Consider the following 48,179-nt stretch of genomic DNA (forward strand, 5'->3'; position numbering starts at 1 on the left):
CGTCCGCCATCCGCAGAGCGCCGCGGCCGCTTCCCGGTCGCGCAGCGGGGCCGCCCCTTCGTCCGGTCCGGTGGACTGGGACGAGGAGGAGCGGCAGCTGCGCCGGCTGATGGAGGCGTGGCAGCTGTGGGATCAGCGCCACGCCGCGCTCCAGAGCGAGGCGGAGGCCGCCTTGAGCCAGGCCTCCGCCGCCCGGGATGAGCTCGCGGCTGCCGAACGCGAGCTGGCGCGCCGCGAAGCCGCCTTTGAGGAGTTGGCCGGGCAGTGGGAGACATGGCTGACCGAACGAAAATTGTCTGCCGATCTGTCCCCGGAGGCGGCTGCGGACGTGTTCCGCCTCGCGGAGCAAGGCCGGGACTGGCTGGCCCGCTTGGATGGGCTGGCGGCCAAGATGGCCGCGCTCCGTGCGGAGAACGAGCGGTTTGAACAGGAATGCTTGGCTTATGGCGACCAAGCAACCTCCGATCAAGCCGCGGCAGTTCTGCGAGCAGCCTTATCTCACCTGGACGGCGCGCTCGAAGCGAAAAAACATCACGACCAGCTTTCCGCCCAGCTGTTACCGCTGGAGGAGGAAGGACAGCGCTTAGACGACCGCTTGCGGCAAGTGCTTGAATCGGAGCAGGCGTTGCTCGCCGAAGCGGGCGCTGCAGACGGCGAAGAGTTGCTGCGTCTTGGTGCTGCGAAAGAACGGCGGGAGGCTTTGGAGCGGGAGCTTCGGCAACTGGAGCTGATGTTGTTCGCGGGACTTGACGACGCCAAGCAGGAGGAGTTGGAGCAGCTTCTGCGGACGACGGAGGAATCGGAGCTCCGCCAGCGCTTGGAAACGGTGGAGCAGGAGTTGGCGCAAGCGGAAGCCTGGCTTGGACAACTCCAGGAACAACGCGGACGCTTGCTGCAGGAGCAGGAAAGCTTAGCCGCCTGCTGCTTGCAGGACGATCTGATGCAGCAGTTAGAGGAGCAGCGGGCGGCCTTGCGCGATCGTCTCGATCAGTATGCGGTGATGGCGGTTTGCCATGAACTGATCGGCCGCGCACGGCGGGTTTATGAGGAAGAGCGTCAACCAGCAGTGCTGCAAGCCGCCTCGGGATACTTTGCGGAAATGACCGGCGGCACCTATCGCCGCATCGTCATGAAAATCGGCACGCAGGAGCTGATGGCCGAGCATTCGGAGCTGGGTCCGCTCGAAAGCGCGCTGCTCAGCCGAGGGACAGCGGAGCAGCTGTACTTGTCGATGCGGCTGGCATTATCCGAAGCGGTATCGGGTCAAACGCCGCTGCCGTTGCTGCTGGACGACCTGTTCGTTAACTTTGACGAAGGCCGCTTAGTCGGGGCGATATCGGTGCTGCGGAAGGTTGCGGAACGCCAGCAACTCATTATGATGACTTGCCATGAGCATGTGGTTCGGCATGTCCAAAACCTGTTGCCGGAAGCGAAGGTCGTGCACATGTAGACCCATCACATAAGTTAGGCAGCGAAAGCTGCCTGGAGCCCCCGGGGTTAACCCCGGGGGGTTTCTTTTTGCCGATACAACCCGAGTATCAGCGCCCAGATCAAACTGAACAAGCCAAACACGGGATATAGCACCGATAGCAGGGAGCTAAAACCAAATTGGCTGGTGATATAACAGATACACAAAATCGTAACCGAAATCAGCATCGGCGGCACTTGAACCCGCTGCTGCAGCTGGAGGGTCACCCCATACACGTCGGCGACAAAGGTGCTGAAGATTTCCATGAAAATGAGCAGGACATAGATCAGTTGGATGGTTGTCCCCAACTGCTGGGCAATGTTGCCCATCGGGATTTCGTATTGTACGATCCCCGGCATGTAAGCCGACAGGGCAAAATGACCGGCCATTAACATAAAGCCAACGCCCAGCCCGCCGAGAACGCCGCCCAGGACAATGACCCGGCGGCTTTCGGTATGGCTGCCGATCGGCACGAGCACCGCCTGAGCCATGGACAGGTTAAAGGCTGCATACATCAGCGGCGACGCCCAAGCTGCGATCAGCGGAGTATCCGTCTCCAACGTCAGGAAACGGGCCGCCCCCGGCGAGCCCGCGGTATTTATAATGATCGCGAGCGAGAGGATCAGCATCATCGGCACCACGATGGAGTTTAACTGCAGCACTCCGTTGATTCCCCGGCCTAGCAGCAAATAGGTAGCAATCAAAGTGATCCATAGGCCTGTCTGATAATGCAAGCCCAAGTGTTCCATAAAGACGGAGCCGGCTCCCGCCAGCATCACGCTGTTGACACCGATGAGCACGATCAACGTAAATATGCTGAGCGCACTGCCGATCCGTTCGCCAAACAAGCGGCGGTTTAGGTCTTCATAGGAAGCTGCTTTAATGCTTCGAGCGAGCAGCATCATTTTGGTGCCAAGCCAAACGAACAGCAGCGTGGACAACAGGATCGTCAATACGCCCCATTTGCCGTACCGGGTGAAAAACTGGAGAATTTCCTGTCCCGTCGCGAAACCGGCGCCAACGACGGTGCCGATGTAGGTGAAGGCGATCTGCAGAACTTTTACGGCATTTTTCATGGTTTTCCCCCCGGTTCTTGTGCTATATATAGTACAAGGTATGTTGTCCAAGAACTGGACATGACTTAAAACCTATAGGTCGTCCAAAAAGTCATCTTTCGAGCGCGGCAGGTTTGCTCGCCGTCAATATAACGGAACTGAGAGACGTTATTCGCCGGAGAATGGGACTATTCAGATTCTAACGGAACGAGCTGACCTTATTTGGGACAAATTCAGCTGATTGACCGTCAAAATGGTCCAATAAGGCCTCTAGGTTCCGTTAGCGCGGGAAATAGCCGGGAAATGGGCAAATAAGGGCCGTACGTTCCGTTACGCCCAGCCGCACACCACTCCCGCATGAACTCGAAATCTGACTTGTTGGACGAAGCTATAGATCATGATCTTTGGAGGAAATGATATGGAATTGTTAAAACAAAAGATCGTCGAGCAAGGGGTCATCGTCTCGGACCAAGTGCTGAAGTTGGACGGGCTGCTGAACCATCAGGTGGATCCGCAACTGACGATGGAGATGGGCAAGGAATTTGCCAGACGGTTTCGCGACCAAGGGGTTACCCGCGTCATTACGGTGGAGTCGTCGGGGATCGCGGTGGCGTTTGCGACCGCTTATGAGTTAGGCGTCCCGCTTGTATTTGCGCGGCGGAAGAAAACGCTGCTGGCCGAGCCGGACATGCTGTGCGAGCGTGTCCCTTCGTTTACGAAAGGAATCGTGACGGACATTCTGGTGTCACGCGATTTTCTTGGGGAGAACGACCGGGTGCTGTTCATTGACGATATTATCGCGAATGGCGACGCAGCCCGGGGATTGATCCGAATTATTGAAAGATCCGGGGCGGAACTGGTTGGAGCGGGAATCGTCATCGAGAAATGCTTCCAGCCCGGAGCCCAGGCGATTCGGGAGCAGGGGATCCGTCTGGAGACGCTGGCCCGCATCGCATCGTTGGAGGGCGGACAAATCACGTTCGCTGACTGAGGACAAACGGGCGAAGAAAATGCAGCCAAATTACGGTTAATCCTTTGCAGGCCCCCGTTTTTTCGCTATAATGAGGATTACTAGGGAGAGGAGGCTAAAAGAATGGGGAAAGAATTGGCAGTAGACGCGGAGTTTTTTCTTTCGAAATTGTCCGAAGCGAAGGTAACTTTTGAACGTGCCCTGGATTGCAAACATACCGAGTTTGATGACCTTTATCCCTATATGCTTGAACATCCCCAGTTTTTCTGGTACAAACGCTATGTAGCATGGTCGCAATTGTTAACGATAGCCGGGCTGTGCCAAGAGCTCGATGTGCCTTGGAAGGAACAGTTCAGCCCGCAACAAGTAGGGTATTTGGAGCAAAGAGTCATGTCGGCCAAAGTGCTTGATTTCTGGTTTGAAACGAATGACAGCAGGGAGCACGCTTCGCGATAATCCCCTGCGCAAGGTCCAAAGCGACCTGATACTGTCCGGTGCTGCACCGGCTGCTTAAAGCATTCAAAATGATCGAAGTCCCGCTGGTTCGCCGGCGGGGCTTTTTCTTGCATTTCCCTAAGGCGAAGGATGGACGGGACCTGCAACTGTTGTATAATGATTCCCAGGAGGTGGGGTATCCGATGATCTCGGATGAATTATTGGACCAATACCGGCTGTCCGGAGAAAAAATACGCGTCGTACGCGACGGCCTTCCGGAAAACGACGTGCGGGGAATCGTCGTAGCTTGGGACGACACGCATGTGTTAATCCGCAAACCGAACCGCAACGTGGTGAAGCTGGACCGCAATTACATTTATCAGCCTGCGAAAGAGCCTAGAATTTCGCCGGTGGATTAAGATATGAGGGAAAAGGGGGAACTTAAGGAAGGAGATGTGCCTTGAGGTTCCCTTTTTCCATGCGTTCTCTCCGGGACGAACCTGCCGCCTGGGCGGTTCCGTTCAAATAAGCGCGCATCCGGGAGGATACCTCCTGTTGCAGGCCGGCCCACAAAATCCTCATCTTTCCGCGATAGCCCCGGCAACGGTATTCCGCCTGAATGCCGTTCTCATCCTGGTGAATGCGTTCGATAGCGATGTTCCGCTCGCGGAGATTGCCGTGGATTTCCGAGAGAACCAGCGCCGCTCGCCGCTCGCCGTTGCGGATGAGTTCAACGTAAGCTTCGGGGCTCTTCAGCAGCCCGCTTTGCTCGAGAATTCGGGCGTCCCTTTGAAATACTTTTTGCAAAAAACCAAGCAGCAACGCGCTCTTGATCAGCGCGAGTTCCTCTTCCTTAATGCCGGGAACGGCCATAGGTCAACACCTCTTTATGCGAACTTATGTTCTTATCATAACCCAATAGATTATTTTTAATCAAGGGGGCTTATCCGAAAGTTGGGCATTGACTTTTTTGGGTTGGACGTGGTATGATCTATCTTGTCGCTGCAAAATATGATTTTGTACGATACCGATTATGCGGTCGTGGCGGAATTGGCAGACGCGCACGGTTCAGGTCCGTGTGGGCTAACCCCCCGTGGAGGTTCGAGTCCTCTCGACCGCATTGATTTTAACGAAGAAGAGCTTTTGATTTGCCTTTAGGGTGAATCAGGAGCTTTTTTTTGTTTCATTTTGTGGGGAATCGCGTTGACAAATCGAAAAAGCTAGCCTAATATCGATTTAACTTAAACGTATAAGTTATAGAGATTAATCGTTTAAGTTGAAATTGTCTATCGAAGGGGTGACCGGGAATGATGGGAGCGAAAATCGTCACACTTGCCAACGTGCACTCCAAGCTTTTGGGGAATTCGCGGGAGGTTTACGTCTATTTGCCCCCTTCTTATGCGGAGTCGAAGAATCGTCGGTACCCGGTGCTTTATGCGCAGGATGGACAGCATATGTTTGCGTCCGACGCGAAGGGAGATTCGTGGGAAATGCATCAAACGGCGGAGCGGTTAAGCCGGGAAGGCCGGATGGAAGAAGTGATTATCGTAGCCGTCTCGTCCATTTCGGATCAACGGGGCTCGGAGTATTTTCACAATCATCCGGGAGTTCGGGAAGCTTTCCATACGACCTGTAAGGGGGAGTTGTACGAATTATTCACCACCGCATGCACGGACGGTACGAACCAACAGGAGCCGCTGATCGAACAAAAAGTATACCATTCCTTCCCGGTGAAACCGCCGTCGTTGCGTGTTTGGGTCGATATCGGAGGAGCGGAAGGGCTTATCATGCCTCGTCACGTACGGGCGTTTGTGGATGAAATGATCGAAAGCGGCTTTACGCCGGGCGAGGATTTGATGTTTTTGCTCGACGAGACGGCAGGCCACTCCCAAGCCGATTGGGCAAGACGGTTGCATCGTCCGCTGATGTATCTGTTTGGCGAGATTGGACGCCCTTGCAGCCTGAGGCTGGCCGGGAGAAGGCAAGTCGGGCTAGAAGGATACCGGGTTCGGCTGTATCCGAAGGTGACCTATGACACGGGCTTCGAAATGAGTTTACTCACGGCGGAATATAAGGTGGACTGTCCGGAAGTGTTGACGGTGGGATCCAACGGCTTGATTGTTCCGCTAGCCTCAGGGAAGGCCGACGTAGCGGTTCAATTCGGCGGCCTTACAGGAACGGCAAACATAGAGGTGATTCCGGAATTATCCGATCACGTGCAGGTCGAAATCAGCGTGACCGTTCCTCCGTCTACCCCGGCGGATGCTCAAATCCATGCGGGGTTCGAAATCCCGAAAGTTCGGGACGGTTTCTACCAGGGAAGCTTTTTGCTGCCCAGAGATCTGGCGTTTGATGTGAAGGTATCCCGGGGCTTTGGTTGCCATGAGCGCAGAAAAACGAGTCGACGCTTCGACACCTCCGAGCCGGTTCGTTTGCATTTCAATGTGGAGGAATGGGAGGATGATTCAACTTCCTGATTCTATGCGGGACAAGTCAGTAGCAGTTGCCTTCAGGGATATGCTGTCATCCTACCAGAGTGCTAGTGAATCGATGAGGTGTTAGATGTGAAAAAAGCAACGATGAAAGACATCGCCCGTGAAGCGAAGGTTTCGGTGGCGACAGTCAGCTACATTTTAAATAACGTAGACAACCAGAAAATTACGGAAGAAACGCGTTGCCGAGTGTTGGAAGCCGCGAATAAGCTGAATTATATCCCAAGTCTTGCGGCACGTTCGCTTGTCCGGGGTAAATCCGGCATGGTAGCCTTGCTCTTTAGCCGCGGCGAGCGGGACGGGGTATGGAAGCAGCTGTATTACGGCAGGTTGGCCGAACGGATGGAAGCGCTCTGCAAGCAGGCAGGTTATCACCTGCTCGTGCTGGGGATGGACGCTGAGCGACCCAATCCAGAGATCATCCGGCAGCGGGAGGTGGATGGGGTGCTGTTGGCCGGAGTGAAGCAGGAAGTATTCCGGGACATCTCCATCCACTTTAGCTTTGGGGTGCCGATCGTGCTGCTCGACACCCCTATAGACGATCCGCTGTTTCATAAAGTTGTGATTGATTACCGGAAGGCATTCACTTTATGGAGAGAGCGATCGGCCACTAGCGAACGGCGCTTTTTGGTACTGGACGACTTCACGAACGAGAACACGATGAAGACGATCATGGATGCGGCTCAGCTCGAACCGAAAGCGGTTTTCGTGCTGACAGCCGATAACGTGGACAAGCTGCCCGATTTTTTGGCGCGGTTTCAAGGGGGCAGCGGGATCGTGGTAAATGAGTTTGTTGGCATGATCGTTGCGAATGCCTCACATGGAATGGAGCTTGAGTTGACCGTCCTCTGTACGAGCGGATGTCCTGAACTGCTGTCTCCCGCGGTCCGCAAGTTAACTTCGGAAAGAAATCGGGGACAGGTTGAAGTTGCTTTTGAGATCATGCAGTTTTATATCGAATCGAAGGATAAGGCCTCCCAAAAAGTGAGCTCCAAAACCGAAGCGGGATATGAAGAGTATGTTTTGATCCCGCTGCAGTGAGTGTGTTTCCATTCAGGGGCACGCCCCTCTATCATACGGGATAATCCTGCAAAAGCCCCCAGCCAACGAACACTGCACACGCGGCTTTAAATCGATTTCCGAATGTTCCCCGGCGAATGCGCAGACTCAGCTTCCCGATACTGCCCCGGCGTCATACCCTCTACCTTTCGGAAGGAACGGATAAAGTTCTGCGAGTTGTTGTATCTCAGCTTGGCTGCGATCTCCTTGACGGGCATTTCCGTGTTGCGCAGCCATTCTTTGGCCATCTTGAAGCGGTACATCGTGAGGTATTCGCTGAAGGAGTAGCCCGTTTCTTTCCGGAAAATGCTGCTGATGTAGTTCGCGTTGTAATGAAGACGGGCGGCGCAAGCCTCCAAGGTCAGATCCGTGTCGTACTCGTGGTGAATCAAATCGATAATCTTCTCCGAAATGTTCTGGTATTGGGCGTTTTGCCGGTTATTAAAGATGCGGATCATCGGTTGAATGACCGTCGTCCAGAACCAATCCTCGATTTCCGCTTTGGTGTGCAGCCCCAGCATCTCTTCAAATAATGAGCCGCTGCCTGCAGGCCGGATCTGGTGCAAGGCGATCCCCGCTTCCTGCATCATCACCAGCAGATTGTTCAGCAGGCGGGTCAGCGGAATTTGATATTCCTGCGGCGACAGCTCCTGGCTAAACAAGGAGTTAAACAACCGCGCGTTCACTTCCTTGGCTTTCTCCGTTTCCGCCAGCTTGATGGCGTCTAGCAGCTTGCTTTCCTTATGCGTCGGGTAATTAACGTTCAGGACATGCTTGCCGGAGTTGAGGTTCTCGTATTGAATAATGACCCCGGTCCCCAGCTTCATTCGATATTTCAATGCTTCCATCCCTTCGCGGTAAGCGATGGGCAGCTTCGCGATAGACTGGAATGGCAGGCTTAAGCCAATGCTGACATGGACCTTCAGGCATTGATGGATTTCGTGCTGCAGCTTCTCCGTCCAGGCATAAACGGCTTGGCGAAACGAATCGGGCCCCTCTTCAGGACTTCCGATCAACGTCACGATCGTCTGATCCATAATCACGGGAGTGAACCGGCTTTGGGGATCCAGCAGTTCCTCGATGATATTTTGCGCGGCGAACAGAAGCAGGTTGAGATCCTTTTTGGCATAGGCCGAATCCTCCGTAAAATCCAGGGCTAAGGTGAATACCGCCATCGTTCGCCAAGCGTGGATCTGCTCCTGGTAGCCGTATTGTTCAAGCTTCTCCAGTAATTGGCTTTTGGTGTAATGCCCTTGGTACGCTTCAATCAAGGAGAAAGCCCGCACTTGTCGGATATGCTGACGAACTTCCGTTTCGAGCTGCGATTTGGACTGGAACAAACGATGATACTCTTCGCCAATGAGCTCAAATTCATCGGCATGCCCCCGGCGGACATCGGTTTTGCGCCGGCCGATCAGATGCAGAAGGCGTTCAATCGGCGAGTACATCCGACGCGAACCAAACCAAGCCAGCCCGATCGACGGCACCAGCATGAATAGGCAGACATAGAAGGTGAACAGCCCGATTTTTCCTGCTTCCCGGGTCAGGCTGCCGATGGAGGTTACCGAGAGATACATCCATCCGTTCAGCTGGGAGCGCAAGTAGGTGACGGCATAGGCCTTCTTGCCGATGTTTGTCTGAAACTGCCCGGAGGGCTGGGCCTCGTCCGCTAGCAGGGAGGTATCTTCCCATCCGGTCTCCTCCAGCTGCTGCCCGATCTGCGACGGATCGGGATGCATCAGGATTTGCCCGCGCTCGTCTACGACAATGACGATGTCCTCCGTCTGGATGTCCGTCGCCACAACGTCCTGCAGGCTGCAGGCGGGAAAATTAGCCAACGCCAGCCCGTATTTGTGCAAGCTGGAGACCGGCAGCTTCTTGATCAGGCTAATGCTATAATGGCAAGGTGCGGAATCCGCATTCTCCTCGCTGTAAAACCAGGAGGACGGCGTTAACATCCAGGTGGTGTCATTAGGCGTGTCCATCAACCGTTCAAGGCCTTCACGGTCCTTATATTCGCTCATCCGGTACAAGCCGGAGTTCTTCACCATCCAGTCTTGCTGCAGGTTAATCAGAACGACGTCCTCCAGCCTCGTGTCGAAGGATTGCATGTTTCGGATTTCATTACGCAGGTCGTTATATAATTTGAAATCGCTTTCAGTTAACGGGTTTTGAAGAGCCCTTTTGAGTACGGTCGAGTTCACGACTTGATTTAACGTTTGGTTGACAGTTGTTAACTTCCGTTCTACATTGGAGTTAATTTGCGAAATTAGCTCAATTTTGCTTCGGTTTACATTTTTTTGGATTTCCCGGGTTGAAGTCAGATAGGAGAACGTACCGATGAACAGGACGGGCAGCGTACTTACGGCGATTGTAAAAATCATCAGTTTGCTTAAGAAGCTTAAAGGTTTCACCAATCTCAGCACCTGACCTTATCGTTAAAAAGTCGTTATTTCCAAGTGTATGACGTCTGTAAAATAATAGCAATAATCATCTCGTGAGGCAATAATCATTTTGTATTATTCTTCGGTTTGGGGGGGCTTTGACCAATGATTAGAACAAAAGACGGGGGCCGCGGATTATCCGCGATTGCGCTACTCTTACTCGTGCTCGTACTCTTGGTTTCCTTGCTAAGCGGGTGTATGAACCGGAACACGCAACTCCAGGCATCCGATCCTGATCGGCCTTATTTGTCCGTTTTGGTGCCGCTTCATTTTCCTCAGCCGCCATCAAAGGAGATTGTAGCCAAGATCGAGGAGTTAACCGACGTTCGGCTGGATCTTAGATGGGTGCCGGAGGGCGTCTATACCGACAAAATGATGACGGGGTTAACCACAAACTCCCTTGCCAAGGTCAGCTTTGTGAAATTTTCTGATTATCATCTGGTAAAGAATGCGATCCGCTCCGACGTCTTTTGGGAAATTGGGCCGTATTTGGCGGAGTTTCCGAACCTGAGCAAACTGGATCCGGACATATTAGATCAGGCGGCTGTAGACGGAAAGATATATGGGCTTTATACCGAACGACCTTCCTCACGGCAAGGGATCATTTTACGCAAGGATTGGCTGGAGCGACTTGGTTTGGAGGAGCCCAAAACGCTGGATGAGCTTTATGAAGTGCTGCGGCAGTTTACATATGGGGATCCGGATGGCAATGGGAAGCAGGACACGCTTGGCGTCGTGGATCGGAACGATCTGGTGTACGGTATTTTTAAGACGCTCAGCTCTTATTTCGGTACCCCAAACAACTGGAAGATCGAGGATGGCCGGGTCATTCCGGAATTTATGACGGATGAATATCTGAATACGATGAATTTTATGAAAAAGCTGTATGACGAGAAGCTGATTAACTCGGATTTTCCGCTGACAAGCAAAGAGGTGCAACGGGATCGGTTCATCCGCGGCGAGGCGGGCGTTTTGATCGGAAGTATGACCGACGTTCAGCGCCTTGCCATTGAAGCGCGGGCCATCAACCCGGATGCGGATTTTACGCTGGTGAACCGGATCAAAGGTCCGTACGGTTATAAAGTATGGTCGATTCCGAATTTTAACGGCCTGTATCTATTTTCTAAGAAGATGATTCCAACGGAGGAGGATCTGAGAGATGCGCTGCGGTTTTTCGACCGGACCATGGATCGGGATGTGGCCAATTTAATGAAATATGGCTTCGAAGGCAGACACTACCGGACGGAGAACGGGATGGTCATTCTGCCGGAGGAAACGTCGCAGCTGCGGGTGAACGAGGTGAATCCGTTATATTCGCTGATGATTGCCGATATCAGTAACCCCAATTTGATGGAGGTCGCGCAAAAAGAGCATTTGACTCAAATCGCCGAACAGCTTAGCAAAGACAACGAAGCGTTCCTGGTGGACGATCCGACGGTTCGGCTCAGCTCGCCGACTTATGATGAGAAGAGTGCGGAGCTGTCCACGATCATTAGCGATGCCACCTACAATTATATCCTGGGGCGCATCGACGCCCACGGCTTCCGCCAAGAGGTTGAGCGGTGGAAGCAAAGCGGCGGTCAAGCCGTAATTCGCGAATTTGAGGAAGCGCTATCACGCCGATAATCATTAGTTCAGGTTCAACGCTTAGCAGCTGCCGTTATGAGGAAATGATTGTTTCCGTACTGCCGCCATGACGATACCGTGGAAGAGTAAGCAATCCAAACCATGGGAGGTCCAAAGGTTATGAAGAAACGATCCTTCATCCTCATTCTGACCGCACTGTTATCGTTAAGCGTTGTGCTGGCCGGTTGTGGAAGCGCTAACAATAAGGGAGGCGGCAGTTCAGCTGCGACAGAGCCTGCCGCGTCTACTTCTGACAACGGCGGGAACACAACCGCAGAGGCGGAGAAACCAACGGAAATTACGATTATGCTGCCGTTAAATACGTCGGAGACGCCGCCGGATACGATCAAAGCTGAGCTGGAGAAGCTGACGAACACGAAGCTGAACTATCAGTTTTTCCCGGCGGACACCTATGAAGAAAAGCTGAACACCGCGTTTGCCACGGGCTCCTTGCCTCAAGTCACCTACCTCAAAAACCAAACCACGTTTATTCAAATGAAAGAAGCGATTAAGGACGGACAGTTTTGGGAAATCGGCCCGTACTTAAGCGAATTCCCGAACCTGAACAAATTAAAGCCGGAAATTCTGAACAACACGAAGGTGGAAGGCAAGCTGTACTCCCTCTATATCGGCAGACCGCTGGCACGCCAAGGGATCATTTACCGCAAAGATTGGGCCGATAAGTTAGGCTTGTCCGCACCGGCCAATGTGGACGAATTGTTTGAAATGGCCAAGGCGTTTACGGAACAAGACCCGGACGGAAATGGCCAAAAGGATACGATCGGAATCGCTGACCGGAACGAGCTGGTCTACGGAGCGTTCAAGACGGTATCCGCTTGGTTCGGTACGCCAAACAACTGGGGCGAGAAGGACGGCCAGCTGCTGCCGGAGTTTATGTTCCCGCAATATATCGATACGATGGATTTCTTTAAGAAGCTGCGGGATAACGGCTACATTAACCAGGACTTTGCAGCGACCAGCAAAACCGATGCCGTCAATATGTTCACAAGCGGCAAGGCCGGGCTCTATATCGGCGGGTCCATGCAGGACATCGATTCGCTGAACAAGGATCTGATCAAAAATGTGCCGGACGCCGTACTCGACACGCATAGCATGGTAGCCGGTCCCGACGGGAAGTTCGCCCAGTGGATGATTCCGGGCTACAACAATATCATTCTGTTCCCGAAATCGGCGGTGAAGGATGAAGCGGAGCTCAAGAAGATTTTGGCGTTCTTTGACAAGATGATGACGCCGGAAGTAGCCAATTTGATGTACTGGGGCATTGAAGGCACGCACTATACGGTCGTAGAAGGCAAAGCCAAGGCTGCGGATAACAAAGAATTGATCGAGCGCGAAGTGAAGCCGTTTAAGGACAGCGTCATCGGGGAACCCGAAACCAACGGCATGTACGAAAGCTACAATACGCTGCCAGGCCGGATCCATGCGGAAGAATTAATCAAGGAGAACGTCAAGGTGGGCGTGCCTGACCCTACGGCGGCGCTGGATTCGCAAACCTACGCGGAGAAGGGCGTGGAGCTGCAGCAGTTGATTACGGACGCCACATATCAATATATTTACGGTCAAATCGACAAGGCGGGCTTCGAGAAAGCGATCGAGCAATGGAAGAGCCGGGGCGGCTCGAAGATTATCGAGGAATATAACGCAGCGAGATAAGAGAGGAAGATTCGTATGAGAGACGCAACAGCTCCTAGTTCACTCGCGCCAAAGCTTCCACCGCCCGAAAGACGTGCGAAGGCCGCACAGCTCCGCAAGCGGCTGTGGAGAAATAAATGGCTGTATGTGATGCTGCTGCCCGGCGTGCTGTATTTCATCATCTTCAAATATTTGCCGATGTACGGGCTGATCATTTCCTTTCAGAACTACAAGCCGTATAACGGCATCCGGGGCAGCGAATGGGTAGGATTGGAGCATTTTCAGCGGCTGTTTACGGAACCGGACTTTATGGTCATTTTGAAAAACACGGTGATTTTGTTTGCGCTCAACTTGTTTATCTATTTCCCGGTGCCGATCATCCTGGCGTTGATGCTAAACGAACTGAGAGGGAACTTCTTCAAAAGGCTGTTCCAGACATTCGTTTACTTGCCGCATTTTATGTCCTGGGTCATCATCGTGTCGATTACCTACGTGATGGTGACGATGGATGGCGGGATTATTAACGAGCTGCTGGTGTACTTCGGCTTTGAAAAGATCAACTTCCTGTTGAATCCCGACTGGTTCCGACCGATGTACATCCTTCAGGTGATTTGGAGGGAGGCCGGCTGGGGGACGATCATTTACCTGGCCGGCATGGCGGCCATCGATCCCGGATTGTATGAGGCGGCACGGATGGACGGAGCCGGCCGGATGCGTCAGGTGTGGCATATTACGCTTCCGTCGATTCGGGGCGTGATCATTACGCTGTTTATTTTAAAAATCGGGCATGTGCTGGATTTGGGCTTCGAGCATGTCTATCTGCTGCTGAATTCGATGAACCGGCAGGTTGCGGAAATTATCGACACGTATGTGTACACCGCGGGGCTGCGGCAGGGGCAATACAGCTACAGCACGGCGATTGGGTTCTTCAAATCCGTCATCGGCCTGATCCTGGTCATGCTGGTCAATAAACTATCCAAGAAGTTCGGGGAGGAGGGCGTTTACTGATGGTGGAGGACCGATCGGTCAGCGGCCGTATTTACGCGGCAATCAATTTTACGCTGCTGGCCATCATTGCGTTGATAACGGTGCTGCCCTTCGTCCATGTCGTGGCCGGTTCATTTACGACAAACGCAGAGCTGGCGGCGAACAAATTCGTGCTGATTCCCAAAGTGTGGAGTCTGGAGGCTTATCGGTTTATTTTTTCAACGAATACGATCTTTAAGGCGATGGGCGTCTCGATTGGCGTCACGCTGATCGGTACGTTGTTCAGCATGCTGCTGACGGCGCTGATGGCTTACGGGTTGGCCCGTAAAGACCTCGACGGCCGGAGAACGATCAATTTTCTGGTTGTCTTTACGATGCTGTTTAACGGTGGGTTGATACCGACGTTTCTGGTTGTGAAGGAGCTGGGGATGATCGATACGTACGCCGCACTGATCATTCCTTCCTCGATCAGCGCGTTTAATATGATCATTCTGAAGAACTTCTTTCAGAACATTCCGGAGGGCTTGGAGGAGTCCGCGCGGATCGATGGCTGCAACGACTTTGGCATCTTGTTCAAAATCGTGCTGCCGCTGTCGATGCCGGCGATCGCTACGATCTCGCTCTTCTATGCGGTTACGTATTGGAATACGTACATGTCGGCGATTTTGTATCTGAACGACAGCGCCAAATGGCCGATCCAGGTGCTGCTGCGGCAAATCGTCGTGCTCGCGAGCGGGCTGGACCACAGCGCTGAGCTGGATGGAACCGTACCGCCGCCGGATCAGACGATCAAGATGGCGGTCATCGTGGTTGCCACTCTGCCGATTCTGCTGGTGTATCCGTATCTGCAGAAGCATTTTGCCAAAGGGGCTTTGCTGGGGTCGATGAAAGGTTGAATGATCCATGGCGATGAAATACGAAGCGGAAGGAGCTGGGAAAAGATGAGGCAACGTCCAGACACTCCCTTGGAATGGGCGAAGAAGGCATGCGATTCGATGATGGACATTTACACGGATGCGGGAACTCTCCCTCCCGCCCATCGCTGGCATTATCATCAAGGCGTCTTTCTGTGCGGCATGGAGCAACTGTGGGAGGTCGTTCAGGATGAGAAGTACATCAAGTACATTCAACAATACGTGGATGATCTGGTGGATGAGCAGGGCAATTTGATGTTCGCTCGCGATGAGCTGGATGCCGTGCAGGCCGGATTGCTGCTGTTCACGTTATACGAACGGACCGGGAAGGCCAAATACCGGATAGCAGCCGATAAACTGCGCTACCTGTTGCTGACGCTGAACCGCACGAGCGAGGGCGGTTATTGGCACAAGGATAAGTATCCTTATCAGATGTGGTTGGATGGTCTCTATATGGCCGGTGTATTTTCGCTGAAATATGCGAATGCGTTTGGGGAAGCAGGGCTTCGGGCAGAGGTGCTGCACCAGGAGAAGCTGATGCGCAAACATATGCGCGATGCCAAGACGGGTTTGCTGTACCATGCCTGGGATGAGAGCCGGCGGATGCTTTGGGCGGATCCGGAAACCGGCTGTTCACCGGAATTTTGGAGCCGCTCGCTGGGCTGGTATGGTTTGGCGTTGTCTCAATTCCTCGATTTGCTGCCGGCAGATGAGCCCGGGCGGGAGGAGCTCGCGGGGGCGTTATCGAGTTTCGTGGATGCGCTGATCCGTTATCAGGACAAGGAGAGTGGGCTTTGGTATCAGGTGGTCGACAAAGGCGATCGGCCGGATAACTGGCTGGAAACGTCAGGCTCCTGCCTGTTCGTATACACCCTGGCGAAGGCGGTGCAGCAGGGCCTTGCCGGTGAAGACGCCGGGCAAGCCGCATTGAGGGGATATGAAGGGCTGACCCGGGTGGTGGAATGGGACGATAAAGGCCGTTTGGTGCTGCCGGATATCTGTATCGGCACATCGGCCGGGGATTATGACCATTACGCTGCGCGCCCGAAAGTGAAAAACGATCTGCACGGGGTTGGCGCGTTTGTGATGGCCTGCACCCAAATGGAAATGTTCCTCAGCAGAATGGAGGATCCCGCGGATGTGCACATATAATATCGTTGATTATGGTGCGGTGAAGGACAGCGGGGTTCCGGCAACCGCGGCCATCGCGGCCGCGATTACGGCGGCAAGCGAAGCCGGAGGAGGCACGGTGGTCGTGCCGGCCGGGACGTTCGTGACCGGAGCGATTTTCCTGAAGAGCCATATCGAGCTTAGGTTAAGTCCCGGGGCGGTGTTGTCCTTCAGCACCAACCCGGATGATTATCCGGTCGTAAAGTCAAGATGGGAAGGGGTGCAACGGGAGGTTCATGCCTCCTGTATCTACGGGGAAGATCTCGAGAATGTGACCGTCACGGGGAGCGGCTGCATCAACGGGAACGGCCAGCCCTGGTGGGAGAAGCAGCGCAACCGTCCGGAGGAGCTGCACTATCCGCGTCCGAAGCTGATCAGCTTCGACCGCTGCCGGCGGGTGACGATCAGGGACGTTTCGCTGGTCGACTCGCCCAGCTGGACGGTCAACCCGATTCGCTGCCACAACGTGACGATCGACAACGTATCGATTCTGAACCCGGCGGATTCCCCCAATACGGATGGAATTAACCCGGAATCGTGCTCGAATGTGCGAATCAGCAACTGCCATATCGATGTCGGGGACGATTGTATCGCGATCAAGGCAGGCACCGAAGAAACGGCGGAGCGGGTTCCCTGTGAGAACATTACGATCACAAACTGCACGATGATTCATGGTCACGGCGGGGTGGTGATCGGGAGCGAGATGAGCGGAAATATCCGGAACGTGACGATTTCGAACTGCGTCTTCCAGCACACGGACCGCGGCATCCGGCTCAAGTCCCGACGCGGCCGCGGAGGTATCGTCGAGGATATCCGCGTCAGCAACCTCGTCATGGAAAACGTGATCTGTCCGTTTATTATGAATCTGTATTATTTCTGCGGTCCACGCGGCAAGGAGAAATACGTGTGGGACAAAAATCCTTATCCCGTTACGGAGGAAACTCCGCAGTTCCGGCGGATTCATTTCTCCGACATCACGGCGCGCGAGGTGCACGCCGCTGCCGGCTTCTTGTACGGGTTGGCGGAGCAGTACATTTCCGAAGTCACCTTCGACCAAATCGAGATTTCCATGGCGAAGGACGCGGTTCCCGGCCGCCCCGCCATGATGGATGGAATCGAGGAGACGGCACGGCGCGGGTTCTACCTGGGAAATGTGCGGGACGTACGATTTAACCAAGTGTCGATTGAAAACCACGAGGGTCCGGCTTTTTATATCGAAAACGGGGAAGACGTTGAACTGACGGCGTGCCGCTCGAAGCGGACCGCCAAGCCGGAACCCTTAGTGGAGCGGCACTAGAAAAAGTTGGACAACACCCGTTTGATTTCGCTTGGGCTGACGATTTCCGGGCCAAAGAAGGTTTTGGCACGCTGGCTGTCCGACCAGGGCTCGATCGTCATGGCATCTTTGATGCCGGGAGTCTTCCAGGTTTTTACTCTTTCAAAGGACATTCCTGTGTTTAAAGCATGGATATGATTGATCCAAATCGGTTCTTTGACATGGATAAACTCATGGGGCACCTTTAGCGCGTCACGCCAGCTGAAATTCGGCCGCTGACCTTGCAGAAACTTCCCGACATCATGGATTGTCGCGCCGTAGCTCGGCAGCCAGAAGAAAAATTTGCCCAGCCGGTGTTGCACCGAATCGTAAATGTAGCCGTATTGGGGGACCAATGCGGCTGTATTTTTTTTCGGCGTATAAGCGTGCAGTCTGCGGATGAAATCTTTGTGGTACATATCGTCGCTCGATAGATACACCCGGTAGTAGCAGTCATAGCCTGCGATATCTTCGGAAACATGGGCATAATAACCCCTTGGCGTCACAAACTGAATATTTCTAGGCAGAGGTACGTACCGGTCGAGGATTTCCCGGATTATTCGCTCGGAGGCGGGATCGTAGATGACATAGCAGGAAAAATCTTGCGAGGTTTGCAGCTGCAAGCTTTTTCGCGTGTAGGTCATGAACAGAGCCAGCCTTTTCTCAATCCAGTTTCGAGTTGTCCGTTCCGGCGTTCCTCCCCAATCGTTAAAATGAATCTCAATGATTAGTTTCTTCTGTTTGCCCCCATTCTCTGGCATAACGGTTCAGCCTCCTTCAATTTCACGCCGCGAAGATTTATTTCAATCTTCTAGCATCTTATGCGAGAATCTGATTTTGGTATGGACAGGAGGTGTGCACTTTTCGGGTCGATGGCGCAAATATCGGGATTCCCCTCCCAAGCAGGAATAGGGTGCTATAATGATTGGCGTACAAACCGATCTACAGGGGGAGGACATGAACGATGCTCGAACAAACGGATCGCTCGCGGGTGAAAGGCTTTCTCCGCGCAGAGGGAACAAAAATCGTCAACGGGGATGGAGAAGAGATCCTGCTGACGGGCTGGGGACTGGGCAATTGGCTCTTGTGCGAAGGTTATATGTGGTTATCCCATCACTCCCGGTTCGATCGCCCGCGGCGGATTGAGGCCGTCATTCAGGAATTGGCCGGAAGGGATTATGCTGAGCAGTTCTGGAAGCGTTTCCGAGAGAACTATGTGACCCGCGAAGATATTCGGCGGATGGCGGAGCAGGGATATAACTCGGTCCGCATTCCTTTGAATTGGAGAGTGCTGATGGAGGATGAACCGGGCATTCGCTGGAAAGAGGACGGATTTGCATTGATCGACCGTTGTTTGGATTGGTGCGAGGAGTTTGGCCTCTACGCCTTCTTGGATTTGCATGGGGCGCCAGGCGGACAGACCGGAGCCAATATTGACGACTCGGTAGACGATTTCCCTCGCCTGTTCACCGATGAAGACAACTGGAACAAAGCGATCGAGCTGTGGAAAGAGCTGGCCCGGCGGTACCGTGATCGCTGGATCGTCGGCGGATACGACCTGCTAAATGAACCAGTTCGTCCCGGTCTGATGGAAGGCAAACACGAGGATTTTCTCGTTCGGCGGCTGGCGGCGTTTTATGAGGAAGTGATCGCGGCGATTCGGGAGATTGACGACCGGCATCTGCTGTCAGTGGAAGGGCATCATTGGGCGACGAATACGGCTGTTTTTTATAAACGTTACGATCCCAATATGGTGATCCATTTCCATCGGTACGCCTGCAAACCCGGCAAAGAAGCGTACGAGGAGTTCCTGGCGCTGTCCGAGGCGTTGGACCAGCCGCTATGGCTCGGCGAGACCGGGGAGAACGAACTGGAGTGGTTTGCGGCGATGTATCCGCTAGCCTTGTCGCTGGGGATCGGTTATAACTTATGGCCGTGGAAGAAGATGGAGCGAGCGAACTCGCCGTATTCGGTCAACAAACCCGAGGGCTGGGACGAGCTGCTTGCTTATGTCGAAGGTGGAGCACGGCCCAGTTATGAACGTGCGCGGCAAATTCTTGATGCTTATTTGGAAAACATTAAGGTAGAGAACTGTACTCCCCGTCCAGAGGTGACAGCGGCGGTGTTCCGCAAGCCGGGCTGCCGGGTTCGCGGCACGGATTATGATGAGCTGCCAGGCAGAGGCATCTCGTTCAGCGGACGCCGCACGGAAGGGAACATTTATAAGTACCGGGCCAAAACGGGCATGAAAATTGTGCCGATCTCGGATGAGCCGCAACCTAAGAAATTTGGGTTTGACTGCGGCTGGCAAAATCTCGCTCTGGAGCTTACGGACGGCGAGTTTGCCGCCTATTCGTTCTGCGGCATCGAAGCGGGCAACACGGCGACGCTGGAGTTGATTTGCCGGGAAGATGCGGTGATCACTCTAAAGCAAGATGGGGTTGAGAGAGGGCGTATGACGCTTTCTCCAAGCCGTGATGTCGGCCGCTTCAGCGTCGTGCTTGGCGAGGCAGCGGATACCACGCTGACCGTCAGTGTGGAGGCGGGCCGAATCGAATTACATGCCATAACAGTGGAATAAAATGAAAAAAAAGGCTTGACTCTTTTCGCGGTGCATGATATTTTATATCTTGTCGCCGCGAAAAATGGTTTAACGGCTTTCGCGGAGAGGTAACACTAAGCGGTCGTGGCGGAATTGGCAGACGCGCACGGTTCAGGTCCGTGTGGGCTAACCCCCCGTGGAGGTTCGAGTCCTCTCGACCGCATTCGTTCAACTGTAAGAAGCTCTTGAATTCTCCTGTAGAATTTAAGAGCTTTTTTGCATACTAGGCATGAACAGCGGATCTGCCCCTTTCGGTCCGTTCTTTTGCAGCCTGATCCCGTTGGATCAGAGGGGAAGAAGAACCAAGGTGAGCATTCTGATCGAAAGGGATAATCATTCAAGAAGTGCGGGCAGGAGACCAACGATCCAAGCGAGGTGAGGCCGAATTGTTCCGAGTGGCGGTTTGTGATGATGAAGAGCGGCAGCGTGAGCAGATCAAGCAAATGTTGCTTACGTTAATCCGGGAGCTTCAGCATCTGGATGAGCAAATCATCGAAGATCACCATTCAACCGAGCGGCCAGGCAAGATGGTTTAACATTCAGCCTTCCTTGGCCGGGCGGACGATTACCGTGAACACGGAAGGAAGCGGCGGCTTCATCGTATATGACGAACAAGGGTTGATGGTTCACTCGTCGATCATTAGTAAGCAGCCTTCCATGAAACTGCCGGCCGGCGGGAAATAACCTTATTGAACTCAAAAGCCGCTAGCCGGGCATATGTTGCCGGGCAGCGGCTTTTTTCAGCGCTTAGGAGGGTTCCGGGCAGAAGGCAGGGTTTACGGTGGATAAATATTGTGCGTAACCCGGATCAAGCCTAGCCAATTCGGCAAAATAGCTGCCGATCCCATGATTGGTAGATAATGAAGTATCGGCGAAGTACAAGGGGTAAGAGGCGGGGACATGTCGGTAGTAGTAGGTTTTCGCTTGTTTGGGCAGCTTGAACACAGTCGGAGGGATGTGGGTCACCGCATCAAATTCGTTATGAATTCGGTAACTGTTCGGGACGTACTGAGTAAAAGCTTGAACGAAATCCGGGTCTCCAACGCGGGGAGAACCAAACGTAAACAGGATGGGAACCCGGTTCGTATTGGCGGCGATATCCATGGCACATAGCGTAGCTAAAGCGGCCCCGAGGCTGTGACCGGTGAGATATAACGTTTTGTCCTCTGGCAGCCAGCGCAGCGCCGAGTGAATCTGGCGGCGGGCCGATGCATAAATCCCGGTAAATCCCCGGTGCGTGCTGCCGGCATCCTTGGCCCATTTGAATTTCTGCTGGGTTGCGATGGCATCGGCGATCCAATTGGAGGCCGAGCTTGTTCCCCGGAAAGCGATGATGATCTCATCCGGCGAATGCCAAATAAATCCGAAGCGTTCCCATACTCCGATCAAAGATTTCGCTTCAAGCGTATCGTACAGCGCATAGGGAGGCGGAAGGACAAATGAACCGTCCGGATTTTTGAATTGCGCATAGGTCTGGCTGCACACTGCGGCTAAGAACATCGCGCGCTGGACTTGATTCTGGTTAAGTTCCATATTCCACCCTCCCTGCGTCTTCCTGATTTCAAATATATTAAGCGCAAGGAAGGAAGATGCTATAGTACGCCATTGACCCGGTCTTATATAATAGGGACGACGACTCCTATAGGAAGGTAAGGGTGGCAGTATGGTGTGGTTAATTCTAGTCATTATTCTAATCTTGGCATTTGGTTTGATCGCGACGATAAGGATCGGGCAATCGCAAAGCAACCGGGAGGAAAATCCGCGTTATACCCAACAAACGGGCCGAAATTGGCTCCGGCTGGGCGTGATGTACGCCATCGGCGTGCTGGCGGTTGTGCTGGTCTTAATCCTGTTTATTTAGAGGCGGAATACGCCGTGAATTATCGGCTGAACCTGCGGTGACGTTGAAGCGGCGGGATTTCGCCGTTTCAACTTTTTATGTAACCGCTGTCATCAGAAGTGAACATTCATGGTGGAGGGGCTTGCGACAGGGCTGGAAAGCCGATTACGCGAACTGTCAGTTCCGGTGCGGTTCCAAAGTATTTTTACCGGGGACAAAAGGTTGCTGATGCTGCTGAATTTTTCCGGTGCGTACAGCCAGGAAGTGATCGAGGCGATTCGCGAGTACGCGCGGAACAAGGCGGAGGCAATGCCGGAGACAACGTGGGTTATCGGCGGCGAATTTACAGAGCTGAGCGACTTGGGGAAAGTGTATCGGGATGATTGGCAGAAGCTGCTGGGCTTTCGGTTTTATTTTCCGGGGAAAACCGTCCTACAGGCGGATGAGCTGCCTCCGGCTCGCGCGCTTCCTGCGTTCGACATGAAGGAACTGCTGTCCGGACTGAAGCGGGGGCAGGCGGAGGAAGTATTCGCGAGATTGCGGGAGCTCGCCGCCGAAGCGGCCGGCAGTTACTTGCAAACGCCTTTTGAATTCAAATCGTTCCTGGGGAACGCTGTCTTCCATGTCACCATTGCCACCTTGGAGCTTCACTGTGAAGCGAAGGAACTGGACGGATTAAAATACGCTTATTTCAAAGCGATCGATGAAGCCCGGGATGCCGCCGGTCCCGTTCTGGGCGAAGGTGACGATCATTATCGCTATTACTTGGCGGTGGACCGGATACAACATGATTTTTTACCTGTCGGGGATTCAAAATATCGAGCCAACGATTTACGAAGCGGCCAAAATCGACGGGGCGTCGGCGGTTACACAGTTTTTCCGAATTACGATTCCGCTCCTGAAGCCGATTATTTTATTTACCTCGATCACCTCGACGATCGGCACGCTGCAGCTGTTCGACGAAGTGATGAACATTACGCAGGGCGGACCCGGGAATGCCAGTTCTACGATCTCGCAATACATTTACAATCTATCGTTTAAATACTCGGCGAATTTCGGGTATGCGGCAACGGTGTCGTATTCCATCGTAGTGATGATCGTTCTCTTATCCATCATCCAGTTTAAAGTGGCAGGTGATCGCGATGCTTAGGGCGGCCAAACGAATTTCCATGTACGTATTCCTTGCCGTAGCGGCGTTTGTCTCGATTTTTCCGTTTCTATGGATTATTGTGAGCTCGACAAACCCGTCGGTGGACGTCACCCGGGGCAAGCTGCTGCCGGGCTCCCATTTTGGGGCAAACCTGCGCAACCTGCTGGATTCCGTTGATATCCTAAATGCGCTTAAGAATTCGCTGGCCGTCTCCGTCTCCACGACGCTGCTCGCCCTGCTGATCGCTTCACTGGCGGGTTATGGCTTCGAGATTTACCGCAGCAAAGCGAAGGACATGGTATTTAACGTGCTGCTGCTGTCGATGATGCTGCCTTTTGCGGCTTTGATGGTGCCGCTCTACCGCATGTTCGGCCGAATTACCAATCTATTGCCCTTGATCGGTATCGACACGCTGGCCGCGGTTGTGCTGCCGACGATGACGACAGCGTTTCTGATCTTCTTCTTCCGCCAGAGCACCAAGATGTTCCCGAAGGAGCTGCTGGAAGCGGGCCGGATCGACGGTTTATCCGAGCTGGGGATGTTCTTCCGCGTTTATGTGCCTACGATGAAGACAACGTATGCGGCAGCGGCGATTATCACGTTTATGAGCAGCTGGAACAACTATATGTGGCCGCTGATCGTGCTGCAAACACCTCAGAAGCAGACGGTGCCGCAGCTGATCTCCACGCTGGGTTCCAGCTATTCACCGGATTACGGGCTGATCATGCTGGCGATTGTCATTTCGACGCTCCCGACGGCCATTGTTTTCTTCGTGATGCAGAAGCATTTTGTGGCCGGGATGATCGGGTCGGTGAAATAATGAGGGGCTCGCCATTAATGATAAGTTGGCAGCCAATCCCCATGCGCTTCGATCAAGTCATCACACATCGCGATAATATCGTCGATGGACAGCTCAGCGGACGTGTGGGGATCCAGCATGGCGGCATGGTAGATATGCTCCTTCTTGCGGGTGATCGCCGCCTCGATCGTCAAGAGCTGGGTATTGATGTTCGTCCGGTTTAAGGCAGCGCATTGCGGCGGCAGATTTCCAACATAGGTAGGAGTTACGCCGCTGGCATCCACGAGGCAGGGAACTTCCACGCAGGCTTCGGCCGGGAGATTCGGAATCAGCCCCGTATTCATGACGTTGCCGCCGATTTTGAACGGGACATTGGTTTCAATGGCTTCCATGATGTACGAAGCATATTCGTGCGTGCGCTCATGCGTCAGTTCCCGGTTGCCGACGAGCTCCTCGCGCATGCGCTCCCAATTCGAGATTTGCTCGACGCAACGGCGCGGGTATTCATCCAGCGGAATTTGAAAACGTTCGATTAGTTCAGGATAGTTCCGTTTGATGAAGTAAGGATGATATTCGGCGTTATGCTCGGATGATTCCGTAACGTAGTATCCAAATTTCAGCATCAATTCGAACCGAACCATATCATGATGCGGCTGTTTTTGCTTCTGTGCCGCAAGGCGTTTGATTTCGGGATAGAGGTCAACGCCGTCCCGGGTAACTTCGAGCAGCCAAGCCATATGGTTGATGCCCGCGATTTTCGCCTGAACACCTGTAGCGTCCAGCCCCAGGCTGCTGAACAATCCTGGCACGCAAACCTGCACGCTGTGGCAGAGACCAACGGTACGGACCTGTCCATACGTATTCATGACGTTGGTTAGCACAGCCATCGGGTTCGTGTAGTTGAGGAATAAGGCGTCCGGGCAAACTTCACGGATATCCGCGGCAAAGTCCAGCATGACAGGAATCGTCCGCAGGTTGCGGAAAATGCCGCCGATCCCCACTGTATCGGCGATCGTTTGGCGCAGCCCGTATTTCTTCGGAATCTCAAAATCCGTAATCGTACACGGATCGTATCCGCCGACCTGGATGGCGTTGATCACGTATTTCGCGCCTCTCAGCGCTTCCTTCCGGTCGGTGAAGGCTTTCACGACGCATGTGCTGCCGCTGCTGTGCTTCAGATTGTTTAGCATGTTCTCCGAATCTTTGAGGCGCTGCAGGTCGATATCGTACAAAGCCAGCTCGAAGCCCTGCAACGCGGGAGTCAACATGCAATCGCCTAACACGTTTTTGGCGAATACCGTACTTCCAGCCCCGATAAATGTAATTTTGGACATGTTAGATCTCCTCCTTTTTCCTCCTCAATATAGCTCTCCACCTGAAAGAAAGGTATGGAGGAATGAAAGGGAAGTATGGAGGAATGTTGTATTTTGGCCTGCCATCCCTTACGCTAGGGAGAGCAGGCCATTATGCTTTCAGGAGGTTGTGGTGATTGATTCCCGAGCACGACTTGTTTGAAGTCCATATGAACCCTGATGACCGGGAGCGGGACATCACGGTCTTGTTTAGCGGACAAGGGCGGCCGCACCCGAACCATCGCATCGGGCCGTCCGTGCATGACTATTTTTTGCTGCATACGGTGTTTGAAGGGAAGGGGACGTATACCTGGGGAGGACAGGAATATTCTTGCCGGACGGGGGATACCTTTGTCATTTTTCCAGAGGGATTGTTCACTTACGAGGCGGATTCCCTAGATCCGTGGCATTACGCATGGGTTGCGTTAAGAGGACCGGGGGTCCTTCGGCAGCTGGCGGATGTCGGCATTACGCCGGATAAACCGGTGGTTAGCTCCGGGGAGCCGGAGGAATTACGGGAGCTTTACGCTCGCCTGCGATCATCGTTCCGCCAAAGCGATCACCCGCATTTGGAAAGCCTCGAGGCGGCAGGCTGGGTGACGCTGCTGCTTCATCATTTTGGGGTTGCGAACCGGGAACACCTGCCTCGTTCCGCTGCGAAGGAGCCGGCAATGATCGACCGGCAGGTGGAGCAGGCGATCCGTTGGTTCCAGCTGCAATATCCGCAGCAAATCGGCATTGAAGAGCTGGCGCGCAATTTAGGGTACCATCGGGCCCATCTGTTCAGCGCCTTCAAGGCCCGGACAGGACTGTCGCCGAAGCAGTATTTAACGAAGGTAAGGATCGAAAAAGCGAAGGAGCTGCTCGCCGGCCCGTTAACCATCGACCAAATCGCTTCCTCTGTTGGTTTTAACGATGCCTTGTACTTCTCGCGGCAGTTTAAGAAATCCACGGGTATGTCCCCTAGTGAATATCGCAGCGGGAACGGGAGGGGATGAGAGGGCAAGCGCTCTAAATACATAAAAGGCGTTGTGCGAACAACGCCTTTTGGGTTTAGCTTTATTCACCTGACCAACGCTGCAGCACCATCAGCGCGGCTCCCGTGGCTACGGCGGATTCAGTCAGCTGCCCTTGGGTAAAGAGCGGATTGTACTCGGGGTAATGGTAGGCATTTTGCTTGGCGACCTCAACCGCGGTATCGAAGACGAGCGGGTGGGCGCTGATCAGAGGGCCGCCTAGCACAACGTATTCGGGGTGCAAAGCATTAATCAAATTGGCCAATCCGGTTCCGAGGCAAACGGCCGTTTCCTGAAATTGTTCCTTAACCAGCGGATCATCCTGCGACAGAGCGTCCACAAGGGTGGCGAAGTTGATCTGCTCCGGGGCTAGGCCGGACAACACGCTGCTGCGGCCGGCTTTCAGCTCTGCACGTACCCGATCTTCCAGCGCAGGTACGGACACAAAAGCTTCCAACGCGCCGGAGTTGCCTTTATTGCGGAGCTTTGGCCCATTCATCTGAATGATCATTTGCCCAATCGCTCCCTCGGTATCGGCGGCGCCCCGGAGAATCCGGCCTTCCGACATGGCGGCTGAACGGATATTTACGCCAACATGCACATAAAGGGCATGCCGGATTGTATCCGAGCGCAGCGCCCAGTGTTCGCCGATCAGCGCTGTGTTGGCGCCGTTGTCAAGCTTGGCGGGGATTCCGAGCCTTTCTTCAAGCATGGCACAGATCGGGACATGGCTCCAGTAAGATGCGGGGAACCACTCCGGTTCGAGGATGATGCCGTTTTGGTGATCCAGCGGGCCCACCGCCCCGATGCCGAGACCCAGAACGTCGGCGGATGTGATGCCGTGCTCTTGAAGAAACGTCTTGGCGGTGTCGGCAACAAGGTCAGACAGCACCTCCGGCGTCATGTGTTCGTCCATTTTCCAGCGGGCCCGCGACAACGGGGTCAAATGCATGTCATACAATCCGAGGACCGAGTAAATTCGGGAAATCTCCAGCCCCAAGATATACCGATACTTCGGATTGGTCTGGAACAGGATCGGCTTGCGGCCGCCGGTCGAGTTCCCCAGCCCGGAGATGACGAGCAGCCCCCGGGAGGTCATCTCCTCCAGGAACCGCGTCATGCTGCTGGGGGTGAGCGGAAATTCGTTCATTAAATCGGCTTTGGAGACGGTGCCGAGAAATGCAATTCGATCATAAATCTGCTTCTTAATTGAAGGATTGGAATGAGTCAACATCGATAAAGGTCTCCATTTCCAAGTTCATACATCGGGATATTTTCAAGTATCAAGTATAAAGGGAGTTAGAGCTTAATACCAGCCCCTCTGAACTATCATCTGCATGTTGGACTAGGTATTTTTTGTTGACTCTTTAAAAAATAAGTGATAATATAAATTCTGTTGCTGCAAACGATGCATCAACCCATATATATGCGGTCGTGGCGGAATTGGCAGACGCGCACGGTTCAGGTCCGTGTGGGCTAACCCCCCGTGGAGGTTCGAGTCCTCTCGACCGCATCTTATAAAGAACAGCCTCGCAAACTCGCTCTTCGGAGCGGTTGGGAGGCTGTTTTTTCATGGGTTCGTGCTAAGATACCCCGTTAGATTGTCCAGTACTTTATAGGATAACCGTCCCCTTGCTTCCCGGGTGAAACCCGATACTTTCGCGGTATAGATGATTTGGGGGTAGCGGTGAAGCTCAGCTTTGAACTCCCCGGCACCGTCCGCGTCAAAAATCGCATAGTTTCCGCTCGCTTGGACCCATTCCCGAAAGGCAGCGGCATCAAATGGTGCACCCAGAGAGGTATTCACCAAAATTTTACCATGCCCCAAAGCGGCGAATTCTTCGGGCCCAAGGAGCTGGGTGTTTCTAGGCAAATGCATGGAGATGATTTCTGAGGTTTGCAGCAGATCGTGAAGCGGAGCATATGCATACCCTGCCTGCTCGCAATCCGGTTTGCGGCTCCGGCTGAAATATTGGACTTGCATGCCGAAGGCGGAAGCCCGATGCGCTAAAATTTTGCCGGTCGCGCCCATCCCGATGATCCCCAGCTTGCGCTGCTGCAGCTCAATCGGTTCACTTTGCCATTGGTGCGGGCCCAAGCCTTTGAGCAAACGGATGAGCTCGCTCAAAATGAATTCGGCAACCCCTTCATCGCCGTAATCCCGGACGCCACGAACCTCGATGCCGCGGGCCCTTGCCGCAGGGATATCGACGTTGGCCGACCGCTCATCATACAGGCTGCAGCACATTCCGATATATCGAATCGCAGGGCTCTTTGCGATCACCTCATCATCGATTCTCGTTCTCCAGGATACCAAGACACAATCCGCTCCTTGGATCCTTTCCATTAACTCGTCTTTGCTTTGCGGATCGTGGTCAAACCGGAGGATGGGCTGTTTCGAGTGCTTTTGCAATTCCTCGAAGGCCCAGGCTTCGAGCCCAACGTTGTCCGCGCATACAATTTGGTTAAACATGATTTCTACTAAAACCTCCCTGATCCAGCAGCTTACGCACGTCACATGCTTGTTTTCTACTATATCACGAAGTGACGGTTTCTCGCTGAACCCTCCAGTAGAAACGCCATAAGGACCTTATTCCGGGAGGGTTTCCAGCAGTAGTTCAGCCAGTCGGCACCCCTTGGAAAGCAGGTCGGTTGCATCAAACGGGGAGGGGCCAATCGGCGGAAACCAGTCTTCTTGCTCCGCAAGCGTTCGCGGGTTTGGAACGCCATCCGGTTTGGCGGCGTCAGCTGGATCCCAAGGAACAGACCCCGCTTTCTCGACGAGGGGCCATACTTGCGAATCCCCGCTCATCGAGATGTATCTTACCATCGCCGCCGCTTCTGTCATGTGACGCAACAGACCGGCTGCCTCCTCGCTGAAACCGGAAACGACAAGCAAACGCAAGGCAAGCAGCGAGTTATGAAACCGGGTTAATCCCTGCAAGTAGGCATACGCCTTTACGTTCTGCGGCACCGGCAGCTCCAGCAGCGCCTCCTCCAACCGATCGGCTGATTGGTCCAAGAGCTGGAGCCATGCGGCGTGGCGCTGTTCCATTTCAGCGATCGTCTCCTCGTAACCATACATCGGTTCTTCACCTCGATTGTTCCGATTCATTATCTGAAGATACTTTAATCGATGAAATGCATTTCAGGTCAACCCTTTATTGGCGGAAAAAAGAGAAGGGTGAAGTGAACGATGGAGGCGGCTAAATAAGTGCGGAAAAAGGGTTGTTCCGTCAAGCTGCTGCGAAAGGGCTTATTCCTTCCAAGGCGAATGATGGATGCAGTCGCAGAAGTTAGTCCGTTTAAAGTGAATTTTACCCGCGGCATCCCCGCTTGCACCTCAAACTGCTGGGGGTCGAAGACGTCGTCGAATACTTGGTATCGGGGGAGGCGGACTTTGCCGTGACGATCCTGCAGGAGGAAGACGAACGGTTTGCGGTCATTCCTCTCTATAATGAAGAATTCTATTTCGTCGCTTCGCCGGATCATCCGCTCGCCGGGCAATCCTCCGTCGATTTCAAGCGGATTGCGCAAGAGCCGGTGGTGATGTTTCCCGAGACGCATCGCTGCCGCCAACTGGTTGATGCGGCTTGTGCAATCAAGGGGTTTACGCTGCACCCCCACATCGAAACAACCACCATCGATTCCTTGCTGCAGCTAGTCCGTTCCGGCGCAGGCGTAACGATCCTGTCCAAGACGCTGTTGGAAATGTACGATTTGGAAAAATTATGCCTCCTTCCGCTGCGGAATCCTTCTTTGACCCGGAAGGTAGGGATCGTGTACCTGAAGGATAAATACCTTGGTGCGGCGGCACGGGAATTTATTACGCTAATTCAAGAACGGGTCCAGACGTTGAAGAAGATCCAGGTGCAGGGCTGATGGGAAGAGAGCCGACCCCTGGGGAGAGAAGTCTGATTTAAGGCTTCACTCTACGGGGGTCTTTTTTTATAGGTTGGATCAAGCTCAGGTAAGGGCGGCGTAGCGCATGTTTCCGGACAGGGACAGTCATACTAGCAGAAAGGAGGCTGGTGTGGATTGACGGCGGGAGAAATCGCTTTTTACTTTCTGCTGTATGCGTTATTTGGCTGGCTGCTCGAAAATGTGTACAACCTTTTTACGCAAGGCGAGTTCTGGAAGGAAGGTTTTATGAAAGGACCGTTTAAGCCGATGTACGGCGTTGCCCCAGTTCTGTTGCTGTGGCTTGTCCAGGAGGGTGGAGGACACCGGCTACTGCTTACCGGATTGCTGTGCTTAATCATCCCCACCGTAGTGGAAGGAGTTAGCGGCTGCTTGCTGCTGATGTTGTTTGGTCGGAGATGGTGGGATTATTCGGGGTTGCGCTTCCAGCTTGGCGGCCATATTTGTCTGAAGTTTTCGTTGTATTGGGGCGTTCTGTCGGTATTCACGCTGAAAGTGGTGCACCCGCTGGCGGAACAGGCCTATCGAAGCGTTTCTCCTGTATGGCCGGTGGTTGGGCCGGCGCTACTATTGTTATTTGCCATTGATCTGGCGTGGACCTGTCTTACGCGGCGAAGAGAATATCGCGGGAGCTTGATCTAGCCCATCGTTGCTTAAGAGAAAGGAGGAAGCCTCATGTCCTATTTCAAAAAACTGGTTCGACGGATCCCAATACTGGCTGCCGGTGGTCTTGCCGCGCTGTTGCTAACGGCCTCGATTAGCGGACAAGCCGCGCCGACAGCAAATAATTTAGCAGAGAACCCGGGCACGGAATCAAGTGAACTGAAGTCAGAAACACAAGATCATAAGGCCGCCCTCAAACCGCGATCCGCTTCCCACAAGGTGGCGGTGATTATCGACGATTTAGGGAACGGGATGGCCGGTACAGAGGAAATCCTCAACCTGCCGATCAAATTAACCGTGGCGGTCATGCCATTCCTGGAAACGACGCAGGAGGATGCCCGGCGGGCGCATGAGTACGGGCACGACGTGATCATTCATATGCCGATGGAGCCCAAGCAAGGGAAGGCGGAATGGTTGGGACCTGGGGCGATCCTCTCCAGCATGACAGACGAGGAGATCCGGCAAAGGGTTGAAGCCGCGATTGACCAAGTTCCCTATGCCATCGGGATGAACAATCATATGGGCTCGAAGGTGACTGAGGACGAGCGGGTGATGTCGGTGATTTTGGAGGTATGCCGCGAGCGGGGGTTATTTTTCATTGACAGCAAAACGAACTCTCGGTCCGTTGTTCCCCGCTTAAGCGAGAAGATGGGGCTGCCCCGGCTGGAAAACGATATTTTTCTGGACGATGTAGGCAGCGAAGCGCATGTTACGAAACAACTGCGGCAGGTCCTGAACATCCTAAATAAAGGTAAGCGCAATAGCTGCGTAACGATCGGGCATGTAGGGGTACAGGGTAAGAAAACCGCGGCCGCCTTGAAAAAGAACATCCCAATTTTACAGGCTGAAGGTGTCCAATTCATCGGGACGAGTGAGCTGGTCTGGGAACAAATTAGTCCCAGCCTTCAGCTGGGACCGGGGTTTACATTACCGTAAAGTATTCGGCGATGCCGCGATACAATGCTTCGGCAATCTTCTGTTGACCGCGTCTGTTCGTGAGGATAGCGCGGTCTTCCTCGTTGCTGAGGAAGCCCATCTCTACAATTACAGCCGGACAATCGATATGGTTCAATAAATAAAACGGCTTGCCAAGCTCCGGGGTTCGGGAAACGTCCAGCTGGTAAAACCGCTCCAGCGACCGTTGAATCGAAGCGGCTAGTATGGCGCTGCGTCCTTCATTATGATGGAGCACAAGCGGTCCGCGTTTGGCCGGACTCCGTCCCCAGTTGACATGCAGGCTGACGACGATCGAAGCGGGCAACTGTTCGCTAAGTTCCTTGCGCTGCGCCAAATCCCGCAGGTGCCGCGAGCGGCTTGGAAGCCAGCGGTTGTCGTCGCTTAAGGCGTAATCACCAGTCCGGTTGAGAATCGCGCGGTAGCCGTGGCTTCGGAGGACGACGTAAAGCCGACGCCCGATTTCGAGATTGATGTCCTTTTCGAGATATTGTTTATAAGACGTGCCGCCGTCGATTCCGCCGTGGCCGGCATCGATCAGAATCACCGGCTCGGGGAAGGCATGCCTGAGGTCGTTGCCTTCATCCGCCGCGGCCGGAGCGATGCCGCTTCCCAAGGCAATGGAGACCGTCAACGTTAGCGTTAACAGGCATCGTATCATTTTTCCCATTTGTCTCACCTTTCAGGAGATACTTCCTCTATAGAGTGAACCTGCGGCGGGGAAATCATGCATTCCGCGGCTGCGGTCATACGTCTGGGGATTTGCGGGTTTAAGGTGGAGGGAATCGGCGCAAACTAGGGCTAACGAAGAACGACAATGCGAGAAAGGAGCTTATCTCCATGGCCAAAGGTGACGAATTGGTCAAATATATCACCGAACGGGTAGTAGATTACGTGGAAACCCCGCGGGAAATCCGCCGCGAGCGGTCGAAGGCGAAGGAACCGTGGAGCCGGCGCTGGTTCGGCATGATCCCGTCCTCCATCTCCCTGTGGGCCGGGCAGCTTCCCAAGCCAAAGAAGAAAGAAGCCCAGAGAAAAGAACAGGCTTCTCACTCACGGAAAGTTTGAGTAAGCCGAAGCTGAACCCGGTTATTGATGACAGCCGCCTTCTGTCCCGAAAGGGAGAGGGCGGCTGTTTTTAGATGCGCTTGGGAGCCGGGGATATTCTTTCTTTGTCATTGCCATCGTCATCTTCGCCTTCGTGCCCATTTGCCCTGCACCAACTCATCCCCCTCGCGCCAACTCATCCGCTAACTGGACCAACAGGTGAACGCCTTCACGAATTTGTGCCTCATTCTTAAACGAAAAGCTGAGTCGGATCCGGTCATCCATTTCCCCCAAGGGATCACAAATCGTTCCGGGGACGAACGTCAACCCGCGGCGGACGCCCTCGGTGAGCAGTTGATTGGAGCTTAAGCCTTCAGGAAGGCGGACCCACAAGTTTAATCCGCCTTGCGGACGGTACCACTGCCATCCGGTGCCGGCGGCAAGCGCTTGCTCCATCACGTCCCGGCGAATCTGCAGCGCCGTCCGAAGCTTCTCCAGGTGCTGCTGGAGCCGCTCGGACTCGAAGCAGTGCTGGAACAGCTTCTGGTTGACCAGCGGCGTGCCGTTGTCGGCCAGCGATTTGGCCGTCAGCAGCGGGGCCATTACCGCCGCGCGAGCGGCAACGGCGCATATGCGCAGCCCCGGCGCCAGGTATTTGCTGAAGGTGCGCAGGTATACAACCCAGCCTTCCGTATCGTAGGAATAGAGCGGCGGGGGAGGCGGCGCATCGAAATAAACGTCATGAACCGCGTCGTCCTCGACGATCAGGCAGCCGTAGCGCTCGGCCAGCTCCACCAGCCGCTTGCGTTGGCTGGCCGGCACGATAAATCCCGTCGGATTATGAAATGTAGGATTCATATAAAACATCCGGGGTTTATGGCGCTTCATATAACCCTCAACAAGGTCGAGGTCATATCCGTCCCGATGAATCTCCACAGGGAGGAGACGCGCGCCCCGCTGACGGAAGCAATCGAGCGCCGAGCTGTAGGTTGGGCGTTCCACCAACACATAATCCATCGGACGAAGAAAAACGCCAGCCAGCAGGTCGATCGCTTGCTGGCCGCCGGTCGTGATCAGCAGCTCGTCGCAGGAGACTTGAAGCTTATCTTTTCGCTGCATATCCGCACAGAGCAGTTCCCGCAGCTCCTCGTCCCCCTGGACGGAGGAATAGGTGCCCAGCAGCTTAGGATAACGGTCGAACACCTGCTTCACGTGGTCTGACAGGAACAGATTCGGCAGCAGGTTCGGGTCGATGAGCGCTTGGGAGAAAGAGTAGACCGCTGGGATCTGGTGAATCTCGCTTAAGGTATTCTGCAGATGACCGGTCCCGTGCCGAGCTAGAGCGTTAAACGTTGTTCCGCCTGCTCCGCCGGTGGTCAGGTTGGAACGGGTGTTGCTCGCATCCTCGGGTTCGGCGGAATCAGTATACGGTCGGCCTCCGGACACGTAATAACCGGATTTTTCCTTGACGTAAATGTATCCTTGCTCCTTCAGCAGCCCGTAGGCCCGGAAGACGGTTAACCGGTGAAGCTGCAGCTCGCCCGCTAACTCACGCACGGAGGGCAGCTTATCGTGCGCCTTCCAATCCCCCCGATGAATCCGGTCCAGGATATACTTATACACTTGCGTATACCGAATCCTCCCAGGCTCTGCCGGCTTTGGCCTTATGTTCATCGCCATCTCTCCTTCGCTTTGTGGCGTGAGTCTATTTTATCCGTAAAGCCCGAGTATCTGTTCTATGATGAGTCATCTGTTCTGTCCTCTTTCCTGTATGATACATTTCAACAGCTGAAAGGGGAAGATTTCCATGATTGTGGTCAACTATTTGATCGTATGTCTCGTATTTGGCACGACGTTTTTAGCGATAAAAATCGGGGTAGATCATGCGGCGCCTCCGTTTTTCTCCGCGGGGATCCGCTTCTTCGCGGCCGGGGCGATTCTGTTTCTGTGGATGGTTTGGAGAAAAAAAGCGGAGTGGACCCTGCTGCTGCGCAAGGAAATGCTGGTGACGGGAGCTTTGCTGACCTTCGGGACGTTTGCGTTACTTTATTGGGCGGAGCAATACGTCACGTCCGGCGTCGCTGCGGTATTATCGGCTACAGGGCCGCTGATGATCCTGCTGCTGCAGATGATGGTGCTGCGGCAAAAAGCGACGGGACGCGCCGTCCTGGGCATCATGATCGGTTTGGCCGGGGTCATGCTGCTGGTGCTGCCCAACATGGTGTCGGTACAGGCCGGACCCCGCTGGGTAATCGGTTGCGCGGCGATTTTGACCGGGGAAGTAATGTATTCGATCGGCGCTCTGTATACCAAACGAGTCACTGAGAATTTTGCAGCGGTGTCGCCGATTGCGCTGAACGCCGCACAAATGATTTACGGCGGCTTGCTGCTGTTCCTCCTGTCGGGCTTCACCGAGCGGGTGACGGCGGGGGACCTGCTAGAGCCGACTGCCTTAGGCTCGCTGTTATATTTAACCGTGGTGGGTTCGATGGTGGGGCACAGCTTGTTTTACTGGCTGGTGGCCAAGACCAACCCGGTGTTTCCGTCAACTTGGCTGTACGTATCGCCGCTGATTGCGATGACGATTGGCGTATTGTTTTACGGAGAAACGGCCGGATGGTTTGCGGTGTTGGGCGGGGTCGCGATTATCGCCGGCACGGTGTTGACCAATCTGGACAGCTTGCGCCAGCTGCTCAGCCGACCGGCACGATTGACGGCGCAGGCCGCCGCAGAGGGAGGTACGGGTTCGGCGGCGGGTTCATAGGGTCCGCCGGAGGTATTTGCCCGGAGAAAGCTGCAAAAGTGCAGTTTTTTTCGGGGAAATCCTGATTTTTCAGCGAAAGCCTGCAAAACTGCAGTTATTTTTCGCGAATTGGGGCAAATGGAGGATTTGGGGGCAAAAAGCCTGCACTTTTGCAGTTATTTTAGATAAAACGGCGATTCCGTCTCAAAAAACTGTATTTTTGCAGGAATCGCCTGAAAGGGTACGCGTGATTAAGCCAAAAAGAGCACTGCCAGCTAAGGGCAGTGCTCTTCTCTATAGGTTCAGCAGCTAGAAAGTGACGAATTTACCGCTGGCCATCAAGGCATCCAGCGCGATCAGCCGGAGGGTGGTGTCGGTGCCGGTGACAACGTAGACGGCCTCGGTTTCGGCCCCGGCTTCTGCCGATGGTGCGGTTGGCGCCTCGGACAAGCTGTCGCTCTTCCAAATTTGATAGCCGTAGACCGGCAAAGGAAAGGAATAAGTGCGTTCGGCTCCGGAAGCCGCATAGACGAGCTTCTGGCTCGCTGTTAATTTACCGGTGAAGGCGTCAGGCTTCAGCGTCAAAGGCTTGGCCGTCATCCATCGCAGATTGTCGTAAGGATCGAAGCGGGATGACGTATAGACCATAGGGGCGGGCGATAGGGAATCGCGGCTGCCGGCGGCCAGCCGCGGCGGCGCATAGCCGCCCGCCTGCTTGTCCCAGCTGCCCGTCGTCTCGGGCAGCCATTCGCCGTCGGCGGCATTGACGTAGCCGGGTTCACCGCCCTCGGGCAGGTGAACCCTCCACGCGGCCAATGCCGGGCCGGCGTAGAGCGGGACGGCGGTCACGCGTCCCGCAGCGGCTGCGCCGAGGCCGCTCTGCCGCAGGGCGGCCTCGAGCAGCGCCGGGTCGAATACGGAATAAGCGCCCATTCCGTATTCGACCAGTTTGTAATCTCCGCTCTCTGTCGCGGAGATGATGAGGTAGCCGCGCGGCGTTCCAGCCGCACCGCCGGCGGCTACGGTGACGAGCCAGCTGTGCGTGCCCGGTCCCAGCGGCTCGATGGCGGCGCCGGCGCCAGCCCAAGCCGTAAACGGCTCGGACTGGGCCAGCTTGTCGATGGCCTCGGCGGCAAAGCGCCGCAGCGCCTCCGGCGCTGGCGTATCCGCCGTGGCCCGCATCGTCGCCAGCGCGACCGTCCCCGTCCACGCGCCGGCCGCGCTGCCTGTGCCTTCGGCGGCCGCTGCGCCCAGGCCGCCAAGCCCTCCCACTGTGCTGGCTGCACTATATAAGATGCTTGCGCATAAGAGAATTTTGCATGTAATCGATCGTTTCTTCAGGTTGGTTCGGGAATAACGCGGTTGCAGCATGAGATCGCCTCCCTGGCAATTCGTTTGGCACCTTGGCCATTAAATTTCGATTGCTTGTCCATTGTACCGAAGCCGGTCCAAAAAGGATGTTACAACCTGTCGCGCGGCTGGTCTGCCAACCGCTTCTATTTTTGCGGTCTTTTAGCGAGATCCGTCTATTTGTCGTTACCTCGGCGAACGCAGATGAAAGATGCCGCAGCCCATGGCGGATACGACAATTCTCGGCTCATATTGCCAGCGGATTTCCTCCCGTCTCGCTTCATATTGCTCCGTTGCGCCTTGCGCCCGCTCGGGTTCAGGATCTTTGATCAAATCCTTGTAATAGGCGTCGATCAATGCCAACTCATCGCTCAGCCGTTCGCGCGCTTCCTTCGCCCAGCTGTCGTCATAGGCCTGGATCCGTTCGGTCAGACGCTGTTCCAATGCCAGCCGACCGGCATCCAAGGACAGGCGGGTAGGCTCGATATGGATATTCTCTGGCAATCGGGGAACCAGCGGCTTGCCTGCGATTCGCGACTGAAACGATTCATCGACCGTACCAGACTGCAAGGATACCCCGTAAAAATGGAGCTCCTCCCGCTTCATATCACAGCAGAACTCCACCTTAAAGCAAACCCCGAGCCACGGCTCATAGGCGGCGGGCAGCAGGGCGGTTCGCTGCCGTGGTCCCGGCTCCTCGAACAAGTACACGTAGCGGCCGCCTTTTCGTGCCGCCTCAAAAATCTGTTTGAGCCGCGGGCTGCCAAACGCCAGCTCTTCGCGCTGAATCCGTCCGGGGCCAAGCACCGGCAGCGGCCGGACCGCGCCAAAGTAACGCCCCAGCAGGGTGTCCTCCTGGGCGGTTTCCATCGGTTGCCCGGCGTTCGCCTGCTCTTGAGCTGCTTTCGCTTTCTCAGCCGCTTGATGCGCCTCCGGGTCAAAAATAAACGAAAACGACATCGTTTCCGGCTCCGCTCCGGTCCGATCGATGAACCCCCAATAATAAGGGCGGTTCGTCAAATCGCGGTCGGCGCGGGGGGAGAGCTTCACCGTGACGTGATGGGGCGATTTTTCGAGAAACTGGCATTCCGTCGCTTCCAAATAAGTCATCACAAAATCGCGAATCTGCTCTCGGGTCATGGACATAACCGTTTAACCTCCCAAGAGCTGCTGCAGGCCACCGCTGTCCCCGCGGTCTTCGGCTTCTGCATCCAGCTCGGATTTAATCGTATCGAACTTGCGTCCCAGCGAATCGACGCGGCTGGCGATTTCCTCATCGCTGCCGGATTCCAGAATGATTTGGTAGAGGCTTTTTTCCAGGGAATGCTGCTTCTCGAACCGTTCCAATATCACATCCAGGTGGCCGATGACCATTTCGAACATATTGATCTTCTCATGCAGCAAGTGAAGGATGTGTTCTTCAATCGTGCCTTTGGTGGACAGGTTATAAATATGGACGTCATTGGTTTGCCCCAAACGATGGACGCGGCCAATCCGCTGCTCCACACGCATCGGGTTCCACGGCAAGTCGAAGTTGATCATCTGGTGGCAAAACTGCAGATTGATCCCTTCGCCGCCCGCTTCAGTAGCGATCATGACCTGAGCGCGGCCGCGGAACAGGTCCATCATCCAGTCTTTTTTGCCGCGATTCATTCCGCCCCGATACGGCACCGCCGTCATCCCGCGCTCGCGGAAGTATTTCAGCAAATACTCCTGCGTCGCACGATACTCGGTGAACACGATCACCTTGTCGTTCATCTCGCGGATTAGCTCCATTGCTTTCTCCGCTTTGCTATTGGCCTTGATCTGACGGATCAGGTCGACGAGATCCCATATCCGGTCGCGGATCGGGGAGTCTGGAGCGAGCTTCTTCGACAAGTTCACCAGCGTAACAAATACGGCGTCGCGGCTGCTGCACACCTCGCGCTGCAAGGTGACAAGGGACAGCATGCTGTTCAGGTCGCCGCCGTTGGCCTGATATTGGTCTTTGACAAAGGAAGTGACCCCATCATACAGATTCTTCTCCTCAGGGGATAACTCCACATCGATGTTGCGGACGATCCGCTTGGTGAATTCCAACTCTCCGTCGCCGCGCCGGTTACGGATCATGACCTTGGCCAGCTCATCCTTCAGCTGCTCCTCATTCTTCGGCAGCCGCTTGTCAACGACGAAATTGGCGGCAAACTCGCTTTGACCGCCCAGTTGTCCCGGCTTCAGGAGCGTGATCAAGTTGAACAGCTCGCCGAGGTCGTTTTGCACCGGGGTGGCGGTGAGGAGCAGGCAATATTTTTTTCGCAGCTGCAGCATGAACTGGTAATTTGACGTTTTCTTGTTTTTCAACTTATGGGCTTCGTCCACGATCACCAGATCGTATTCGTTGTTGAGCAGAATGTTCTTATGTGGGTCGCGCTTTGCCGTGTCCATGGACGCGACCACTACGTCGTTGTGCCAGGAATGCTCCTTCTTCTGGGCAACGGCTGGAATGCCGAACTTCTGGTTCAGCTCCCGAACCCATTGCAGCACCAAGGAGGCGGGCACCAGGATCAACGCCTTTTTCACTAATCCGCGCACGATATATTCTTTTAAAATTAAACCTGCTTCGATCGTCTTCCCCAGTCCCACCTCGTCAGCCAAAATGGCCCGTCCACGCATCTCGAACAAGACTTTGCGGGCAGTTTCCGTCTGATGGGGCAGCGGGGTGACATTGTTCAGATGCTTTAAGCACTGCATTTCCTCAAAGCTGGTCACAAGCGAAGCGGTTTCGGCCTCAAGGGCAAGGTTAAACAGCTTCCAATCGTCCCAGGGGCCGCCCTTTTGATGCCGGGTCTCCAGTTCGTTGAACCAGCTTCGGTCGAAGTCGATGGGAATCGGGGCGTGCAGGTCTGGCGACGCGGCCGGGTGGGGGGAAGGGCCGGAGGGATGTGGATTCATAGTGTAAAACCTCCCTTTCGGTGCGTAATTATCAGCTCGATTACGGTGAGAAGAAATCCGAATCAGGCAGCTCTTGTGCTTAAATTGCAGACGTAGGTGTAGTATGGACGAAAAGGAAGGAGTTCATAACTTTGGAAGGGCAGGAGGGGAGGCGGGATGCTAACTTTCTGATATGTAAAAAAGCCGGTCAGGGATTATCTCCCTGACCGGCGAATTTCTGTGTACTATTTTACTCTGCTTTCACCAGGATCTTGATTTGGTTCCGCTCTTTGAGGAGTCCTTCAAAGCCTTCATCGATGGCTTGGTCCAGCTTAATGCGCTTCGTCACCAGCTTGTCCGCCGAGAAGTACCCTTGAGCCATCAAGCTGATTACCGCCGGGAAGACATCGCGATAGCCGATAATGCCGTTCACGGTGCGTTCCTTCATGACGATGTTTTGCGGATGGAGGGAAGCTTCCTTCTCGAAAATGCTGACGATCATCGTTTCGCCGCCAATTTTGGTGGATTGGATCGCTTGGGTGAGCACAGGAGAAACTCCGGTTACTTCATAGGCGACATCCACACCGCCTTGAGTGCGTTTGTGAATTTCCTCAACGGCATCGTATTCTTTTGGATCAATGACAATGGCGCCAAGCTCGGCAGCTTTCTGTTTCCGTTCCTCGGACAGCTCGACTGCATAGATTTCCGATGCGCCTGAAGCCTTCAGCGCTTCGATCACGAGCAGACCAATTGGCCCGATGCCAAACACAGCGGCTTTATCGCCTACTTTCAATTCACTGGAGCGAACAGCGTGAAGAGCTACAGCGGATGGCTCGACCAGAGCGCCTTGCTCGAAAGATACTGAATCCGGGATTTTATGCAGCATTTGTTCCGGTACATTAGCATATTCGGAGAATCCGCCGCCTCCGCCCGCCAGGCCGAAGAAGCCCATTTTATCGCAAAGATTATATTTCCCTTGTTTACAAGCCTCGCAGGTTCCGCAAGCATAAATCGGTTCAATGACAACGCGATCGCCGACAGCTACGCGGGTGACGCCTTCGCCAACCTCAACCACTTGTCCGGAAAATTCATGTCCCATGACGATTGGCGCTTTATCTCCGCTGAGCGGGTGGGTTTCCAGCGGAATGAATATCGGGCCAGCTACATATTCATGCAGATCACTGCCGCAAATGCCGCACCATTCCACCTTGATTTTCGCTTTACCCGGTTCCGCCTTCGGCTCCTCGATGTTCTCCAGTCTTAGGTCCTTGACGCCATGCCATCTTAACGCTTTCACTTGAACTCATCTCCTCGTAAATTATGAACCTCATATACTAGGTTACTCCTTTTTCGCGGAGTGGCATCGATCAATTGTTAAAATTATGTTAATTCAAATTCAATTAAACTTAGGAGATGTTTCCCTGGTTTCTTGGAAATGGTTACAAAGCGGTTTCATAGTTTTGAGTCTGAAAAATAGAGAGAATGGAAGGAAACGGGGGGTTGGGCCAGATGAAATCGGATTAAAGCCTAAAATTTCACTCTGAACTGCTATGACAACGAGATATTGTATAGTATAATGGTATTCGCACACAATATATTGTGATTCATACATATGATATTACCGTTTACAGGGTGTGTGCCGCGGTGATCAAGTGGGCAGATTCCGGCTTGATACAGCGTTTTTTTTCGTTTTTTTGCCTAATTTTCACTTCAGGAAACGAGGCGAATGACCGATTAATTAATGGATACTCTGAATCAATTTTTAGGAGGGTGTTTTCTTTGAAAACTGTGCAAAAACAGCGCCTTGAGGGGCTAAGTGAGAAAATCTTCTTGGACCGGTACGCCTGGAAGGACGCAGATCCTAGCCACGCTAAAGTAGGCGATGTCGTACTTGTTCTGACGAAGGACGACCCCAAATTCCCGACGAAGGAAGTAGGGGAGGTTGTTGCCCGTGACGGTCGCAAGGTCACGGTGAAGACCCGCCGGGGAGATCTGGTGGAGACCGACGTCGAGAAGCTGACCCTCAATATCGAGAAAACGCCTGAAGAAATGTGGGACCGTCTGGCCAAAGCGATGGCTTCGGTAGAGGAGACGCCGGAGAAACAGAAGGAATGGGAAGAGAAATTCCGTTATATTCTGGATGATTGGAAGCTTGTTCCGGGCGGACGGATTGCAGCTGGCGCTGGTGCGAGCGATGAATTAACATTGTTCAACTGTTACGTTATTCCTTCACCGAAGGACAGCCGGGGCGGCATTATGGAAACTCTGTCCGAAATGACCGAGATCATGGCTCGCGGCGGCGGCGTTGGGATTAACTTGAGCTCCCTTCGTCCGCGTCGTGCGATCGTTCGTGGCGTGAACGGTTCTTCCAGCGGTGCGGTTTCTTGGGGAGGCTTGTTCAGCTACACTACTGGTCTGATTGAGCAAGGCGGCAGCCGTCGCGGTGCGTTGATGCTGATGATCAATGACTGGCATCCGGATGTGCTGGACTTCATTACCGTGAAGCAAACGATGGGCCAAGTGACCAATGCGAACCTGTCGGTTTGCGTCAGCAACGCCTTCATGAAAGCTGTGAAGGAAGACCTCGATTGGGATTTGGTATTCCCGGATACAACTTATGAGGATTACAACGAGGTGTGGGACGGCGATCTCGATAAATGGAGAGCCGATGGACGTAAAGTCATCCACTACCGTACCGTCAAGGCGCGTGAAATCTGGCATACGATCATCGAATCGGCTTGGAAATCCGCTGAGCCGGGCGTGGTCTTCATGGAATACTATAACCAAATGTCCAACAGCTGGTACTTTAACCCGATCATTTGTACGAATCCGTGCGGGGAGCAAGGGTTGCCGGGCTGGGGCGTATGTAACCTGTCGGCAATGAACTTGTCCAAGTTCTACGATGAAGAGAAACACGATGTCGCATGGGATGAACTGGCGACAACTACGCGTTATTCGGTTCGCTTCTTGGACAATGTCATCAACAAGACGCCTTATCATTTTGAAGAAAACGAGAAGAACCAGAAAAAAGAGCGCCGCGTCGGCCTCGGAACGATGGGTCTGGCCGAGCTGATGATCAAGCTGAACATCCGTTACGGCAGCCCGGAATCGCTGGAATTCCTCGATAAATTGTATGGCTTCATTGCGAAGGAAGCTTACTTGGCCTCTGCGGATATCGCAGAAGAGAAAGGCTCCTTCCCGGCATTTGAAGCTGATAAATTCCTGCAAAGCGGCTTTATGAAGAACATGACGGAAGTGTATCCGGAAGTTGGCGAAGCAGTTCGTACCAAAGGGATTCGCAACGTCACCATCATTACCCAAGCGCCAACGGGCAGCACGGGGACGATGGTAGGCACCTCGACGGGGATCGAACCGTACTTTGCCTTCAAATATTACCGTCAAAGCCGTCTCGGCTTCGACGAGCAATTCGTGCCGATCGCTCAGGAATGGATGGACGCGCATCCGGGCGAACCGTTGCCGGATTACTTCGTAACGGCGATGGATTTGTCTGCGGAAGATCATATCCGCGTACAAGCAGCCATTCAACGTTGGGTGGACAGCTCGATCTCGAAAACGGCCAACTGCCCGTCCGACTTCACGGTTGAAGATACGAAACGGCTGTATGAACTAGCCTTCGACTTGGGCTGCAAAGGCGTAACGATTTACCGTGACGGCAGCCGCGACGTGCAAGTTCTGCAAACCGAGAAGAAAGAGGAGAAGAAAGAGGAAGCACCAGCTCAAGCTAGTGCACCGGCAACTCCACAACCGGCAAGTGCTTCGGTTCAAGCTAGCAGCCCAAAAACCGGCGAACAATACAAGAGACGCCCGCAAGTGCTGCATGGAGCAACGTATAAAATTAACACGCCGTTTGGCATGGCTTATATCACAATCAATGACATGAACGGGACTCCAGGTGAGATCTTCTTGAACGTAGGGAAAGCGGGTTCTGACGTATTCGCGATGGCCGAAGCCCTTGGCCGCGTCTGCTCGCTGTTCCTGCGTTACGGCGACCATGGCGAGAAGGTTGAACTGCTGATTAAGCACCTCAAAGGCATCGGCGGAACGGGAGCAATCGGCTTTGGTCCGAACCGTGTAGAATCGATCGCGGACGCCGTCGCCAAAGCGTTGGAGACGCACGTACAAAACGGACCTTACGGCGACCACGACCCAGCGCCGGTAGCCGCAACGGTTGCACAGGAGACAGCACACGTTCACGGCACGGCAGACGGCTCGCATGGCGGCTACAGCCACGGCAGCGCACCGGCCACCTCGCGCGACCTGTGCCCATCCTGCGGCTCCGCCTCGCTGATCAACATCGAGGGCTGCAAAACTTGCAGCAACTGCGGGTATAGCAAGTGCTCGTAAGAATTAGATAAATCTCATTTGTTATTACCATTTGAAATCAACAAAAAAACTTGCGAATTATGGCTAATGAAAAGTGAGAAAATAACGATAAATATGCCCTATTTAATAAATATTTAGAAAATAGAAATTTAAAACAAAGAACAGTTGGTACATGTACCAACTGTTCTTTGTTTTGAAGTAATAAGTGAATTTTGGTCAGAATTAGTTATTTTCTTCCAAAATCAAGCCGTGGAAGAAAAGAAGGGGAATTCATTTGTATGTCGAACTTATTTATAAAGGAGATGTTTACGATAAATGGTGCACAACTGTCCTAAAAATAAGCAAGAATCAAAAAGTCAAATTTCGTGGTAATTGATTATTTAACATGCTATGTAAGAGGGAATGCTATTTTTGGCTTGAGGTTCTTAAATAAATTCTGAGCATTCATGCCAGGAAGATAGTATAACAAAAGGAGTAATAAAATGAATTGGAAGATATTTCAATTAAAATATGATAAGCAAGAATCATGGGCATTTGAACAAATGTCTTATTTACTTTTTTGTGCAGAGTTTAATAATAGAATTGGACTATTTCGCTACAAAAATCAAACGGGAATCGAGACTGAACCTATGGAAAAAGATGGAAAACTTTATGGTTTTCAATCTAAATACTACATGACTTCAATTGCTGACAATAAAAACGACATTATTGATTCAATCAAAAAAGCCAAATCAAAAAATAAAGATTTAGACGAATTATTTATTTACATTAATCAAGAACTATCCGAAAGCACCAATAAAAGTAAAAAGAAACCCCAATATCAATTAGACATTGAGCAATTCGCTAAGGCAGAGGGGATAAATATTCAATGGCGAGTACCAAGTCATATTGAATTGCAATTATCTTTGCCTGCAAATAAATATTTGCATGACATTTTTTTTAGTCTAGACCCAAATGAAGAAGATCTGCTTAATGAAATTTCTAAACATAACGAAAATATTTTACAAGCAATTCAAACCAAAATAACCATAGGGGACAAACAGATTAAAATTGACAGAACTTCTATCCTTGAATCAATATCAAAAGATTGCCAGGAAAGAAAAAACATTGTTATTTCAGGTGAAGGTGGTTGTGGTAAAACAGCAACTTTCAAGGATTTTTATAATTCTAATTTCAATAAAATACCTATTTGTGTTTTTAAAGCGAACGAACTTAATGTTAATCACATTAATGATATATTTCAATTTGACCATAAATTTAAATTTACGCAGTTTCTGAATGCTTATAAAGATGAACCAACGAAAGTCTTTGTAATTGATTCAGCAGAAAAACTTGCAGAGATTAATAATAACGACATTCTTAGGGAATTAATACAAAAATTAAAAGAAAATGAATGGAGTATTATCTTTATAACACGCTATAGTTATCTTAATGATTTAACTTTTCACATAAAAGAGAACTATCTGTTATCCTATACTGTGATTGACGTTTCTCTACTAAGTATTGATGAATTAATATCGATATCGGAAGACTTTAATTTCTCACTTCCCGACAATCAAAAATTCGTAGAACGACTAAGAAACTTGTTTTATTTGAGTGAATATGTTCAACATTATTCAAGCATTGATAGACGAGGTAACTTTAAGGAGTTTGTTGACTTACTTTGGAAAAAACGGATACAAAATAATATCGTTCAAAAAGACAATATACATCTTGAAAGAGAAAAATGCATTATTAATATTGCTAAGCAAAGATGTGAAACAGGGAGGTTTTATATCAATGCAGATAATTTATCACAAGCAGCATTGTACAATTTAAGGCAAGATGAAATACTTGGTTACGATGAAGTACATAACGGATACTTTATCACTCATGATATTTATGAAGAATGGGCATTGGATAAGATAGTTACGCGTAATTATTCAAACCATTCGAATACGAAACAGTTTTTCGATGATTTGGGAGATTCATTACCTATACGAAGAGCATTGAGATTGTGGCTTTCTGACCAATTATTAGACAACAATAAAGAAATAGAAAGTTTTATTCAAGGTGCCTTTACCAGTAACGACATAACACAATTTTGGAAAGATGAGATTTTAGTTTCAGTACTGTTATCAGAATATTCCGAGACTTTTTTTAATTTTTTCGAGAATGAAATCATTAAAAATGATTTTGAATTATTAAGACGCATCTTATTCTTGTTAAGAATTGCATGCACAGATGTTTCAGCAGTTGAAAATATAGAAGTTATAAAGCCTAAAGGTAGAGGTTGGAAAGAAGTAATTGCTCTTATTTACAAACACAAATCGGACTTTTTTGAAAATAATCTAAAATTAGTTTTACCTGTATTAACGGATTGGTGCAACTTCAATAAAGAGGGAGCAACAACAAGACATGCCGGCTTGTTAGCGCTCAGCTTAATACAGAAAACTGAAACCGAAAAAAACTTCTTTATTCAAGATAAAGTAGAAGAAAAAATTTTGGAAGTGATTTTTCAATGCATCCAAAGAGATAAAAAATGAATTATCAGCAATTTTCGAAAAGGTTGTTGCTAATAAATGGACTCACCATAGAGACCCTTATGAAGGCCTTTGTACAAAAATATTAGAGAAACCATACTTAGCAACAGAATTAATAAAGACACTTCCTTTATACGTTATTCAGTTATGTGATTTATTTTGGCAACAACAACCAAATAAACATGATAGATTTGGATTTGATAGAGACTCCATGGAAAGTAGATATGGCTTGACCGATAAATACGAATTCAAATACTTTCCTTCAAGTGCAAATCAAACACCAATAAAGTGGCTATTACAAATAGCTTTCTATGAAACGCTGGATTTTATCATTAATTTTACTAACAGAGCTGTTGAAAAATATAGCCAATCCGACTATGGTAAAAAAGATGTTGTAAAAATAACATTATATATCAATGAAAATGAAGTAACGCAATATTTAAGTTGGGCAATTTGGAGTATGTATCGTGGCAATGGAAGCCCTGTTGTTCCAAATGTTTTAGAATCAATACACATGGCATTGGAACAGATTCTTTTGGAGATCGCTCAACATTTGAAATCGGAAGTAGTTCAAAAAATTCTACTTTATATTCTTACTCAAACTAAATCAGTATCTCTTACTTCAGTTGTGTGTAGCGTTGTGCTCGCAAACCCAGAAAAATTCTATGATGTAGCTTTAATTTTATTTAACACAATAGAATTATTTCATTTTGACACAATTAGATGCACAAATGAGTTTCAAGTTAAATCGATATATTCATTCGGTTATGGGTTAGACAAAATAAAAGACATTTTATATGCAGATGAAAGACTGAAGACTTGCGAAGAGAAACATAGAAGTTCAAATTTAGAATCATTGTTTTTAAATTATCAGCTTTTTGGAGTAAAAGGATTTACAGAAGAACAAAATTCTGAATTCATCGAGAAATTGTATAAAATAATTGACCAGTACAAGTCCGACGCTTCAACAAGTAAAGCATTTGGAATATTGTTGGCAAGAATGGATAGACGGAACTTAATACCAAAAGTATCGGAATATGATGACAATAATCTTTTAATCGAATTTAGTCCAAAAGAACTTTCAGATGAACTTAGAATGGAAAGCGAACAAGTACAGAATCAATATCAAGAGTTAATTAAATACTCTTCTTTACAAGTATGGTCAGATTTTTTGATTGGTGAAAGAAGTCAAAATAAAGATAAGAAATATGAGGAATATGACAGCGACCCTCTGTTAGCTTTATCTGAAACTAAACAACTTGTTGAAGAACTTAAATCAGGGCGAAATGGAATGGGATTATATGATTATTCTATACCTGCATATTCTTGTTCTAAATTATTTATTGAACATAAAGATAAACTGACAAAGGAAGATAAA

At 52.2% G+C, this 48,179-nt stretch carries 40 protein-coding genes, 3 tRNA genes and 2 pseudogenes; 29 read left to right on the forward strand and 16 right to left on the reverse strand.

Annotated features, from left to right (window positions below; all coding sequences use genetic code 11):
• A partial coding sequence (locus M3G15_RS14445; RefSeq protein ID WP_397376629.1) for an ATP-binding protein occupies nt 1–1,450 on the forward strand: 1,450 nt, incomplete at its 5' end.
• 47 nt (nt 1,451–1,497) lie between these two features.
• Here M3G15_RS14445 and M3G15_RS14450 read toward each other — a convergent pair.
• Complete coding sequence (locus tag M3G15_RS14450; protein WP_260071336.1) at nt 1,498–2,544, reverse strand: YkvI family membrane protein; 1,047 nt, start codon at nt 2,542–2,544, stop codon at nt 1,498–1,500.
• 397 nt (nt 2,545–2,941) lie between these two features.
• Between M3G15_RS14450 and M3G15_RS14455 the strand changes: the two genes are divergently transcribed.
• The 3 genes from M3G15_RS14455 (at nt 2,942) to M3G15_RS14465 (ending at nt 4,347) form a co-directional block, all read left to right on the forward strand.
• On the forward strand, nt 2,942–3,514 hold the full coding sequence (locus tag M3G15_RS14455) for a xanthine phosphoribosyltransferase (protein ID WP_009222819.1): 573 nt from the start codon (nt 2,942–2,944) through the stop codon (nt 3,512–3,514).
• A gap of 102 nt (nt 3,515–3,616) precedes the next feature.
• A complete protein-coding gene (locus M3G15_RS14460) occupies nt 3,617–3,949 on the forward strand; it encodes a hypothetical protein (RefSeq protein WP_009222820.1) in 333 nt (110 codons plus the stop codon).
• 182 nt (nt 3,950–4,131) lie between these two features.
• The gene (locus tag M3G15_RS14465; RefSeq protein ID WP_009222821.1) at nt 4,132–4,347 is read left to right on the forward strand and encodes a hypothetical protein; all 216 of its coding nucleotides are present in this window, start codon (nt 4,132–4,134) and stop codon (nt 4,345–4,347) included.
• 22 nt (nt 4,348–4,369) lie between these two features.
• On the opposite strand, the gene M3G15_RS14470 is transcribed toward M3G15_RS14465, so the two are convergent.
• The gene (locus M3G15_RS14470; protein WP_009222822.1) at nt 4,370–4,801 is read right to left on the reverse strand and encodes a YhjD family protein; all 432 of its coding nucleotides are present in this window, start codon (nt 4,799–4,801) and stop codon (nt 4,370–4,372) included.
• 162 nt (nt 4,802–4,963) lie between these two features.
• Here M3G15_RS14470 and M3G15_RS14475 point away from each other — a divergent pair.
• From M3G15_RS14475 to M3G15_RS14485, 3 genes are all read left to right on the forward strand, one after another.
• Nucleotides 4,964–5,048: transfer RNA gene (locus M3G15_RS14475), tRNA-Leu, on the forward strand.
• 187 nt (nt 5,049–5,235) lie between these two features.
• A complete protein-coding gene (locus M3G15_RS14480) occupies nt 5,236–6,405 on the forward strand; it encodes an alpha/beta hydrolase-fold protein (protein WP_260071337.1) in 1,170 nt (389 codons plus the stop codon).
• 87 nt (nt 6,406–6,492) lie between these two features.
• Entirely contained in the window at nt 6,493–7,461 is a 969-nt protein-coding gene (locus M3G15_RS14485) for a LacI family DNA-binding transcriptional regulator (RefSeq protein ID WP_260071338.1), read from the forward strand.
• Between the two features lie 86 nt (nt 7,462–7,547).
• Here the strand turns inward: M3G15_RS14485 and M3G15_RS14490 are convergent, their stop codons facing one another.
• Nucleotides 7,548–9,893, reverse strand: a complete 2,346-nt coding sequence (locus M3G15_RS14490) for a helix-turn-helix domain-containing protein (protein WP_260071339.1) — start codon at nt 9,891–9,893, stop codon at nt 7,548–7,550.
• A gap of 135 nt (nt 9,894–10,028) precedes the next feature.
• Between M3G15_RS14490 and M3G15_RS14495 the strand changes: the two genes are divergently transcribed.
• The 6 genes from M3G15_RS14495 (at nt 10,029) to M3G15_RS14520 (ending at nt 17,570) form a co-directional block, all read left to right on the forward strand.
• Complete coding sequence (locus M3G15_RS14495) at nt 10,029–11,549, forward strand: extracellular solute-binding protein (protein WP_260071340.1); 1,521 nt, start codon at nt 10,029–10,031, stop codon at nt 11,547–11,549.
• Nucleotides 11,550–11,669: 120 nt separating this feature from the next.
• On the forward strand, nt 11,670–13,223 hold the full coding sequence (locus M3G15_RS14500; RefSeq protein WP_260071341.1) for an extracellular solute-binding protein: 1,554 nt from the start codon (nt 11,670–11,672) through the stop codon (nt 13,221–13,223).
• Between the two features lie 15 nt (nt 13,224–13,238).
• Entirely contained in the window at nt 13,239–14,210 is a 972-nt protein-coding gene (locus tag M3G15_RS14505; protein WP_009222828.1) for an ABC transporter permease, read from the forward strand.
• Nucleotides 14,210–15,085 carry a carbohydrate ABC transporter permease gene (locus tag M3G15_RS14510; protein WP_260071342.1) on the forward strand — a complete coding sequence of 292 codons (876 nt, stop codon included), beginning with the start codon at nt 14,210–14,212 and terminating at the stop codon, nt 15,083–15,085. Before M3G15_RS14505 ends, M3G15_RS14510 begins: the two co-directional genes overlap by 1 nt.
• A 45-nt stretch (nt 15,086–15,130) precedes the next feature.
• Nucleotides 15,131–16,255 (forward strand): glycoside hydrolase family 88/105 protein, encoded by a 1,125-nt coding sequence (locus M3G15_RS14515; protein WP_036643693.1) that lies wholly within the window; start codon nt 15,131–15,133, stop codon nt 16,253–16,255.
• The gene (locus tag M3G15_RS14520) at nt 16,242–17,570 is read left to right on the forward strand and encodes a glycoside hydrolase family 28 protein (RefSeq protein ID WP_009222831.1); all 1,329 of its coding nucleotides are present in this window, start codon (nt 16,242–16,244) and stop codon (nt 17,568–17,570) included. Before M3G15_RS14515 ends, M3G15_RS14520 begins: the two co-directional genes overlap by 14 nt.
• Here M3G15_RS14520 and M3G15_RS14525 read toward each other — a convergent pair.
• Nucleotides 17,567–18,349, reverse strand: a complete 783-nt coding sequence (locus M3G15_RS14525; protein ID WP_009222832.1) for a glycosyltransferase — start codon at nt 18,347–18,349, stop codon at nt 17,567–17,569. The two genes, M3G15_RS14520 and M3G15_RS14525, sit on opposite strands and share 4 nt — an antisense overlap.
• Nucleotides 18,350–18,552: 203 nt before the next feature.
• Between M3G15_RS14525 and M3G15_RS14530 the strand changes: the two genes are divergently transcribed.
• The 3 genes from M3G15_RS14530 to M3G15_RS14540 all read left to right on the forward strand — a co-directional run bounded on the left by M3G15_RS14530 (nt 18,553) and on the right by M3G15_RS14540 (nt 20,874).
• Nucleotides 18,553–20,169 carry a glycoside hydrolase family 5 protein gene (locus tag M3G15_RS14530; RefSeq protein ID WP_260071343.1) on the forward strand — a complete coding sequence of 539 codons (1,617 nt, stop codon included), beginning with the start codon at nt 18,553–18,555 and terminating at the stop codon, nt 20,167–20,169.
• 99 nt (nt 20,170–20,268) lie between these two features.
• Nucleotides 20,269–20,353: transfer RNA gene (locus M3G15_RS14535), tRNA-Leu, on the forward strand.
• A gap of 317 nt (nt 20,354–20,670) precedes the next feature.
• Nucleotides 20,671–20,874, forward strand: coding sequence for a hypothetical protein (locus tag M3G15_RS14540; protein WP_009222835.1), 204 nt, complete (start codon nt 20,671–20,673; stop codon nt 20,872–20,874).
• A gap of 63 nt (nt 20,875–20,937) precedes the next feature.
• Here the strand turns inward: M3G15_RS14540 and M3G15_RS14545 are convergent, their stop codons facing one another.
• Nucleotides 20,938–21,723: a lipase family protein gene (locus M3G15_RS14545; protein WP_260071344.1), complete on the reverse strand. Its 786-nt coding sequence runs from the start codon at nt 21,721–21,723 to the stop codon at nt 20,938–20,940.
• Nucleotides 21,724–21,856: 133 nt separating this feature from the next.
• Here M3G15_RS14545 and M3G15_RS14550 point away from each other — a divergent pair, with 133 nt between their 5' ends.
• On the forward strand, nt 21,857–22,051 hold the full coding sequence (locus M3G15_RS14550) for a hypothetical protein (RefSeq protein ID WP_260071345.1): 195 nt from the start codon (nt 21,857–21,859) through the stop codon (nt 22,049–22,051).
• A 411-nt stretch (nt 22,052–22,462) separates the two neighbouring features.
• On the opposite strand, the gene M3G15_RS14555 is transcribed toward M3G15_RS14550, so the two are convergent.
• Nucleotides 22,463–22,654 (reverse strand): hypothetical protein, encoded by a 192-nt coding sequence (locus M3G15_RS14555; protein ID WP_260071346.1) that lies wholly within the window; start codon nt 22,652–22,654, stop codon nt 22,463–22,465.
• A 103-nt stretch (nt 22,655–22,757) separates the two neighbouring features.
• On the opposite strand from M3G15_RS14555, the pseudogene M3G15_RS14560 reads away from it, so the two are divergent.
• Both M3G15_RS14560 and M3G15_RS14565 read left to right on the forward strand, forming a co-directional pair.
• Nucleotides 22,758–23,180 (forward strand): annotated as a pseudogene (locus M3G15_RS14560) (carbohydrate ABC transporter permease); the annotation flags it as partial.
• Nucleotides 23,173–24,000: a carbohydrate ABC transporter permease gene (locus tag M3G15_RS14565; protein ID WP_260071347.1), complete on the forward strand. Its 828-nt coding sequence runs from the start codon at nt 23,173–23,175 to the stop codon at nt 23,998–24,000. The pseudogene M3G15_RS14560 and the gene M3G15_RS14565, both read left to right, overlap by 8 nt.
• A 14-nt stretch (nt 24,001–24,014) precedes the next feature.
• Here the strand turns inward: M3G15_RS14565 and melA are convergent, their stop codons facing one another.
• Nucleotides 24,015–25,313 carry an alpha-glucosidase/alpha-galactosidase gene (gene melA, locus M3G15_RS14570; RefSeq protein ID WP_260071348.1) on the reverse strand — a complete coding sequence of 433 codons (1,299 nt, stop codon included), beginning with the start codon at nt 25,311–25,313 and terminating at the stop codon, nt 24,015–24,017.
• Nucleotides 25,314–25,468: 155 nt separating this feature from the next.
• Here melA and M3G15_RS14575 point away from each other — a divergent pair, with 155 nt between their 5' ends.
• Nucleotides 25,469–26,329: an AraC family transcriptional regulator gene (locus M3G15_RS14575; RefSeq protein ID WP_260071349.1), complete on the forward strand. Its 861-nt coding sequence runs from the start codon at nt 25,469–25,471 to the stop codon at nt 26,327–26,329.
• A 61-nt stretch (nt 26,330–26,390) separates the two neighbouring features.
• Here the strand turns inward: M3G15_RS14575 and M3G15_RS14580 are convergent, their stop codons facing one another.
• Nucleotides 26,391–27,581 (reverse strand): ROK family protein, encoded by a 1,191-nt coding sequence (locus M3G15_RS14580; protein ID WP_260071350.1) that lies wholly within the window; start codon nt 27,579–27,581, stop codon nt 26,391–26,393.
• A 194-nt stretch (nt 27,582–27,775) separates the two neighbouring features.
• Between M3G15_RS14580 and M3G15_RS14585 the strand changes: the two genes are divergently transcribed.
• Nucleotides 27,776–27,860, forward strand: a tRNA-Leu gene (locus tag M3G15_RS14585).
• A gap of 57 nt (nt 27,861–27,917) precedes the next feature.
• Here the strand turns inward: M3G15_RS14585 and M3G15_RS14590 are convergent.
• Both M3G15_RS14590 and M3G15_RS14595 read right to left on the reverse strand, forming a co-directional pair.
• On the reverse strand, nt 27,918–28,820 hold the full coding sequence (locus M3G15_RS14590; RefSeq protein ID WP_260071351.1) for a D-isomer specific 2-hydroxyacid dehydrogenase family protein: 903 nt from the start codon (nt 28,818–28,820) through the stop codon (nt 27,918–27,920).
• A gap of 117 nt (nt 28,821–28,937) precedes the next feature.
• Nucleotides 28,938–29,432, reverse strand: a complete 495-nt coding sequence (locus M3G15_RS14595; RefSeq protein ID WP_260071352.1) for a hypothetical protein — start codon at nt 29,430–29,432, stop codon at nt 28,938–28,940.
• 239 nt (nt 29,433–29,671) lie between these two features.
• On the opposite strand from M3G15_RS14595, the pseudogene M3G15_RS14600 reads away from it, so the two are divergent.
• The 3 genes and pseudogenes from M3G15_RS14600 to M3G15_RS14610 all read left to right on the forward strand — a co-directional run.
• Nucleotides 29,672–30,229: pseudogene (locus M3G15_RS14600) on the forward strand (LysR family transcriptional regulator substrate-binding protein); the annotation flags it as partial.
• Between the two features lie 156 nt (nt 30,230–30,385).
• Complete coding sequence (locus M3G15_RS14605) at nt 30,386–30,910, forward strand: putative ABC transporter permease (protein WP_009222850.1); 525 nt, start codon at nt 30,386–30,388, stop codon at nt 30,908–30,910.
• A 33-nt stretch (nt 30,911–30,943) separates the two neighbouring features.
• Complete coding sequence (locus tag M3G15_RS14610; RefSeq protein WP_260071353.1) at nt 30,944–31,867, forward strand: divergent polysaccharide deacetylase family protein; 924 nt, start codon at nt 30,944–30,946, stop codon at nt 31,865–31,867.
• On the opposite strand, the gene M3G15_RS14615 is transcribed toward M3G15_RS14610, so the two are convergent.
• Nucleotides 31,854–32,564, reverse strand: coding sequence for an N-acetylmuramoyl-L-alanine amidase family protein (locus M3G15_RS14615; RefSeq protein ID WP_397376630.1), 711 nt, complete (start codon nt 32,562–32,564; stop codon nt 31,854–31,856). The two genes, M3G15_RS14610 and M3G15_RS14615, sit on opposite strands and share 14 nt — an antisense overlap.
• A gap of 161 nt (nt 32,565–32,725) precedes the next feature.
• On the opposite strand from M3G15_RS14615, the gene M3G15_RS14620 reads away from it, so the two are divergent.
• Nucleotides 32,726–32,953, forward strand: coding sequence for a YqzE family protein (locus M3G15_RS14620; protein ID WP_009222853.1), 228 nt, complete (start codon nt 32,726–32,728; stop codon nt 32,951–32,953).
• Between the two features lie 156 nt (nt 32,954–33,109).
• Here M3G15_RS14620 and M3G15_RS14625 read toward each other — a convergent pair whose 3' ends face one another.
• Nucleotides 33,110–34,606 (reverse strand): aminotransferase-like domain-containing protein, encoded by a 1,497-nt coding sequence (locus M3G15_RS14625; RefSeq protein WP_009222854.1) that lies wholly within the window; start codon nt 34,604–34,606, stop codon nt 33,110–33,112.
• A gap of 133 nt (nt 34,607–34,739) precedes the next feature.
• Between M3G15_RS14625 and M3G15_RS14630 the strand changes: the two genes are divergently transcribed.
• The gene (locus tag M3G15_RS14630) at nt 34,740–35,696 is read left to right on the forward strand and encodes a DMT family transporter (RefSeq protein ID WP_009222855.1); all 957 of its coding nucleotides are present in this window, start codon (nt 34,740–34,742) and stop codon (nt 35,694–35,696) included.
• Nucleotides 35,697–35,984: 288 nt separating this feature from the next.
• On the opposite strand, the gene M3G15_RS14635 is transcribed toward M3G15_RS14630, so the two are convergent.
• The 4 genes from M3G15_RS14635 to M3G15_RS14650 all read right to left on the reverse strand — a co-directional run bounded on the left by M3G15_RS14635 (nt 35,985) and on the right by M3G15_RS14650 (nt 41,232).
• Nucleotides 35,985–37,046 carry a hypothetical protein gene (locus M3G15_RS14635; protein WP_260071355.1) on the reverse strand — a complete coding sequence of 354 codons (1,062 nt, stop codon included), beginning with the start codon at nt 37,044–37,046 and terminating at the stop codon, nt 35,985–35,987.
• A gap of 165 nt (nt 37,047–37,211) precedes the next feature.
• Complete coding sequence (locus tag M3G15_RS14640) at nt 37,212–38,171, reverse strand: YqhG family protein (RefSeq protein WP_016312661.1); 960 nt, start codon at nt 38,169–38,171, stop codon at nt 37,212–37,214.
• A gap of 6 nt (nt 38,172–38,177) precedes the next feature.
• Entirely contained in the window at nt 38,178–39,956 is a 1,779-nt protein-coding gene (locus tag M3G15_RS14645; RefSeq protein ID WP_085169781.1) for a DEAD/DEAH box helicase, read from the reverse strand.
• 229 nt (nt 39,957–40,185) lie between these two features.
• Nucleotides 40,186–41,232 carry a 2,3-butanediol dehydrogenase gene (locus M3G15_RS14650; protein WP_260071356.1) on the reverse strand — a complete coding sequence of 349 codons (1,047 nt, stop codon included), beginning with the start codon at nt 41,230–41,232 and terminating at the stop codon, nt 40,186–40,188.
• A 482-nt stretch (nt 41,233–41,714) separates the two neighbouring features.
• Here M3G15_RS14650 and M3G15_RS14655 point away from each other — a divergent pair, with 482 nt between their 5' ends.
• From M3G15_RS14655 to M3G15_RS14665, 3 genes are all read left to right on the forward strand, one after another.
• Nucleotides 41,715–44,300, forward strand: coding sequence for an adenosylcobalamin-dependent ribonucleoside-diphosphate reductase (locus M3G15_RS14655; protein ID WP_260071357.1), 2,586 nt, complete (start codon nt 41,715–41,717; stop codon nt 44,298–44,300).
• A gap of 461 nt (nt 44,301–44,761) precedes the next feature.
• Nucleotides 44,762–46,804, forward strand: coding sequence for an NACHT domain-containing protein (locus tag M3G15_RS14660; protein WP_260071358.1), 2,043 nt, complete (start codon nt 44,762–44,764; stop codon nt 46,802–46,804).
• A 208-nt stretch (nt 46,805–47,012) separates the two neighbouring features.
• Nucleotides 47,013–48,179 (forward strand): hypothetical protein (locus M3G15_RS14665; RefSeq protein ID WP_260071359.1); only part of this gene is annotated, 1,167 nt, incomplete at its 3' end.

Source organism: Paenibacillus sp. p3-SID1389 (assembly GCF_025151705.1).
GTDB classification, from domain to species: domain Bacteria; phylum Bacillota; class Bacilli; order Paenibacillales; family Paenibacillaceae; genus Fontibacillus; species Fontibacillus phoenicis.

What these genes read in the sequence shown, in the direction of transcription:
- M3G15_RS14530 (WP_260071343.1), top strand. Translation starts at nt 18,553, where the DNA reads ATGCTCGAACAAACGGATCGCTCGCGGGTGAAAGGCTTTCTCCGCGCA.
- M3G15_RS14465 (WP_009222821.1), top strand. Translation starts at nt 4,132, where the DNA reads ATGATCTCGGATGAATTATTGGACCAATACCGGCTGTCCGGAGAAAAA.
- M3G15_RS14520 (WP_009222831.1), top strand. Translation starts at nt 16,242, where the DNA reads ATGTGCACATATAATATCGTTGATTATGGTGCGGTGAAGGACAGCGGG.
- M3G15_RS14460 (WP_009222820.1), top strand. Translation starts at nt 3,617, where the DNA reads ATGGGGAAAGAATTGGCAGTAGACGCGGAGTTTTTTCTTTCGAAATTG.
- M3G15_RS14630 (WP_009222855.1), top strand. Translation starts at nt 34,740, where the DNA reads ATGATTGTGGTCAACTATTTGATCGTATGTCTCGTATTTGGCACGACG.
- melA (WP_260071348.1), bottom strand. Translation starts at nt 25,313, where the DNA reads ATGTCCAAAATTACATTTATCGGGGCTGGAAGTACGGTATTCGCCAAA.
- M3G15_RS14625 (WP_009222854.1), bottom strand. Translation starts at nt 34,606, where the DNA reads ATGAACATAAGGCCAAAGCCGGCAGAGCCTGGGAGGATTCGGTATACG.
- M3G15_RS14565 (WP_260071347.1), top strand. Translation starts at nt 23,173, where the DNA reads ATGCTTAGGGCGGCCAAACGAATTTCCATGTACGTATTCCTTGCCGTA.
- M3G15_RS14500 (WP_260071341.1), top strand. Translation starts at nt 11,670, where the DNA reads ATGAAGAAACGATCCTTCATCCTCATTCTGACCGCACTGTTATCGTTA.
- M3G15_RS14645 (WP_085169781.1), bottom strand. Translation starts at nt 39,956, where the DNA reads ATGAATCCACATCCCTCCGGCCCTTCCCCCCACCCGGCCGCGTCGCCA.
- M3G15_RS14595 (WP_260071352.1), bottom strand. Translation starts at nt 29,432, where the DNA reads ATGTATGGTTACGAGGAGACGATCGCTGAAATGGAACAGCGCCACGCC.
- M3G15_RS14455 (WP_009222819.1), top strand. Translation starts at nt 2,942, where the DNA reads ATGGAATTGTTAAAACAAAAGATCGTCGAGCAAGGGGTCATCGTCTCG.
- M3G15_RS14610 (WP_260071353.1), top strand. Translation starts at nt 30,944, where the DNA reads ATGTCCTATTTCAAAAAACTGGTTCGACGGATCCCAATACTGGCTGCC.
- M3G15_RS14590 (WP_260071351.1), bottom strand. Translation starts at nt 28,820, where the DNA reads ATGTTTAACCAAATTGTATGCGCGGACAACGTTGGGCTCGAAGCCTGG.
- M3G15_RS14545 (WP_260071344.1), bottom strand. Translation starts at nt 21,723, where the DNA reads ATGGAACTTAACCAGAATCAAGTCCAGCGCGCGATGTTCTTAGCCGCA.
- M3G15_RS14495 (WP_260071340.1), top strand. Translation starts at nt 10,029, where the DNA reads ATGATTAGAACAAAAGACGGGGGCCGCGGATTATCCGCGATTGCGCTA.
- M3G15_RS14635 (WP_260071355.1), bottom strand. Translation starts at nt 37,046, where the DNA reads ATGCTGCAACCGCGTTATTCCCGAACCAACCTGAAGAAACGATCGATT.
- M3G15_RS14640 (WP_016312661.1), bottom strand. Translation starts at nt 38,171, where the DNA reads ATGTCCATGACCCGAGAGCAGATTCGCGATTTTGTGATGACTTATTTG.
- M3G15_RS14515 (WP_036643693.1), top strand. Translation starts at nt 15,131, where the DNA reads ATGAGGCAACGTCCAGACACTCCCTTGGAATGGGCGAAGAAGGCATGC.
- M3G15_RS14525 (WP_009222832.1), bottom strand. Translation starts at nt 18,349, where the DNA reads ATGCCAGAGAATGGGGGCAAACAGAAGAAACTAATCATTGAGATTCAT.
- M3G15_RS14580 (WP_260071350.1), bottom strand. Translation starts at nt 27,581, where the DNA reads ATGTTGACTCATTCCAATCCTTCAATTAAGAAGCAGATTTATGATCGA.
- M3G15_RS14620 (WP_009222853.1), top strand. Translation starts at nt 32,726, where the DNA reads ATGGCCAAAGGTGACGAATTGGTCAAATATATCACCGAACGGGTAGTA.
- M3G15_RS14470 (WP_009222822.1), bottom strand. Translation starts at nt 4,801, where the DNA reads ATGGCCGTTCCCGGCATTAAGGAAGAGGAACTCGCGCTGATCAAGAGC.
- M3G15_RS14480 (WP_260071337.1), top strand. Translation starts at nt 5,236, where the DNA reads ATGATGGGAGCGAAAATCGTCACACTTGCCAACGTGCACTCCAAGCTT.
- M3G15_RS14540 (WP_009222835.1), top strand. Translation starts at nt 20,671, where the DNA reads ATGAGCAAATCATCGAAGATCACCATTCAACCGAGCGGCCAGGCAAGA.
- M3G15_RS14510 (WP_260071342.1), top strand. Translation starts at nt 14,210, where the DNA reads ATGGTGGAGGACCGATCGGTCAGCGGCCGTATTTACGCGGCAATCAAT.
- M3G15_RS14450 (WP_260071336.1), bottom strand. Translation starts at nt 2,544, where the DNA reads ATGAAAAATGCCGTAAAAGTTCTGCAGATCGCCTTCACCTACATCGGC.
- M3G15_RS14660 (WP_260071358.1), top strand. Translation starts at nt 44,762, where the DNA reads ATGAATTGGAAGATATTTCAATTAAAATATGATAAGCAAGAATCATGG.
- M3G15_RS14505 (WP_009222828.1), top strand. Translation starts at nt 13,239, where the DNA reads ATGAGAGACGCAACAGCTCCTAGTTCACTCGCGCCAAAGCTTCCACCG.
- M3G15_RS14555 (WP_260071346.1), bottom strand. Translation starts at nt 22,654, where the DNA reads ATGGAAGACAGCGTTCCCCAGGAACGATTTGAATTCAAAAGGCGTTTG.